Below are 57,266 nucleotides of genomic sequence, written 5' to 3'. Positions count from 1 at the left end.
GGCGCGTGCTCGCGGGAGGAGCCGCAGCCGAAATTGTCGCCAGCGACGAGGATCTTCGAGGAGCGGTAGGCGGGCTGGTTCAGCACGAAGCCGGGGTTCTCGGCGCCATCGTCGAGATAGCGCATCTCGGAGAACAGCCCCTTGCCGAGGCCGGTGCGCTGGATCGTCTTCAGATACTGCTTGGGGATGATCATGTCGGTATCGACATTGACCAGCTTCATCGGCGCCGCGACGCCCTCCAGGACCGTGAACTTCTCCATGGGACCTTCTGCCTTGTCTCGTCTGCCGGATCGTGTCCGCCGGGGTTCAGTGGCCGAAAACCCGGCGGCGCCGCCCGCATAGAATAGCGCGCCGGGCACTCCCCGTGAGGCGCGCCCGCGACGATCATCCATAACAGGCACGCCCGGCCTTGCACAGCGCCTTGGCCCGGCGTTTGGGCCCGGCCGGAGCGTGCCCGATCAGGGGGCGAGCCGCTCCGGAAGCATGCGCTTCAGCACGTCGTCCTTGAGCACCACGTGGTGGAGCACGGCCGCAGCCGCATGCAGCACGGCCAGCACGATGACGGCGTTGGCCATCAGCTCGTGGACCTCCTGCACCTGCTTGCCCAGATCGCGATTGACCGCGATGGGCGAAGGGATGGTGAAGAGGGAGAAGAAGGACACTTCGTTGCCGCGCAGGAAGGCGAGGTAGACGCCGAGCACGAGCGTGGCGATGAGCGCGAGATAGAGCAGCCCGTGCACGATGTGGGAGGCGATGGCCACCGGGCGGCTGATCTGAGCGGAGGCCGGCGGGTTGCGCCCGAAGATGCGGACGGGAATGCGCACCGCCACCAGAGCGATCAGCAGCAGGCCGACCGAGATATGGACCCACCACACCATGCCCCGCGCCGGCGTCCCGCGCGCGAAGAACTGCTCCAGATAGGTGACGCCGAACGCCGTGAACACCGCGATGGCGGTGAGCCAGTGGAGGGCGCGCAGGGCCGGCCCGTAACGGGTCAGGCTGGGATCGACGGGCATGGTAGGGCCTCCTGTTTGGAGTCATTCTAGAAAATGGGTGGCCCGGGTCCAGCGCCAAGGTGGCGTTTTCCCTGCGGTCAATTGGCCCGGTCCTCGATGGCCTCCATGTCGTCGTCGCTGAGGCCGAAGTGATGGCCGATCTCGTGCACCAGCACATGGGTGACGACGTCGCCGAGGGATTCCTCGTTCTCCGCCCAGTAGTCGAGGATGGGGCGGCGATAGAGAAAGATCATGTTGGGCATCTGCCCGGTCTGGGCCACCGCCCCGCCCTGCGCACGGCCGACGCCGTGGAACAGGCCGAGCAGATCGAACGGGGTCTCGGCGCCCAGTTCGTCCAGCACCTCGTCGGTGGGAAAGTCCTCCACCTTGATGACCAGCCCCTGGCAGAGGGCGCGGAACGAACCCGGCAAAGCGGCGAAAGCCTCTTCCGCCAGCTGCTCCAGTTCTTCGAGCCCGGGGGCCTCCACATCGCGCCATCGGTTCTTCGACGGTACGCCGGTCAACGACATGCTTCCCCTCCTGCCGGTTACATCCGCGTTACTTCATTTTGCGCTGCAACATCACGAACCGCTGAAGTCGTGGCCGGCGGTGACTTTGGCCGGCCCGGCGTCACGGACCCGTGACTTTCCTGAACACTTCGTTAACGCAAGCATCAAACAGGGTTCAGGGTGACTTGGTTAAGGAACTCTTAATCCACCTGCATCGTTGTCGGTGCAGAACGGGATCTTACGGGATCTGGGAGTTAAGCCATGCTTCGCAAGCTTGCTGTCACCGGTGCTCTGGTGTCCATCCTTGGTATCGCTGCGTTTTTTGCCCCGCACGAGGCGAGCGCGGCGTCGGTCGCCACCGTGGTGGGCACGATCTTCTGAGTCCGAGGAAGATTGCGCGGGCCTTTTGTGCCCCGGTTGATCACGCGATTGTGACTGAACTGGAGCCGGTTCAAAGTTGCTCGTCTCTTGGATGCAACAGCTCCGAATTGTCTTCGCAGGTGCGAAATGCACCGCGGGGATGGGACGCGGCGCGCCGCAGAGGCTTGCCGTGACGGGATTTCGTGTGCCTGAGTGCTGCGGTCCGGCCGGTCGCCGGCGGACGCGCTGATTCGCGCGGAGAGCGCGTGACAGGGCGAAAGCCTCCGCCTCATTCCGTCGCCGCCCGCACCAGTTCCTCCTCCGCCTCGGCGAGCAGCGCCTCGTTGGCATCGCCACCCACGCTCTCGCGCCCAATTTCCAGCAGCACCGGCACGGCCAGCGGCGACACGCGCGGCAGCGGCTGGTGGACCACGTGCCCGCGGATGCGCGCCAGCATCTCCCCGAGGCGCTTCACGTCGAGCAGGCCCGTGGCCGCATCCGCCCGCGCGGCGCGCAGGAGCAGATGGTCCGGCTCGTGCCGGCGCAACACGTCATAGATCAGGTCGGTGGAGATGGTGACCTGCCGGGAGGTCTTCTCCTTGCCGGGAAACCGCCGCTCGATGAGCCCGGCGATGACGGCGCAATAGCGGAACGTCCGCTTCATCAGCGCGCTTTCGGCGAGCCACGCCTCCAGATCGTCGCCCAGCATGTCCTGATCGAACAGATCGTCCAGCGAGAGCCGGCCCTGGCTGATGGCGGCACCCATGTCTCCCGCGGCATAGACGGCGAGGGCATAGTCGTTGGCGACGAAGCCCAGCGGCTTCAGCCGGGCGCGCTCCAGCCGGCGGGTGAGGAGCATCCCCAGCGTCTGGTGGGCCAGCCGCCCCTCGAACGGGTAGGTGACGAGATAGTAGCGCCCGGAGCGCTCGAAGGTCTCCACCAAAAGATCGTCCCGGCCCGGCAGGCGGGACTTGGCCTTCTGCAATTCCAGCCACTCGCGCACCTGCGGCGGCAGCGCCGCCCAGCGCTCCGGCGCGGAGAGGAGCGCCCGCACGCCGGCCGCGAGGAAGGTGGAGAGCGGGAACTTTCCGCCCGCATAGGCCGGCACCTTGGGCTCGGTGGCGCTGGTGCGGGAGACGTACACCTCATCCTCCACCAGCACCTCGTAGCGCAGGATTTCCCCGGCGAAGACGAAGGTGTCGCCGGGCACCAGCGTCTCGACGAAATATTCCTCCACCTCGCCCAAAAGCCGTCCGCCGAACCGCACCCGCCCGGCGACGCCGGTCTTCGCCGCGCCGCGCGCCGAGACGAGGCGCACCTTGAGCATGGAGGCTTCCACAATTGTGCCGACGTTCAGCCGGTAGGCCTGCGCGATCATGGGATTGGCGACGCGCCACAGGCCGTCCTTCGTCCGGCGGATCTTGGCGTAGCGCTCATAGGCGCGCAGGGCGTAGCCGCCGGTGGCGACGAAATCCAGCGCGGCATCGAAATCGTCACGCGATAGGGCGCGATAGGGCGCGGCGGAGCGCACCTCGCCATAGAGCGCATCCGCCGAGAAGGGCGCCGCGCAGGCCATGCCGAGGATGTGCTGGGCCAGCACGTCGAACGCGCCCTGCCGTTCGGGCGGCGTGTCCTGCGCCCCCGCCTTCACCGCCTCCAGTGCCGCCCGGCATTCCAGCACCTCGAACCGGTTGGCCGGGATCAGCACGGCGCGCGAGGGCTCGTCGAGCCGGTGGTTGGCGCGGCCGATGCGCTGCATGAGGCGGGAGGAACCCTTCGGGGCTCCCACATTGATCACGAGGTCCACATCGCCCCAGTCGATGCCGAGGTCGAGGGAAGAGGTGGCCACCACCGCCTTGAGTTTCCCCGCCGCCATGGCGGCCTCGACCCGGCGCCGCTGCTCGACCGCGAGAGAGCCATGGTGGAGGGCGATGGGGTAATCGAGGTCGTTGATGCGCCAGAGTTCCTGAAACAGGAATTCCGCCTGCCAGCGGGTGTTCACGAAGACGAGGGACAGCTTGTTGGCGCCGATCAGCTCGTAGATCTCGGCGAAGGCGTGCTGTGCCGTGTGGCTCGCCCACGGCATCCGCGCCCGGCTCTCCAGCATAGAGATGTCCGGCGCCGCGCCGCCGGCCGCGATCACGAGATCGGCGAGGGCGGGCTCGTCCTTTTCCTCGTCCTGCGGCACCAGATAGCGCCTGAGGTCGTCCGGCTCGGCGACGGTGGCGGAGAGGCCGACGCATTGCAGGCCCGGCGCGATGGCGCGCAGCCGGGCGAGGGCGAGGGAGAGGAGGTCGCCGCGCTTGGAGGTGACGAGGGCGTGGAGCTCGTCCAGCACCACGCGCTTCAGGCCGGAGAAGAGGTGCTCCGCATCCTTCGAGGCGAGCAGCAGGGAGATCTGCTCCGGCGTGGTGAGGAGAATGTGCGGCGGGTCGCGCCGCTGCCGCTGGCGGCGGGAGGCGGGGGTGTCGCCGGTGCGGGTCTCGACGCGGATATCGAGCCCCATCTCCGCGACGGGGGCTTCCAGATTGCGGGCGATGTCCACCGCCAGCGCCTTCAGCGGCGAGATATAGAGCGTGTGCAGGGGCGAGGGCGGCCGCTCCGCCTGCCAGCGGGCGAAGGGGACGGCTTCCGCGCCGGTGGCGGCTTCGCCAGCTTCGGCCATCTGGGGCGCGGCCGGCTTCCGCATCTTCTTCTTCGGCCGGCTCAGCTCGATGAGGCTCGGCAGGAAGCCGGCCAGCGTCTTGCCGGCACCGGTGGGGGCGATGAGCAGCACCGAGCGCCCGCTCTCGGCGGCGGCAATGAGGTCGAGCTGGTGCGCACGCGGCGTCCAGCCCCGCGCGCGGAACCAGCCGGCGAACGGCTCGGGAAGGGCGGATGCCCCGGACGGTGTCGCGCTGCGCGCCTTGCTCGCTCTGGCCACGAGGCAAAGATAGGGCGCCGGACACCGTTCCGCGATGCCCCAGGGGTGTCGCAACCATCCTTAATCCGCCGTCAACCAACGCGGGGGCATGGTGCGGGAAATGTCCCGTCCCGGAGTATGCGTCCCATGATGTCGCGCGCCGACCGCACCGTCTTGAGCGAATGGTGGTGGACGGTGGACCGCGCCCTGCTCGCAAGCCTCGGCGGGCTGATGGTGATCGGCATCATCCTCTGCCTCGCCGCGAGCCCGGCCGTGGCGGCCCGCCTGAACATCGCCGATCCGTTCCATTTCGTGAACCGGCAGGTGCTGTTCCTCATCCCCGCCGCGGTGGTGATGATCGCCACCTCCTTCCTCTCGCCGCGAACCATCAGGCGCACCTGCGTCGTGGTGTTCTGCGTGTTCTTCGTGCTGCTGCTGGCGACGCTGGTGTTCGGTCCGGAGGTGAAGGGCGCGCGGCGCTGGCTCACCATCGCGGGCATCACCCTGCAGCCGTCGGAATTCATCAAGCCCGCCTTCGTCGTCCTCGCGGCCTGGCTGTTCGCAGAGAGCACCAAGCGGCCGGAGATGCCGGCGACGCTGTTCGCCTTCCTGCTGCTTGGCAGTGTGCTCGGCCCGCTGGTGAAGCAGCCGGACTTCGGCCAGAGCCTGCTCATCTGTCTCGTCTGGTCGGCCCTGTTCTTCCTCGCCGGCCTGCGCTGGATCTGGATGGTGGGGCTGGTGGGCGTCGGCGCGGGCGGCGGCTTCATCGCCTACATGACGGTCGCCCACGTGCAGAAGCGCATCAACCGCTTCCTCAATCCGGATTCCGGCGACACCTACCAGATCGACGCGGCGCTGAACTCGTTCAGGAGCGGCGGCTGGTTCGGCACCGGCCCCGGCGAGGGCACCATGAAGCGGATGCTCCCGGACGGCCACACGGACTTCGTGTTCGCGGTGGCGGGCGAGGAGTTCGGCATCATCCTGTGCATGATCATCCTCGCCTTGTTTGCCTTCATCCTGCTGCGCTCGCTCTCGCGCGCCTCGAAGGAGAGCGATCCCTTCACCCGCTTTGCCATCACCGGCCTTGCGCTGCTGTTCAGCCTGCAGGCCTCCATCAACATGGCGGTGAACGTCCATATCGCGCCGGCCAAGGGCATGACGTTGCCCTTCATCTCCTATGGCGGCTCCTCGCTCATCTCCATCGCCTTCGGCATGGGGATGCTGCTGGCCCTCTCGCGCAAGCGGCCCGGCGCCGCCGCGCTGGCGCGGCTCAGCGAGGGGCATGGCGACGCGCGACGGGGCGAAAGCCTCGCCCGTCCGGTGGCACCGCCGCCCGCAGCGGTGGCGGACCCGGCCTGATCGCAGGCTTGAGCGCAGGCTCGATCGAAGGTCGCGCCGACGCGGAACCGCCGCATTGCCGGGGCACTGCCGCACGCGACCCGGAGGGTAATGTGACCGATCTCGTCCTTCTCGCCGCCGGCGGCACCGGCGGCCACCTGTTCCCGGCCGAGGCGCTGGCCGCCGTGCTGACGCGGCAGGGCTTCACGGTGGACCTCGCCACCGACGCCCGCGCCGCCCGCTATGCCGGGCATTTCCCGGCGCGGGAGCTGCACGTTCTGCCGGCCGACACGGTGCGCGGGCGCTCGCCCATCTCGCTCGCCCGCACCGGCCTCGCGCTTGCCTCTGGCTTCGTCTCCAGCCTCGCCTTGCTGCGGCGGGTGAAGCCGGTGGCGGTGGTGGGCTTCGGCGGCTATCCCACCGTGCCGCCGCTGCTGGCGGCGAGCTTTTCCGGCGTGCCGAGCATCGTGCATGAGGCGAACGGCGTCATGGGCCGGGCCAACCGGATGCTGGCGCGGCGGGTCACCGCCATCGCCACCGGCTTTCCCGGTGTGGTGGATGCCGACCCCGCGCTCAAGGCCAAGGCGGTGTGGACCGGCAATCCCCTGCGCCCCGCCGCCGTTGCCGCCGCAGCCGCGCCCTATGATCCGCCCATGCCCGGCGGCGACCTCCATGTGCTCGTCTTTGGCGGCAGCCAGGGCGCGCGGGTGATGTCCGATGTGGTGCCGCAGGCCGTTGAGCGGCTCGGCGCCGATCTGCGCGCCCGGCTCGTCCTCGTCCAGCAGGCGCGGGAGGAGGATCTGGAGCGGGTCACCGCCACCTATGCCCGGCTCGGCGTACGGGCCGAGGTGAAGACCTTCTTCGACGACCTGCCGGCGCGCATGGCGCGCGCCCATCTCGTCATCTCCCGCTCCGGCGCCGGCACGGTGGCGGAACTCGCCGCGCTGGGCCGGCCCTCCATCCTCGTGCCGCTGCCCCACGCGCTGGACCAGGACCAGGCCGCCAACGCACGCACCCTCGCCGAGGTGAGCGCGGCGCTGGTGCTGCGGCAGGTGGAATTCGAGCCGGACCGGCTGGCACTGGAACTCAATACCTTTGCCAGCGAACCCGCATCATTGACGCGCATGGCCGAACGGGCCAGAAGCCAGAGCGTGCTTGACGCCGCCGAGCGGCTGGGCGGTCTCGTCCGGCATCTGGCGGGCGGCGGCGCGGTCGCAACCTTCAGGGGAAACAGCGCATGAAGCTGCCGTCCGGCCTCGGCTCCATCCACTTCGTCGGCATCGGCGGCATCGGCATGAGCGGCATCGCCGAGGTGCTGCACAATCTCGGCTACGCGGTGCAGGGCTCGGACGTGGCCGACAGCGCCAACGTGAAGCGCCTCCGCGAGCACGGCATCAAGGTGATGATCGGCCACGCCGCCGCCAATGTGGACGACGCCGACGTGGTGGTGGTCTCCTCCGCCATCAAGCGCGACAATCCCGAACTGATGGCCGCCCGCGCCAAGCGCCTGCCGGTGGTACGCCGGGCCGAGATGCTGGCCGAGCTGATGCGGCTGAAGAGCTGCGTCTCCATCGCCGGCACCCACGGCAAGACCACCACCACCTCGCTGGTGGCGACCCTGCTCGACGCGGGCAATTTCGACCCCACCGTCATCAATGGCGGCATCATCAACGCCTACGGCACCAATGCCCGCCTCGGCGACGGCAACTGGATGGTGGTGGAGGCGGACGAGAGCGACGGCACCTTCCTGAAGCTGCCCACGGAAGTCGCCATCGTCACCAATGTGGACCCCGAGCACCTCGACCACTTCAAGACCTTCGACAGGGTGCAGGAGGCGTTCAAGGCGTTCGTGGAGAACGTGCCCTTCTACGGCTTCGCGGTGATGTGCATCGACCATCCGGTGGTGCAGGCGCTGGTGGGCCGCATCGAGGACCGCCGCGTCATCACCTATGGCGAGAACCCGCAGGCCGACGTGCGCCTCGTCGACGTGGACCTCAAGGGCGGCGTCACCAAGTTCGGCGTGGTGTTCCGCAACCGCGCGGGCGAGACGGTGCACGAGATTCGCGGCCTGCGCCTGCCCATGCCCGGCAAGCACAATGCGCTGAATGCCACCGCCGCCATCGCGGTGGCGCACGAACTGAAGGTGCCGGACGAGAAGATCATCGAGGCGCTCTCCGCGTTCGGCGGCGTGAAGCGGCGCTTCACCCGCACCGGCGAGTGGAACGGCGTGACGGTGTTCGACGATTACGGCCACCACCCGGTGGAGATCGCCGCCGTGCTCAAGGCGGCCCGCGCGGCGAGCGAGGGGCAGGTGATCGCCGTGGTGCAGCCGCACCGCTACAGCCGCCTCGCCTCGCTGTTCGACGAATTCTGCACCTGCTTCAACGATGCCGACCACGTGGTGGTGGCACCCGTCTACACGGCCGGCGAGGCGCCCATTGAGGGCGCCGACCGGGACCACCTGGTGCAAGGCCTCATCGCCCACGGCCACCGCTCGGTGACGGCGCTGGATGGGCCGGAGCAGCTGGCGGGCATCGTCTCCGGCCTCGCCAAGCCGGGCGATTACGTGATCTGCCTTGGCGCCGGCTCCATCTCGGGCTGGGCCTATGCGCTTCCAGGAGAGTTGCAGGCGCTGAAGCCTGCAGCCTGAAGGCGTTTCGCCGAAATATGAGGACGGTCCCGGCTTCTGCCGCCGGGTGATCTGCGTATAGACTGCCGAGGCAATGCCGGGCCGGGGGGCGCCTGCATCGCGGGGGGCTTGCGTCTTGGGGACGGCAGCGGCAGCGGCACCGCAGCGGGATCGACCTTCGCGTCCGGCGCGGCCCATCCGGGAGGGCGGGGCATGACCCTCTCCGGCTTGTTCTTCACCACCCTCGACGTGCGCACCATGTTCCGCCTCATGTTCCTGGCGGATCTCGTGGTCTGCCTGCTGCTGCTCGGCTATCGCGAGACGGGAACCAAGCAGCGTCTCATCCGCCGCTTCGTCTTCGCCCGGGTGCTGCACGGCGTCGCCTGCCTGCTCATCAGCCTGCGCGGTGACATCTCCGCGCTCGCCTCGGTCTATCTGGCCAACATCACCATCTTCTTCGGCTTCGCGCTGGAGATCTCGACCATCATCGGTGCGCGCGTGCGCCGGCGCGGCGTCACGGCGCTGCTGTTTGGCGTTGCTGCGCTGGGCAGCGTGGTCTTCGTCCTCGCGGCCACCACGCCGGGGCTCTACGTGGGCTATGCCGCGACCGTGATCAGCGCGCTGTTCGGCGTGGCGTTCGCGGTGCTGGCGGGGGATGCGGAGGGCTCGCGCCTCCAGCGCATCATCGCCGGCTTCTATCTGCTCGTGGCGGTCTCCTTCCTGTTGCGTGCCTATGCCGGATTCGGCGCCGGACTGACGGTGCTGGACGCGCCGCCCGTGCAGTCGTTCGGGCTGCTGGTGATGTTCGGCTATTGCGTGGGCGGGGGCGTCGGTTTCCTGCTGCTGCTGAAGGAGGACGTGGACCGCCGGCTGTTTCGCGCGGCCACCATCGATTCCCTCACCGGCATCCTCAACCGCCGCGCCTTCTTCGAGGCCGCGCGCGAACGGCTCGCCCGGGCGGCGGAGCGGGCGGAGCCGGTCTCCCTGCTGCTGGTGGACATCGACCACTTCAAGCGCGTCAACGACACCTTCGGCCATCCGGCGGGCGATGAGGTGCTCGCCGCCGTCACCGAGCGCCTGGGCCGCGCGCTCAGGGCCAATGACCTGTTCGGCCGGGTGGGCGGCGAGGAGTTCGCGGTGCTGCTGCCCGAGGCGGAAGCGGAGGCCGTCGCCGTGGCGGAGCGGCTGCGGCTTTCGGTCCGCGGGCTGACGACGCCGGCGACCCGGCGTCTCGACTGCAGCGTCAGCATCGGCTGCGCCAGCGTTCCGGGCGGGGAGAGCGCCAGCATCGAGACGCTGTTCCGGCGCGGCGACGCCGGCCTCTATGCCGCCAAGCGCGCCGGGCGCAATCGCGTGGTGGCGGCGGCGCCGGACCTCGCGACGCTCGAGATGGCCGCGGAGAGCACCGGCCCGTCTGCGGCGCCGCGGCCGGCCGATGGCACCGAGCTGTCCTTCGCGAACGAAGAGGGCCGCGGCGTGCCGCGGCCCTGAGATCGTCCTCGATGGCGGGGGCGGGCGCGCAGGCGCGCCCCGCCTCACTTCTTCGGCAGCGCCTCCAGCACGTCGTCGAACGTGCGCAGACCGGTGCGGGGGGAGTTCACCAGCACCGCCATGTTGCCGGGGGCGTGCTGGTTCTTCCACATCTTGGTGTGCGCCTCTGGGATGCGGTCCCACGGGAACACTTCCGACATGCAGGGGTCCACGCGCCGGTCGATGATGAAGTTGTTGGCGGCGGAGGCCTGCTTGAGGTGGGCGAAGTGCGAGCCCTGGATGCGCTTCTGGCGCATCCACACGTAGCGGGCGTCGAACGTGATGTTGAAGCCCGTCGTGCCGGCGCAGAACACGATCATGCCGCCGCGCTTGCCCACCAGCGTCGACACCGGGAAGGTGCTCTCGCCGGGGTGCTCGAACACGATGTCCACGTCGCGCTTGCCGGTGATGTCCCAGATGGCCTTGCCGAACTTGCGGGCTTCCTTGAGCCACTCCGCATATTCCGGCGAGTTCACCGTGGGCAGCTGGCCCCAGCACTTGAAGTCCTTGCGGTTGATGACGCCCTTGGCGCCGAGGCCGAGCACGTAGTCGCGCTTGGTCTCGTCCGAGATGACGCCGATCACGTGCGCGCCGGAGGCGGCGGCAAGCTGCACGCCGAACACGCCGAGGCCGCCAGAGGCGCCCCACACCAGCACGTAGTCACCCGGCTTCACCGTGTGCGGCGGGTGGCCGAACAGCATGCGGTAGGCAGTGGCCATGGTGAGGGTGTAGCAGGCGCTCTCCTCCCAGGTCAGATGCTGGGGGCGCGGCATGAGCTGGCGCGCCTGCACGCGGCAGAACTGGCCGAAGGAGCCGTCCGGCGTCTCATAGCCCCAGATGCGCTGGGAGGGGGAGAACATCGGGTCGCCGCCGTTGCACTCCTCGTCGTCCCCATCGTCCTGGTTGCAGTGGACGACCACCTCGTCACCCACCTTCCAGCGCTTCACCTTGGAACCGACGGCCCAGACGATGCCCGAGGCATCCGAGCCGGCCACATGGAACGGCGCCTTGTGGACGTCGAACGGGGAGATCGGCTGGCCGAGGCCGGCCCAGATGCCGTTGTAGTTCACGCCCGCGGCCATCACGAGGACGAGCACGTCGTTCTCGCCCAGCTCCCAGGTGGGGACCACTTCGAGCTGGAACGACTGCTCCGGCGGACCATGGCGGTCGCGGCGGATGGTCCAGGCATACATGTTGGCAGGCACGTGGCCGAGCGGCGGAATTTCGCCGAGCTCATAAAGGTCCTTCACCGGTCCCTCGTTCGTATTGGCGGCTGCCGTCTGGGCCATGGCTGTCGTCCTCTCCTGGTGTGGACCGTTCGGTCGCGTCGTTTTAGTCCCTATCTCGCAATGCAGCGTAGCAGAGAAAAAATCCAAGGCGAGAGCCATTCTCAACCCCGACATTCGGCCATGTGGCGCTGCGGCACCGGAGAATGCGCGTCCACGGCCCCGCTGGCGTTTCCGGCGGCGGCGCGCCCCGCTAGAGTGGCGGTGTTCCGCGCCGGACGGCCGGCGTCGACACAGGGGATGGGGAGTAGGTCATGGGCATCATCTGGATGATTATCGTCGGCGCGATCGCCGGCTTCCTCGCAGGCCAGCTCTTCCAGGGCTACGGCTTCGGCCTCGTGGGCAACATCGCCGTGGGCATCGTCGGCGCCATCATCGGCGGCTTCCTGTTCGGCGGCGTGATTCTCGTGGGCGGCGTGATCGGGCAGATCATCTCCGCGACCATCGGCGCGGTGATCCTGCTGTTCGTCATCTCGCTGGTGAAGCGGTGACGGGCAGCCGGCACGGGAGCTTCGGCGTTCAGATATTCGAAAGGAATCTCGGCCCGGTCATGTGGCTGGGCCTGCAATGCATCATAGGAATGGCAGCGGGCGTGGCGTTCTGCATCACGCCTGAAACCTTCGCCGAAGGGGAAGGTGTGATCGTCTTGACCGGCTTGAGGGTCGGTGCTGCGATTTTGTTTGCGATGTCTGCGGGTGCCCTTGTTTTGGCGGTTCTGCGTCCGGGGCAGGTTTTGCGTATCGACCAGGACGGACTGACCAACGCGCAACACCGGGGGTTCAGTTTCCAGTGGCCCCAGGTGTGCGGCATGGGTGAGGGCTTTGAAGGCGCCAACCTCACCCGCCTGCGCTTCATCATCGAAGAACGCGACGGAAGCCTGAAGGCGAGAGACTTGGTCTTCAAGGACTGGGATGCCCCACCGGAAAAGATCGTGAATGCGATTCGCTGGCATCTAGGCCCAGGCACGTCCGCTCTGCAGAATGTAACGCCCACCCAGACCGCCTCCGGCGGTCTGGGTCCCTCCAAATTTCCCATCGACGGCGCGCGCATTGCGACGCACAATCGCGGCAAATATCCAAAAGCGATGGATGGGGATTAGGAAATGGTGGTCCGCGACAAACCCTGGCTCTTCCGCACCTATGCGGGTCATTCCACCGCCGCGGAATCCAACAAGCTCTACCGCTCCAACCTCGCCAAGGGCCAGACCGGCCTCTCCGTCGCCTTCGACCTGCCGACCCAGACCGGCTATGACAGCGACCACGCCCTCGCCCGCGGCGAAGTGGGCAAGGTGGGCGTCCCCATTTCCCATCTCGGCGACATGCGCACCCTGTTCCAGGGCATCCCGCTGGCCGAGATGAACACCTCGATGACCATCAACGCCTGCGCGGCGTGGCTGCTCTCGCTCTACATCGCCACCGCCGACGAGCAGGGCGCGGACCGCTCCAAGCTGCAGGGCACGACGCAGAACGACATCATCAAGGAATATCTCTCGCGCGGCACCTATGTGTTCCCGCCCGCGCCCTCCATGCGGCTCACAAAGGACACCATCATCTTCACCACCGAGCATCTGCCCCGGTGGAACCCGATGAACGTGTGCTCCTACCACCTGCAGGAAGCCGGGGCGACGCCGGTGCAGGAGCTGGCCTTCGCGCTCGCCAACGCCATCGCCATCCTCGACACGGTGAAGAAGTCCGGCGAGGCGGAAGGGGCCGTGTTCGGCGAGGTGGTGGGGCGCATCTCCTTCTTCGTGAACGCGGGCATGCGGTTCATCACCGAGATGTGCAAGATGCGCGCGTTCGTGGACCTCTGGGACGAGATCTGCGTCAACCGCTACGGCATCACCGACGCCAAGCAGAAGCTGTTCCGCTACGGCGTGCAGGTGAACTCCCTCGGCCTCACCGAGCAGCAGCCGGAAAACAACGTCTACCGCATCCTTCTGGAGATGCTGGCCGTCACCCTCTCCAAGAAGGCCCGCGCCCGCGCCGTGCAGCTGCCGGCCTGGAACGAGGCGCTGGGCCTGCCGCGCTCCTTCGACCAGCAATGGTCGCTGCGCATGCAGCAGGTGGTGGCCTATGAGACCGACCTCCTCGAATATGGCGACATCTTCGACGGCTCCACCGAGATCGCCAAGAAGGTGGAGGAGCTGAAGGCGGAGGCCCGCGCGGAGCTGGCGCAGATCGACGCCATGGGCGGCGCGGTCGCGGCCATCGAGAATTCCTACATGAAGCAGCAGCTGGTGGAGTCCAACACCCGGCGCCTCGAGGCCATCGAGCGCGGCGATCAGGTGGTGGTGGGCGTCAACCGCTGGACCGAGAGCGAGCCCTCGCCGCTCACGACGGGGGAAGGCGCCATCCTCACCGTGCCGGAAGGCGTCGAGGCCGAGCAGATCGCGCGCCTTCAGGCGTGGCGCGAGGCGCGCGACGCCAAGGCGGTCGCAGCGGCGCTGGCGGCGCTCAAGAGCGCGGCGCAGGAAGGCCGCAACATCATGGAGCCCTCCATCGTCTGCGCCAAGGCGGGCGTGACCACGGGCGAGTGGGGCACCTGCCTGCGCGAGGTGTTCGGCGAATACCGCGCCCCCACCGGCGTCGGCCGCGCCGCCCGCGTGGACACGCAGGGCCTCGAAGAGGTGCGCAAGAATGTGGATGCGGTTTCCGAGAAGCTCGGCCGCCGCATCAAGTTCCTGGTCGGCAAGCCGGGCCTCGACGGCCATTCCAACGGCGCCGAGCAGATCGCGGTTCGCGCCCGCGACTGCGGCATGGAAGTGGTCTACGAGGGCATCCGCCTGACCCCGGCCGAGATCGTCAACGCCGCGCTGGAAGAGAGCGTCCACGTGGTGGGCCTCTCCATCCTCTCCGGCTCCCACGTGCCGCTTGTGCGCGACGTGATGGAGCGGATGCGGGCGGAAGGCCTCTCCGACGTGCCGGTGGTGGTGGGTGGCATCATCCCGCCGGAGGACGAGGCCCAGCTCAAGGGCTTCGGCGTCGCCGCCGTCTACACGCCGAAGAATTTCGAGCTGAACCGCATCATGGCGGACATCGTGACCATCGTGGACCGTGAGGCCCAGAAGGCGGCGTGATCGCCGCCCGAGGGCAGGGCGTGGCCTGTTCAATCCGGCCGCGCCCGGCTCTAGAGTGTCCCCGATCCGGGCGTTGCGTCCCGGTGCGGGGGCGGGCATGAGGACGGCTTTCGTCGGGATGTTCTGCGTGGCCATCGCTATGGGCGCTTGCGGCACCGTGCGGGCGGCCGAGGCGCCGCCTTCGCCGGTCGCCGCATCTGCGACGCCTGCCCCACCCGCTCCGGCCGAGGCTGCCGCGCCCGCGGCGACGGCACCCGCTGCCAGTCCCTATGCCGGCCTGCCCAAGGTGGTGGCCAAGGCGGTGAAGCAACTGGAGGCGGTCTGCCGGACGGAAGGCGGAACGCCGGGTTGGAAGCCCAAGACCGTCTTCGAGGTGGTCAACGTCTCGCCGGATGGCCGGCCCGACTATCTCATCGACACCCACGCCATGGCATGCGAGGGCGGCTTCACGCCCTGGATCGGCTCCGACGGCTTCCGCCACATCCTCTTCGTCTCCACCGGCCCCGGCCGCTGGACCCGCGCCTTCGACCGGGGCGCGCGGGGCTTCGAGATTACCGAGCCGAAGGACGGGTCGCGCCCGAAGATCGTCGTCTTCTCCCACTCGGCCTATTGCACGCGGCCGAACCCGGAGCGCTTCATGCGCTGCACCCAGGTCTACGAATGGCGGCGCGGCAGGCTGCGCAAGATTTCGGAAGAGTGGTTCGAGGGCTGAGGCGCCAGCTTTTGCTTGCAACGGCGCAATGGCGCCTTGCGCGGGCCGTGTCCATATTTGGGACAACGCCCAGCCGGGCAGGGCTCAAGACCTCCCGGCGCCAAGGAGCCCACCATGACCATCGCCGCCCCCGCCGGCTCGACCGGCCCGCAGTCCATCCCCACCACCGACCTGTCCGCCCGGATCGCGCCGCACGACCTCGTGCTGGGCGCCGTCAGCCTCGCCAGCCCCGACCCGCGCCGGCTCGTGGCCTTCTATCGCGACCTCCTCGGCCTCGATGTTCTCTCCGAGGGTGAAGCGACCGTGCTCGGCGCCGGCGGCAAGCCGCTGGTGGAAATCCTCGCCCGCCCCGCGGCTCCGCCGGCCCCGCGCCGGGCGCCCGGCCTGTTCCACATGGCCATCCGCGTGCCGGACCGGGCGAGCCTCGCCACTCGGCTCCTCGCGCTCCATGGCGCGGGCCTGCGCCTTGGCGCCTCCGATCATCTGGTGAGCGAGGCGCTCTATGTGGACGATCCGGACGGCAACGGTGTCGAGATCTACCGCGACCTGCCGCGCGCGGAATGGCCCGTCCAGCCGGATGGCTCCATCGCCATGCAGACCCTGCCGCTCGATCTCCAGGCCCTCGCCCGCGAGGCGAAGGCGGCAGGCGGCCCGGCTCCCGCGGCGACCGACATGGGCCACGTCCATCTCAAGGTGAATGACCTCGAGGCGGCCAAGCGCTTCTGGGTCGATACGGTGGGCCTCACCATCATGGCCCGCTATCCCGGCGCGCTGTTCGTGAGCGCCGACGGCTATCACCACCATGTGGGGCTGAACGTCTGGCAGTCGGGCGGCGCGCCGGTGCCGGCGGCGGGCACGGTGGGGCTGGACCATTTCACCGTGACGCTGGCGGCCGACGCCTTCGCCGCCCTTGCCGCCCGCCTCTCGGCAGCGGGCGTGGCAACGCAGCCGTCGAGCGACGGCACGCTGCGGGTCAGCGATCCCTCCGGCAATGCCGTGGTGTTCCGCGCCGCAGCGTGACGCCCGCGCCGGCCTTCGCTACCCTCGGCAGGCATCGAATCGCACGTCCGCGCCGGTGCGGGCCGGGGGGCCGAAGCCATGATGTCGCTGCCGTTCTTCGGCGTGTTCCTCGCCCTCGCGGCGACGCTCATGGGCCAGCGCATGGCCGCGCTCGCGCTGTGGGTGCTGTCGGTGGCGACGATGCTGGTGCTGTTCCGCCTGCACGTCACCGATTCCCTCAACATCGCGTTGTGAGGGGCGCCATGGACACCGGCCTCACCCTCGCGGACCGCTTCCGGGTGCTGAACGCGCTCGGCCTTCTCGCCGTCTCGGCGGTGCTCATCGCCGCCTTCTTCGACCAGCTCGTGTTCAACGACCTGCCGTGCCCGCTCTGCCTGCTGCAGCGCGCCGGCTTCGTCTGCGTCGCCGCCGGGCTCGCGCTGAACGTGAAGTTCGGCCCGCGCCCCTCGCACTACGCCATCATGATCCTGTCGGCGCTGGCGGGCGGGGCGGTCTCCACCCGGCAGACGCTGCTGCACATCATCCCCGGCGAGGGCGCCTATGGCGACGCCTTCTTCGGCCTGCATTTCTATGCGTGGGCACTGGTGCTGTTCGGCGTCTGCGTCCTCGGTTCGGCCGTGCTCCTGCTGTTCGACGGGCAGTTCGAGCGGCAGTCGGCCGACGCGCGGCCCCATCGCCCGCTGCTCGGCACGGCGGCGATCGTGCTGGTGCTGCTGCTGGCGCTGGCGAACGGCGTCTCCACCGTGCTGGAATGCGGCTCCGGCCTGTGCGCCGACAACCCGACCAGCTACCAGCTGATCCAGGACGGCACCCTCAACCGCCTGCTCGGGCGCTGAGGCCGCGGCGGAATCATCTCACCGCGACGCCTGGGTCATCACGCATTGTGATGATTTGCGCTGTGAAATTCGATTTCCCTCGCGCCTTCCCCCGGGTTAGAGGAGGGGGCCCGCAGGCCGTCGCAATAACAGGGGACGGACGGCACTCCCGGCCAACAGGTCATCACATGGCGCATCGCACAGGTGCGCCTCGGGAGAAGACATGTCCGCCACCCCGGTCCGCCCCAGCCGATTCGCCCTCTATGACGCCCCTTACGTGCTCCTGACCCTGGTGGCCCTCCTGTGGGCCATCAACCTGGTGGTAGGGCGCTACATCGCCGGGCACATTCCGCCCATCACGCTGGCCATGGTGCGCTGGATGGGCGCGACGCTCATCCTCCTGCCGTTCGCCTGGAAGCAGATCGTCCGCGACGCGCCCATCATCCGCAGGAACCTGCCGTTCCTCGTGCTGCTCTCGGCCACCGGCATCGCCTGCTACAACGCCATGAGCTACTACGGCCTTCAATATACCCAGGCCGTGAACGGCCTGCTGGTGCAGTCCACGGCGCCGCTTCTGGTGGCGGTGTGGACCTTCGTGCTGTTCCGGGAAAAGCTCAGCCTTGGCCAGGCGGCGGGGGTCATCACCTCCCTCGTGGGCGTGATGGTCATCATCAGCCACGGCGACCTCGACACCTTCCTCCATCTCAAGCCCAATATCGGCGACCTGGTCATCATCGTGGCGCTGGTGATCTACGCCTTCTATGCCGCCATCCTGCGCAAGCGCCCGCCCCTCGGCCCGCTCTCCTTCCTCGCCACCATCATGGCGCTGGGCTCGCTGCTGCTCGCGCCCTTCGCGCTCTGGGAATATCTCCACGGCCAGGTGCTGCCCCTCGATCACGTGACCTTCTTCACCCTCGCCTATGTGATGACCGGGCCGTCGCTGATCGCCTACCTGTTCTTCAACCGGGGCATCGAACTGGTGGGCGCCAACGCGGCCGCGCCTTTCCTGCACCTCATGCCGGTGTTCGGCACGGCGCTCGCCATCGCCTTCCTCGGCGAGACCATGGCCTGGTATCACTTCGCCGGGTACGCGCTGGTCATCTCCGGCATCGCCCTGGCGACCCTTTCGGCGCGCCGCCGGGTGGCGCCGCGCTGACGCCGGCGGAATTTCCTCTTCAATCCTTCTTCACCCCCGCCTATGCATTCTGCGGCTGGGTCGGAAGGGGTTGGGGATGCTGCAGAAGATCACCGAGCGGTCGTGGTTTGCCGATCTCAGGATGCAGACCAAGGCGGGGCTGATCGTCGGGCTCCTCATGGCCATGTTCATGCTGCTGCTCGGCGCCAACTGGGTCACGGCCCGCATGGCGCAGGAGCAGGAGCACCGGGTGGAGCAGATCCGCCAGATCGGCGTGCTCGCCGCCGACGCCACGCGCGTCTTCAACCGCCGCCAGCTCGAGCTGATGCGCGGCGCGCTCGCTGATCCCCGCAACCTCAGGACCAGGCTTTCGGCCGCGAATGCGCTGACCGCCGAGAAGCTCGGGGCGCTGCGGGCGGCGGTCGTGGCCGAGCCTTCGCTCCTGCCGTTCGCCGAGCGCGCCGGCCGCATTGCCGCGCGCTGGAACGACGCGGTGGCGGCCCCGGTCCTGACTGCCGCCGAGAGCGGGGACGCCGCGGCCATCGATGCCGCGTTGCGCGTCTTTCTCGCGGCCGAATCGAGCGAGGAGGGCTATCGCGGCATCATCGGCGCCCTCGACGAGCTGAGCGCCGCCGCGTCCGCAGAGATCGCCGGGGCCCAGGCCGATCTCGACCGCGCCGATGCCATCGTCAGCACCATCGACATCATCGCGCTCATCGCGACCCTCTGCGTCGCCGCGGCAGGCGTGTTCCTCGGCGCGGTCTTCATGGCGCAGCCGCTGCGCCGGCTCGCCGAGCTGATGACCCGCCTCGCGGAGAACGACCGCACCATCGAGGTGCCCTATACCGTGCGCAAGGACGAGGTGGGCACGCTGGCCCGTGCGCTGAAGGTGTTCAAGGCGACCTCCATCGAAGCCCACGACACCGACTGGGTGAAGAGCGGGCTGAATACCATCGCCACCCGGCTCCAGGCGCAGGAGGATCCGCGCGACTTCGCGGATGCGCTGCTGACGGAGCTTGCGCCACTGGTCGGCGCCGGGGTCGGCGTGTTCTACGCCAGCGACGAGGCGGCCGGACCGGAAACGGCGGCGCTGGAGCTGGTCGGCAGCTATGCCTTTGCGGAGCGCCGGCACCTGTCCACCCGCGTCAGCCTCGGCGAGGGGCTGATCGGCCAGTGCGCGCGGGAGAAGAAGCCGATCGTGCTCTCCCCCGTGCCGGCCGATCATCTGCGTATCCGCACCGGCACCGGGGAGGCGGCGGCTCATGCCGTCATCGCCGTGCCGCTGGTGCTGAAGAAGCGTCTGCTCGGCGTCATCGAGCTGGCGCTGCTCGCGCCCCTGGACGAGCGGGCCCGCCGCCTGCTCAACGAGGCGGCCCCCCTCGTCGCCCTGTCGCTGGACAATCTCGTCCGCGCCGCCCGCACCCGCGAGTTGCTGGAGCAGAGCCAAAAGCAGGCGCAGGAGCTGCGCGTGGTGGAGGAGGAACTGCGCACCCAGCAGGAGGAACTGCGCGCCACCAACGAGCAACTGCACGAACGGTCCGCGCGCCTCGCCGCCTCCGAGGAGGAGCTGAGGGTGCAGGCGGAAGAATTGCAGGCCTCCAACGACGTGCTGCGCCGGTCCTCGCAGGAGATGACGGAACAGAAGGAGCTTCTGGAGGCCCTGAACCAGCAGATGGAGGCGCGCGCCGAGGAATTGCTGCGGGCGAACGAGTACAAGTCCCAGTTCCTCGCCAACATGTCCCACGAGCTGCGCACGCCGCTGAACAGCCTGCTCATCCTCTCCCAGGACCTGGCCGAGAACCGCACTGGCAACCTCGACGCCGACCAGGTGGAGGCGGCCAGCATCATCCATTCCTCCGGCTCCAACCTCCTGCGGCTCATCAACGACATCCTCGACCTCTCCAAGGTCGAGGCCGGCAAGATGGAAGTGGTGCGTGAACCGGTGAAGGTCGCGAGCGTGGCGCAGCGCCTCGAGCGGAACTTCCGGCGCCTTGCCCAGGAGCGCAAGCTGCGCCTCGCGGTCTCCGTCGCCGACGCGCCGGACCTCGTCTTCACCGATCCCGGCAAGCTCGACCAGATCCTCACCAACCTCGTCGGCAACGCGCTCAAGTTCACCATGCAGGGCCGGGTCTCCGTCACCTTCTCGCAGGACGAGGCGGGAAAGACGCTCAAGGTGGCGGTGGCGGACAGCGGCATCGGCATTCCCGAGGACAAGCTCGACGCCATCTTCGAGGCGTTCGAGCAGGTGGACGCCTCCACCCGCCGCCAGTTCGGCGGCACCGGCCTCGGCCTCGCCATCACCCAGCGCCTCGCCCGCCTGCTCGGCGGCAAAGTCACCGTGGAGAGCGCGCTCGGTCAGGGCTCCACCTTCATCCTTGAGATCCCGGTGGGCGAGCCGTTGCCCGAGGAGGACGGGCCGGCCGCGGCCGCGCCGATCCCGGCGGCGGCGCCGGATGCCCGGCAGGCGGCTTTCGCCACGACCCGGCAGGAGCGTGAGGCCGCCGGCCTCTCCGGCCTGCCGCCGGTCCCGGCGGTGAGCGTGGAAGACGATCGCGACCGGCTCACCCCCGGCGCCACCGTCATCCTCGTGGTGGAGGACGACCCGGTGTTCGCCCGCACGCTGGTGGGGCTGGTGCGGCGCAAGGGCTATCTGGCTCTCGCCGCCGGCGACGGCGAGAGCGGCCTCGCCCTCGCCCGGACCTACAAGCCCACCGGCATCCTGCTCGACGTGATGTTGCCCGGCCTCGACGGCTGGACGGTGATCGAGCGGCTGAAGGCGGATGCCGCCACCCGCCACATCCCGGTGCATTTCGTCTCGGCGCTGGACGAGAGCCGCCGCGGCCGCGACCTCGGCGCCGTGGGCTTCCTCACCAAGCCGGTGAGCGCGGATCAGTTGTCCGAGGCGCTCGGCCTCCTCACCCATTATTCCGCCGACCGTCCCCGCCGCGTGCTGGTGGTGGACGACGATGCCGCCGCCCGCCACGCCGTGCGCACCCTGCTCGCCCGCGAGAAGGCGCAGATCGTCGAGGCGGCCAGCGCCGAGGAGGCGCTGGAGGTGGTGGCGCAGGGCGATCTCGACTGCATCGTGCTCGACCTCGGCCTGCCCGGCATGTCCGGCTTCGAGCTGATCGAGCGGCTTGCCGGAGGTGAGCGGCACGTGCCGGTGGTGGTCTATTCGGGCCGCGACCTCACCACCGAGGAGCGCATGAAGCTGCGCGCCTTCACCGACGCCATCGTGGTGAAGGGCGCGCTCTCGCCCGAGCGTCTTCTGGACGAGGTGTCCCTGTTCCTCCACTCGGTGCAGCGCGAGCCGGAACAGCTCGCCGCCAATCCGGACGGCGACCTCGAAGGCCGCAAGCTGCTGCTGGTCGACGACGACATGCGCAACATCTACGCTCTCGCCAAGGTGCTGCGCGCGCGCGGCGTCAACGTGGTGCTGGCGCAGGACGGCGCCAAGGCGCTGGCGCAGCTCGACGAGCAGCCGGACATCGAGATCGTGCTCATGGACGTGATGATGCCGGTGATGGACGGCTACGAGGCGATGACGCAGATCCGCGCCCAGCCGCGATTCGCCAAGCTGCCGGTCATCGCCCTCACCGCCAAGGCCATGAAGGACGACCGCGAGAAATGCCTCGCCGCCGGCGCCAGCGACTATCTGTCGAAGCCGGTGGACGTGCCCAAGCTCTTGTCCATGATCCGCACCTGGCTGGCCGCGCGATGACGGGGCCGGTGGACACCGACGACCAGACCGACCCGCCGGATGCGTCGCCGGCCGGGGGCGCGCGCGACGCGCTGGCGCTGGAGACCATCGAGGTGGACCTCTTCGTGGAGGCCCTGTTCCGCCGCTACGGCTATGACTTCCGCGATTACGGACGGGCCTCGCTGACGCGGCGGGTGCGCAACCTCGCGTCGGGCTTCGGGGCGACCTCCATCGCCGATCTCACCGCCCGGGTGCTGCACGCTCCCGACCGGCTGCCGGACATCATCGCCGGCCTGTCGGTGCCGGTCTCGGAATTCTTCCGCGACCCGCACGTCTTCCTGGCGCTGAAGGAGCGAGTGTTCCCGGTGCTCGCCTCCTATCCGGAGATCAACATCTGGCAGGCCGGCTGCGCCCACGGCGAGGAGGTCTATTCCCTCGCCATCCTGCTCATCGAGGCCGGGCTCTACGAGCGCACGCGCATCTTCGCCACCGACATCTCGAAGGCGGCCCTCGACCGCGCCGCAGAGGGCATCTTTCCCCTTCAGGAGGCGTCCGACGCGGCGCGCCGCTATCGCGCGGCCGGCGGGGCGGCGAGCTTCTCGGACTATTTCCATGCCCGATACGAGCTGATGAAGCTCGACCAGCGCCTCACCGCCAACGTCACCTTCGCCGAGCACAATCTCGTCACCGACGGGGTGTTCTGCGAGGCGCACCTCATCCTGTGCCGCAACGTGCTGATCTATTTCACCACGCCGCTGCAGGACAGGGTGCTGGGGCGCTTCGCCCAGAGCCTGGTGCGCGGCGGGTTCCTGTGCATCGGCACCCGCGAGAACCTGGAATTCTCGCAGGCCCGCAACCGCTTCCAGGTCATCGACGGCGCCGCCCAGCTCTACCGTTTGCTGCCGGGCGCGGCGGGGAAGTAGGGCTCAGCCCTTCACATAGACCCGGGTGCCGAGCGGGACGCGCTCGTAAAGGTCGATGATGTCCTGGTTGAGCAGGCGGATGCAGCCCGAGGACACCTGCTGCCCGATGCTCCACGGCTCGATGGTGCCGTGGATGCGGAACATGGTGTCGCGGTCGCCGTCATAGAGATAGAGCGCACGCGGGCCGAGCGGGTTGGTCTCGCCGCCCGGCAGGCCGGACTGGTACGGTCCGTAGCGCGCCGGCTGGAGGCGCACCATGTTGGCGGTGGGCGTCCAGTGGGGCCACTTCTCCTTGCGCTTGATGGTGGCCCAGCCCTTGAACGAATAGCCCTGCTTGCCGACGCCCACGCCGTAGCGGATCGCCGTGCCGTTGCGGCCGATGAGGTAGAGGAAGCGCTCGTTGATATCGACCACGATGGTGCCGGGGGCGTAGCCGGCGGGGGCCGGAACCTCCTGCCGCAGCCACTTGGGGTCCACCTCGGAGAGGTCCACCGCGTCCACCGGGAAGGGCTCGCCGTCCACCGGGCCGTACATCATGCCGGCGCGGCTGAGCGGGGCGGGCGGCGGATTGGTGACGCACGCGGCCAGCGCCAGCGGCGCGCCCAGCACGAACAGGCGGCGGCCGAGCACGGGCGCGTCCTCCCCCTTCACCATTTCGGCCGCGGCGCGGGAAGCCTTGGCCAGGACCTTCGGGAACAACCGGGGCAGAAACGAAGGCATGCTTGGACCACTCAGACGATGCGAGACCCTACGACGCACACAACGCACGACGCCGCGCTTCAGTTTCCTGTCTGCGCGCCAGTGCATTGAAGCCGGATAAGGTGGCGTTAAGGTTAACGCCCGGAAGTTGGAACCCAACCTTGGGCGGGGCCGCCCAGCCATGTCCTGATCTAGCATCTTCCGGCCTTCGCAGGGTGGCGCATGGGCCACACCCGCGGCGCCATGTGCATCGCACAAACGTGAAGACCCTCCGCGGCGGGCCGCCGGTTGCGCCGTCCCAGCTTCAAGCAAGCCTCGCCGCATAGCTGATGGAGGACGGCGCGCTGCACAGGGTGCGCGGCAGCGGCGGTCGGTGATCGCCGCTCACGACAGGACGAGAAGCATGACGGCAAGCGCGCTACGGACCCGCCCCGAACCCGTGCAGCCCGGACGGGACGCAGCAGGAGAGTTCGGCGCGCTGGCGACCGGCATGGCAGCCCAGTTCATGGCGGCGCTGCCGTGCGGCGTTCTGCTCTGCGAGGGACGCAGCCTCGCCGTGGTCCAGGCCAACGCGGCCGCCGCCGACATCCTGAACACCGTCGCTGCGGGCCTCGCCGCGTCGCCGGCGGCCCTGCCCGGTTTGCCCCTCGGGCAGCTTCATCCCGCCCTGGCCGATCTCGGACGGCGCATCGCCGAGCCCGGCTTCCTGCCCCACGAGACGCGCCTCGCGGTGGCCGGCGAGACGCTGGCCCTGACGCTCTCCGCGCTTCGCGACCGCCACGGCGTGATAGCCCACGTGATGGTCACGCTGCGCAACGACACCGCGCACGCCGCGCTGGAGGCCCGCACCCAGCGGCTCCAGCAGATGATGGAGAACATGCCGGTGAACATCATGACCTGCGATCGCGAGACGCTGGTCATCGACTATGTGAACCGCACCAGCATCGAGACCCTGCGGCGCATCGAATCCCATCTGCGCGTCAAGGCGGACCAGATGCTGGGCACGTCCATCGACGTGTTCCACAAGCACCCCGATCACCAGCGTCGGCTTCTCGCCGATCCCGCCAACCTGCCGCACAACGCCCGCATCCGCGTCGGCCCGGAGACGCTGGACCTGCGCGTCTCGGCCATTCTCAAGGCCGACGGCAGCTATGACGGCCCCATGCTTACCTGGGACGTGATAACCACCGCCGTTGCCACCGCCGAGGGCGTGACCGAGGTCGGGGAAGACATGTCCCGCACCTCCGAGACCAGCCAGTCGGCCTCCGCCGAGCTGCTCCAGCTCACCGAGCGCACCGAGGACATGGCCACCGCCGTATCGTCGGCGGCACAGGAGATGTCCGCCTCGTTCAGCGGCATCTCTCACCAGATCGAGCGCGCCAGCACCATGTCGCAGGAGGCGACCCGCCGCGCCGCCCGCACCAACGAACTGGTGGAGAGCCTCGCCACCAGCGTCGGCCGCATCGGCAACGTGACCACCCTGATCGAGAAGATTGCCGCCCAGACCAACCTCCTCGCCCTCAACGCCACCATCGAGGCGGCGCGGGTGGGCGAGGCCGGCAAGGGATTCGCGGTGGTGGCGCAGGAGGTGAAGGCCCTGGCGCTCCAGACCGCCAAGGCGACACAGGACATCCGCCACCAGGTGGAGCAGGTGCAGCAGGACGGCAGCGTCGCCACCGAGGCGGTGTCCGACATCACCCAGAGCATTGCGAACCTGGGGGACCTGTTCGTGGAGCTGTCGGCGGCCATGGCGCAGCAATCGTCCACCTCGCGCTCGGTCTCGGACAGCATCGACGGCGTGTCCCGCGCCGCCTCCGACATCCGCCGCGCCGCGGTCGGGGTGCGCACCATCGCCGATCAGGTGGCGAGCTATGCCGACCGCCTGCGCCGCGAGGTCGCCGCTCTCCTGCGCCGCTGATCCGGCCCCCATTCCAGAAAACGGATGCACGGACTTCGCCCGCCGTGCGCCCGCCTCGCCCCGTCCCCGCCCGGGCGAGGGGTGACGGCCCGCCCGCTTCCCCCGGGCGGGCCGCACGCCATTCCGGGACGCACCGTCAGCCGGGTTCGAGACCCAGCTCCCGGCAGGTGCCCTCGCTCTCGCGCGCCAACTGGTCGAAATGGGCGGCCCGGTTGTTGCCCGCGCGCCAAAAGAATCCCATGTCCCGCGTCGCCGGCCAGCCCTCCACCTTGAGCAGGGCGATGTGGTCCTGCACACGGAACTCCGAGCGGGCGTAAAGCTCCGGGAAGAGGGACAGGCCCATGCCCATGATGACCATCTGGCGCAGGGCATCGAGGCTCGTGCCCTCGTAATCCTCCCGCACCTGCGCGCCGGACGCGGCCGCGAGCGCCCGCGCGCTCTCGAACAACTGATGGCCGCGCCCGAGCGTCAGCAGCCGCTCGCCCTTGAGCTGGCCGATCTCCACGCTCTCGCCTTCGCCGAGGCGGTGGTCCTTGGCCGCGCCCAGATAGATGGCTTCCCGGCACAGGCGCCGGAACGTGAGGACGGAGCCCGACAGGGGCTGCGGGCCGAGGCCGCAATCGAGATTGCCGGCGGTCACTTCCCGCTCGATCACCGAGGGGCGTTCCTCGCGAATGTAGATCTGCAGCCCCGGATAACGCCGGTGCAGCACCGGCAGCAGGTGGGGCAGGAAATAGGGCCCGAAGGTGGGCGCGACGCCGAGCCGGATGAGCCCGCCGAGATTGTCGGCACCGGTGGCGGCGGTGGCGACGATATCGTCCAGCGCCTGCAACACGGCGCGGGCCGAAGCGATGACCCGCTCGCCGATGGCGGTGGGGATGACCCGGCCGCGCGTGCGGTCGAACAGCGGCGTGCCGAGCTGCTCCTCCAGCAGGGCGACCTGCACCGAGAGCGTCGGCTGCGAGACATGGCAGCGCTTGGCCGCCGCGCCGAAATGCCCGGTCTCGGCAAGGGCGACCACATATTCGAGCTGGCGATGGCGCGGCCGGAAGGGCATTGTCGTTCCATAGTCCAGGACTATTACCAATATAGCAACTATGGATTGGAGCTATCAAGCGTCCGGCCCCATCCTCTGGTCATCGAAAGGAGGTTGTCGTGGACCAGTTCATGAAATCGCTGACGACGCGCCACAGCCTGATCGAGGCGGAGATCTCCGCCGAGCAGACGCGGCCCGAGCCCGACCGCACCCGCGTGCTGGCGCTGAAGAAGATGAAGCTCCGCCTGCGCGATCAGATCGAATATCTGCGCCGGGAGGGGGCCGACATGGCCCGCGTCGTGGTGGTGCGCCGCAAGAGGTGGGCGGAGGTCTCCCTGAGGCCGGCGCGATAAGCGGCACAGCTTCGTGCGCGTAGTTCCCGCGCGCATAGCCCCGCGCGCTTAACTCCCGTGCGCCCTTGGCGCCCGGACCCCTTCCCTCAACACCCGAGGTCCGGGCCCCTCTGACGGACGCGGATGCGGCCCGGCCTGTCCCAGCTGCCCGGGGCAGGCCGGGTCCGTGCCCCCAAGCCCGCCATGTCGGTCCTCCCATCCGGCCTGCGGCCCGGCGCCCCGCGTTCCGCGGGCGGCCGCTAATGGCGCAGGCCCCTAAGGACCGACCCATGGACCAGCTGATCGCTCTTCTCTTCCTCGACGTCGCCGGCAAGCCGCTCTGGCTCTGGCTTGGCTTCCTCGCCATCGTCTTCGCGCTGCTTGCCTTCGACCTCGGCGTGCTGCACCGCGACTCGCGGGAAATCGGCATCGCCGAAAGCCTCAGGCTCTCCGTCTTCTATATCGCCGTGGCGGCCGTGTTCGGCGGCTGGATCTGGGCCTCCATGGGGCCGCAGGCCGGCATGCAATACTTCACCGGCTACGCCATCGAGAAGGCGCTCTCCATCGACAACGTCTTCGTCATCTCGCTGATCTTCAGCTACTTCGCCATTCCGCGCGCCTATCAATACCGGGCGCTGGTGTGGGGCATCATCGCCGTGCTGGTGCTGCGCGGGCTGATGATCGGCGTGGGCGCGGCGCTGGTGCAGTCCTATGACTGGGTGCTGCTGCTGTTCGGCGCGTTCCTCGTCGTCACCGGCATCAAGATGCTGTTCGCCAGCGAAGGCGAGGCGGACATCTCGCAGAACGCCGCGCTGCGCTTCCTCACCAAGCGCATGCGGGTGACGCCCGAGCTGCACGGCGAGCGCTTCTTCGTGCGCCAGCCCCATCCGGTGACCGGCAAGGCCGTGCTGTGGGCGACGCCGCTCTTCCTCGCCCTGGTGGTGATCAATATCGCGGACTTCGTGTTCGCGGTGGATTCGGTGCCGGCCATCTTCGCCATCACCACGGACACCTACATCGTGTTCACCGCCAACATCATGGCCATCCTCGGCTTGCGTGCCCTCTACTTCGCTCTGGCGGCGATGGTCCACCGCTTCTCGCACCTGAAGTATGCGCTGGCCGGCGTGCTCGTCTTCATCGGCGGCAAGATCTTCTGGAGCCATTTCTTCGGCAAGGTGGACCCGGCCATCTCGCTGGGCGTCACGGTGGCCATGATCGCCGCCGGCATCCTCTTCTCGCTCTGGCGCACCGGCGGTGGGACGGACGTGAAGCACGCGGCCTGATCCGCCTGAAAACGAAAAAGCCCCGTCCGGCCGGACGGGGCTTCTTCTTTTGTCAGATCAGAAGGCGAGAGCCTCAGAACGCGAGGGCTTTGGCCGCCTTCACCTGCGGCAGGGCCTGCACCTTGGCCAGCAGCTCGGGCGGCACCGCGCCGTCCACCGCCACCAGCGCGATGGCATCGCCGCCCGCATGGTCGCGGCCGAGGGCGAAGGTGGCGATGTTGATGCCCGCGTCACCGAGCAGGCCAGCGAAGCGGCCGATGAAGCCGGGCTTGTCCTCGTTGGTCACATAGACCATGGCGGGAGCGAACTCGGCATCCACCTTGATGCCCTTGATGTTGACGATGCGCGGATGCCCGTCCGCGAACACCGTGCCGGAGACCGAGCGCTCGAACTTGTCCGTCACCACCGTCACGGTGATGAGGCTTTCGTAATCGCCGGTGGCGGCGCGGGTGGTCTCCTCGATCACCACGCCGCGCTCCTTGGCCACCGAGGGGGCGGAGACGACGTTGATGTCGGCCAGCGCCGGGCGCAGCAGGCCGGCCACGGCGGCGGAGGTCAGCGCCTTCACCTTCAGGTCCGCCACCGCGCCCTCATAGATGATGCGCACGGTCTTGATGTCCGTGTCGGTGAGCTGGCCGGCGAAGGAGCCCAGCTTTTCGGAAAGCTCGATGAAGGGCTTGAGCTTCGGCGCCTCTTCCGCGGTGATGGAGGGGAAGTTCACCGCATTGGAGATGGCGCCGGTCAGGAGATAATCGCTCATCTGCTCGGCGACCTGCAGCGCGACATTCTCCTGCGCCTCGGTGGTGGCGGCGCCGAGGTGGGGCGTGCACACCACGTTGGGATGGCCGAACAGCGGGTTGGTCTCCGCCGGCTCGACGGTGAACACGTCGAAGGCCGCTCCGGCCACATGCTTGGAATCGAGCGCCGCGCGCAGCGCCTCCTCATCCACCAGCCCGCCGCGGGCGCAGTTGATGATGCGCACGCCCTTCTTCGTCTTGGCGAGATTCTCGGCCGAGAGGATATTCTTGGTCTTCTCGGTGAGGGGCGTGTGCAGGGTGATGAAATCGGCGCGGGCGAGGAGGTCGTCCAGCTCCACCTTCTCCACGCCGAGGTCGAGGGCGCGCTCGGGCGAGAGGAAGGGGTCGAAGGCGATGACCTTCATCCGCAAGCCCACGCCGCGCTCGGCGACGATGGAGCCGATGTTGCCGCAGCCGATGATGCCGAGGGTCTTGCCCGTGACCTCGACGCCCATGAAGCGGTTCTTCTCCCACTTGCCGGCCTGGGTGGAGGCATCCGCCGCCGGGATCTCGCGGGCGAGGGCGAACATCATCGCAATCGCGTGCTCGGCGGTGGTGATGGAATTGCCGAACGGCGTGTTCATCACGATCACGCCCTTGGCGGTCGCGGCCGGCAGGTCGACATTGTCGACGCCGATGCCGGCGCGGCCGATGACCTTGAGGCGGTTGGCCTTCTCCAGGATCTTCGGCGTCACCTTGGTGGCCGAGCGGATGGCGAGGCCGTCATAATTGCCGATGATCTCGGCGAGCTTGTCCTTGTCCTTGCCGAGGTCCGGCTGGAAATCCACCTCCACGCCGCGGTCCTTGAAGATCTGGATGGCGGCGGGGGAGAGCTTGTCGGAGATGAGAACGCGGGGTGCCATGGGATGGGCTCCGTTTCGCGAATGGGATGGGCCGGGCATGCGCGGTCGTTCGCGCGTCACCGGCGTGGACCTCGCCCGCTTGCGGGGGAGGTGAAATGGGATCGTGCGCCACCTGGGGCTCTCCCCTCTCCCCTCGAACTCGGCTGTTGCCGAGTTCGACCTTCACGAACCGAACTCGACAACAGCCGAGTTCGGACGGGAGAGGGGCTGGGGGTGAGGGGGCTCGGGGGGCCAGAGGCAGCGCGAATGGTGAGGTTTTTACCCCTCACCCTAGCCCTCTCCCGCAAGGGGAGAGGGGACGCAGTGCTCCCAGCCGAACCGCTTGCCCGGTCTTACCCAGCTTAAATCACGCCGCCTTGGGCAGCGCGGACTTCGCCTCGGTGAAGGCCCAGTCGAGCCAGTGGGTCAGGGCTTCCACGTCGGCACGCTCGACGGTGGCGCCGCACCAGATGCGCAGGCCGGGAGGGGCGTCGCGATAGGCGCCGATGTCGTAGGCGATGCCGCCCTTCTCGAGGCCGGAGGCGATGGCCTTGGCGAAGGCGGCCTGCGCGTCGGCGGGAAGCGCGGTCACGTCCGCATCCACCACCTTCAGGCACACCGAGGTGTTGGAGCGCGTCACCGGATCGATGGCGAGGAAGTCCACCCACGGGGTGCGGTGCACCCACTGGGCGATGGCCTCGAAGTTGCGGTTGGACCGCTCCTGCAGCGCCGAGAGGCCGCCGATGTTCTTCGACCACTTGAGCGCATCGAGATAGTCCTCGACGCACAGCATGGACGGGGTGTTGATGGTCTCGCCCTCGAAGATGCCTTCGATGAGCTTGCCGCCCTTGGTCATGCGGAAGATCTTGGGCAGGGGCCACGCCGGCTTGTAGCTCTCCAGCCGCGCCACCGCGCGGGGGGAGAGGATGAGCATGCCGTGGGCCGCCTCGCCGCCGAGCACCTTCTGCCAGGAGAAGGTGACCACATCGAGCTTGGCGAAATCGAGCTTCTGCGCGAACGCCGCCGAGGTGGCGTCGCAGATGGTCAGGCCCTCGCGATCAGCCGGAATCCAGTCCGCGTCCGGCACCATGACGCCGGAGGTGGTGCCGTTCCAGGTGAAGACCACGTCGTGGGTGAAATCGACGCTCTTGAGGTCCGGCAGCTCGCCATAGGGGGCGGTCAGCGCGCGGGCATCGGTGAGCTTGAGCTGCTTGACGACATCCGTCACCCAGCCCTCGCCGAAGCTTTCCCAGGCCAGCATGTCCACCGGGCGCGCGCCGAGCACGGACCACAGCACCATTTCCACGGCGCCGGTATCGGAAGCGGGGACGATGCCGATGCGGTAGTCGGCCGGGACTTCCAGCACCTCACGGGTGAGGTCGATGGCTTCCTTCAGCTTCACCTTGCCGACCTTGGCGCGGTGCGAGCGGCCGAGGGGAGCGTCGGAAAGGCCTTCCAGCGTCCAGCCGGGACGCTTGGCGCAGGGGCCGGAGGAAAAATTGGGGTTCTCCGGACGCGTGGCCGGAGCAGGATTCGTCGTCATGTAATCCATCCTTACAGATGGGCGCCTCCCGTTGGGGGGAGGTGTCCCGCAGATGGGGTTACGCCTGAGGGGATGGGGCGTCAAGGGTGATGAGGGCTCCCTCTTTTCAGCTCACGGCGTCATCGAGCCCATAGAAACGCGCATCGTCCCCGAACAGAAGGTCGCGCGCATTCTTGGGCACGGGAAAACCATATCCCTTATAGCTGTCTCCCCATCTCAAAACTCCAGAATTGTGATAATCGCTAAAATATAGTAATGATCCAACGTTCTGAAATGCGAGATCAAGAGCTTGAGCTGAGTCGCTGCCATATGTAATTGATTTATATGGACCATCCGGCCAATTTATTTCTATATTGCACCCCCAAACGCCATCATTTTTCTCAGGTAAAAAAATATTAATAATAACTTCATTTTCTTTATTATCGACGCGGGCAATTAGTTTTCTCTGGGCGATGATCATTTCATTAATCCTAATAATAAAGAGGTGGAATTGGATGTCCTCTGTCGCATACTACCTTTCTGACCATCGCCTGACTCCAGCATGATTCCATTTTTACCTTGCTGCAACGGAGTGAATCGAGGTGAAATTGGAATTCGCAGTCGGAAAGGCGTTGTTTGCTTGCCGCGGTTAGGCGGCCAGGCATTGTACGCGCCTTGGGCGGGGTTTCACTTGAAGCGCCGGCTGTTGAACCCGATCCCGTCCAGCGACCCCCATCCGGGTTGCCAGCAGGCACACGAGGTTGATTAGGATCAAATTCCTTTTCCGATAAAGCAATCCGAGCTATTCGCCACTTTAAGCGCAGCCAACTCAAATCCGACCGCAAGCGAAGTAATTCTATATCAACGTCTCGGGCCATTGAGGGATCCCCCAACCAAGTCGGATCCGACTGTATAGGATTTTTTACCTATTATCAATCCCCAGCTACCAATGCTCCCTAATGCAGTGTGCTCCCCGTCTACCTGCCGCGCGTTCCCCCGTCCCCACAAACGACGCGATGAACGCGCCCATCATCAGCGGCACGAGGAGAGCCGGTGCGCTTTCGAGGCTGGCGGAGGGCCGCCCTCAATCATTCCCATCAAACCGCGCATCATCGCCGATCAGCTCGTGCCGCAGCATCTTGATGATGGGGAAGCCATAGCCTGAGCGGGGCTCGCCCCAGCGCAACCAGCCTTCCTTGTGGGCGTCGCTCATGTAGAGGCGGGAGCCGATCGCCTGCAGGGTGAGATGGAGCGCCTGTACGGCATCAAGGCCGTAGGTGGTGCTCACCGCGAGTCCCTCCGGCCAGTGAATCTCGGCGCGGCAGCTCCAGTCCACAGTACCTTCCACCGGCGCGAAGATGCGGACGGGGACGGGGACCTCGGTGCCGTCCTGCGTGAGCATCAGCACCCGTTCCGCGATCATCATGACGCGCCCTCCGCCGCCTCCACCCGCCGCGCCTTCACCCGCACGCCCAGGAACGCTGCGATGAACACGCCCGTCATCAGCAGCACGATGGTCGGCGCGGGGGCCGAGTCGAGGAAGAAGGAGAGGTAGACCCCGGCGAGCGAGCAGGAGACGGCCACCAGAACCGCCGTCACCAGCATCCAGCCGAAGCGCTTCGTCACGAGAAACGCGATGGCCCCCGGCGCGATGAGCAGCGCCACGGCGAGGATGATGCCCACGGCTTTCAGCGCCGCGACGATGGTCAGCGAGAGCATCACCAAGAGGCCGTAATGCAACAGGCCGGTGTGAAGCCCCACCGCCTTCGCCTGCGCAGGATCGAAGGCGTTCAGCAGCAGATCGCGCCATTTGGCGAGCAGCACCAGGGTCACGAGGCCGGCGATGATCGCGCTCTCGGCGATGTCGCCCCAGCTCACGCCCAGCATGTCGCCGAAGAGGATGTGGTCGAGGTGCACGTCGGTCTGGATCTTGGTGTAGAGCACCAGCCCCAGCCCGAACATGCCGGAGAAGACCACGCCCATGACAGTGTCTTCCTTCACCCGGCTGTTGGCCTTGAGATAGCCGGTGCCGAGCGCGCAGATCATGCCCGCCACGAAGGCGCCGAAGGCCAGCGGCAGGCCGGCCATGTAGGCCAGCACCACGCCCGGCAGCACCGCGTGGGAGACGGCATCCCCCATCAGCGACCAGCCCTTCAGCACCAGGAAGCAGGAAAGCAGCGCCATGGGTACCGCCACCAGCGCGGCGATGACGAGGGCGGTCTGCATGAAATCGAACTGGAAGGGGGCGAAAAGGCTCATGCCGCGCCCTCCTTTAACGCCTCGGCCGCCTGCCGCCGCGCCGCCAGCACGCCGTGCTTGGGGGCGAAGACGAAGGCGAGGAGGAAGATCAGCGTCTGCAGCACCACGATGATCCCGCCCGTCGCCCCATCGAGGAAATAGGAGGCATAGGCGCCGACGAAGCAGGTGGTCGCGCCGATGGCGACGGACAAGGCGATGAGGCGGGGGAAGCGGTCGGTGAGGAGATAGGCGGTGGCGCCCGGCGTAACCACCATGGCGATGACGAGGAAGGCGCCCACCGTCTGCAACGCCGCCACCGTCGAGGCGGCGAGCAAAGTGAAGAACATCACCTTGAGCGCGGTGGGTTTCAGGCCGATGGAGCGGGCGTGGCTCTCGTCGAAGAAGGTCACCATCAGGTCCTTCCAGAACACGAGCAGCAGCGCGAGGGAGACGAAGCCGATGATGGCGAGCTGCAACGTATCGCCGGGCGAGATGGCGAGGATGTTGCCGAGCACGATGGTCTGCACGTTCACCGAGGTGGGCGAGAGCGAGACCATGAACAGGCCGAGCCCGAAGAAGGAGGTGAAGATGAGGCCGATGACGGCATCCTCCTTCAGCTTGGTCCGCTCCTGAAGGAACAGCATCGCCCCCGCCGCCAGCGCCCCGGCGAAGAAGGCGCCCACCGAGAAGGGCAGCCCCAGCATGTAGGCGCCCGCCACGCCCGGCACGATGGAGTGGGACAGGGCATCGCCGATCAGCGACCAGCCCTTGAGCATGAGGAAGGCCGAGAGGAAGGCGCACACCGCACCCACCAGCGCGGACACCCACATGGCGTTGACCATGTAGGAATAGGAGAAGGGTTCGAGGAGGAGGGAGAGGGTGGGGGTCATGGTCAGGCGCGCCTTTCCCCAGAGCTGTCATCCCCCGGCTTGTCCGGGGGATCCACCCATCCGTTGGACCGCACGCGGTTTTCGGGCACCCTTGGTGCTGCCCGGTGGATCCCCCGGACAAGCCGGGGGATGACGGTCGCCCTGGCGAATGCGCCGTGCTTCGGAGACCGCTTGATGGGGGCTGCTGCGCAGGAGTCTTGCGCTGGGCCCCGGCTCAGCGCTCCAGCTGTGCTGTCGCTTGGCCGGGGCGCGAGGGCGGTTCCGGTCGCCATCACCCGATCCCCTCGGATGATCCCGCCGTGCCGCTCTGGGCGGGGCGGTCCTTGTAGAGGACGAGGGGGCGCTCGTCGTCGGTGAGCACGCCCAGCGTGCCGGGCGTCGTCGCGTGGCTCTCGTCCAGCACGAAATGGCGCAGCACGCCGCCGAAGGCCTTCTCAAGATTCGCTTGCGTGAAGACCTCGGAGGTCAGGCCGTAGGCGAGCACGGTGCCCTTCACCAGCACGGTGCGGTCGCAGAATTCCGGCACCGAGCCGAGATTGTGGGTGGAGACCAGCATGACCCGCCCCTCGTCGCGCAGGGCGCGCAGAAGGGCGATGATGGCGTCCTCGGTCTTCACGTCGACGCCGGTGAAGGGCTCGTCGAGCAGGATCACGCGGGCGTCCTGCGCCAGAGCGCGGGCGAGGAACACGCGCTTGCGCTGTCCGCCGGAGAGCTCGCCAATCTGGCGCTTGCGGAAATCCAGCATGTTGACGCGGGAGAGGGCCGCCTCCACCGCCGCGCGGTCGGCGGCGCTGGGCATGCGCAGGAAATTCATGTGGCCGTAGCGGCCCATCATCACCACGTCTTCGACGAGGACGGGGAAGGTCCAGTCCACCTCCTCGGCCTGCGGCACATAGGCGACCACGTTGCGCTTCAGCGCCTCAGGGACGCTCAGGCCGAGGATGCGCACCTCGCCCCGCGCGGCCTTGAGGAAGCCCATGATGGTCTTGAACAAGGTGGACTTGCCGGAGCCGTTCACCCCGACCAGCGCGGTGATGGTGCCGGTGGGAATGGCGAAGCTCGCATCGCGCAGGGCCGTGTGGCCGTTGCGATAGGTGACGGTGACGTGCTCGACGAGAATGCCGGCGCCGGCTTCCGCGAGGGACTGGCGGGAGAGGGGCGCGTTCATTGGGCCGCCTTCCCTGTTAGGCCGGCCGCGATGGTGCCGCTCGTCACCTTGAGCAGGTCGAGATAGGTGGGCACCGGGCCGGAGGGGTCGGAGAGGGAATCCACATAGAGCACGCCGCCGTAGCGCGCGCCCGTCTCCCGCGCCACCTGCTTGGCCGGCTCGGCGGAGATGGTGCTTTCCGAGAAGATGACGGGGATGTGGTCCTTCTTCATCAGGTCCACCACGCGGCGCACTTGCTGGGGCGTGCCCTGCTGGTCGGCGTTGATGGGCCAGAGATAGAGCGCCTTCAGCCCGAAGTCGCGGGCGAGATAGGAGAAGGCGCCTTCGCTGGTCACGAGCCAGCGCTGCTCCGCCGGCACCTTCTCCAGCTCCGCGCGGATGGGGTCGATGGCGGCGGTGATCTTCGCCTTGTAGGCGGCGGCATTGGCCGTGTAGGTCGCGGCGTTGGCCGGATCATACTTCACCAGCGCGTCGCGGATGTTGTCCACGTAGATCAGCGCGGCGGAGGGCGACATCCAGGCGTGGGGGTTGGGCTTGCCGCTGTAGGGGCCCTCGGTGATGCCCATGGGCTCGACGCCCTTCGACACCACCACGCTCGGCACATTCTTGAGGCGCGAGAAGAATTTCTCGAACCACAGTTCCAGGTTCAGCCCGTTCCACAGGATCAGGTTCGCGCCCTGCGCCTTGATGAGGTCGCCGGGGGTGGGCTGGTAATTATGGATCTCGGCGCCCGGCTTGGTGATGCTCTCCACCTGCGCGGCGTCGCCCGCCACGTTCTTCGCCATGTCGGCGATGACGGTGAAGGTGGTGACCACCTTGAACGGCGCGGCCGCGCGGGCTGGGAGGGGGGCGAGCAGCGCCGCCGCGGCGGCGAGGAGAAGCGCCGGAAAATGTCGGCGGGACAGGACGAAAGCGTCGGGCACGGGAATGCTCCGGTCCGGCGGTCGTGACGGGTGCGGCCGCCTTTGTTGCGATCAATTCGCAAAAACTACCGCACCCTTCCTGCAATTGCAACTTATTCGCAATAAAGGTCGAGCTACAGCGTCTCTTTTTGCGCCGCAGCAGCCGGCTCCGCAAGGCCCGGCGCAGCTTCGGCCGAGGGCGCCGCGCCGATGGAAACCGCGGGCACGGCCCGGTTGCCGCCTTCCACCGCCTGCTCCGCGGCGGCCGCGGCGGCGATGTCGTTCTGGGAGGTCTCCAGCACATGCGCCAGCATGCCGCGCGCCACCTCCCGCTCACCCATGATGATGAAGTCGGCTCCGCTCTGCCGCAGGTGCTCCACCTCGGCATCGGAATGGGCGCGGGCCACGATCTCGATGCCGGGATTGAGCTGGCGCGCCTTCTTCAGAACGTTGCTGGCCTCGAAGCCGTCCGGGATGGCGAGGATGATGCGCCGGGCGCCGGCGACGTTGGCCGCCGCGATGGCCGGAGCCGAGGCGGCGTTGGCATTCACCGCCTCGAGGCCCAGGCGCTTCAGCTCCTCCAGCCGGTCGCCCTGGTCCTCGATGACGAGGAAGGGCGTGCCGGCCGCCTTCAATCCGTCGGCGACGAGGCGGCCCACCCGGCCGTAGCCGACCAGCACCGTGTGGTTGGCGAGCGCCGTCTCCGGCAGCGCCGGGACGGGCTTGGGGGCGGGAGCAGGCGCAGCGGCTTTTTCCGGCCGCAGCGGCGCGTGGCGGGCGCGGTAGCGGTCCAGCACCAGGAAGAAGAACGGGTTGGCGAGGATGGAGATGATCGCCGCCGCGAGGATCAGGTCGCGCCCCTCCGCCGGCAGCAATTGCAGGTCCACGCCCAGCGCCACGAGGATGAAGGAGAATTCGCCGATCTGCGCCAGCGAGGCGGAGATGGTGAAGGCGGTGGAATTGCCGTAGCCGAACGCCCGCACGATGAGGAAGGCGGCGAGCGACTTGCCGAACAGCACGATCAGCACCGTCACCAGCAGGGGCACCGGGCTCTTCACCACGATGGAGGGGTCCACCAGCATGCCCACCGAGACGAAGAACAGCACGGCGAAGGCGTCGCGCAGGGGGAGCGTCTCCTCGGCGGCGCGGTGGGAGAGGGGGCTCTCGCTCAGCACCATGCCGGCGAAGAAGGCGCCGAGCGCGAACGACACGCCGAACAGCTTGGCCGAGCCGAACGCCACGCCCAGCGCGATGGCCAGCACCGCCAGGCGGAACAGCTCGCGCGAGCCGATGTGCGCCACCCAGTGCATCACCCAGGGGATGACGCGGCGGCCCACCACCAGCATCAGCACCACGAAGCCGGCGACCTTCACCAGTGTGATGCCGAGGGTGGTCCACACGTCGCCGCCGAGGCCCAGCCAGTCGATGGTGCCGGTGGTGACCGTCCGTCCGCCGAGCGCGCCGGACAGCGCCGGCAGGAGCACGAGAGCGAGGACCATGGCGAGGTCCTCGACGATGAGCCAGCCCACCGCGATGCGCCCCTGCTCGCTCTCCACCATGCGCCGCTCCTGCAGGGCGCGCAAAAGCACGACGGTGGAGGCGACCGACAAGGCGATGCCGAAGACGAGGCCGGCGCCGAGATTCCATCCCAGAGCCCAGGCGAGGCCCATGCCCATCACAGTCGCCGCCGCGATCTGCACCACCGCGCCGGGAATGGCGATGGCCTTTACCGACAGCAGGTCGGACAGGGAAAAATGCAGGCCGACGCCGAACATGAGCAGGATCACGCCGATCTCGGCCAGCTCCAGCGCCAGATGCTCGTCGGCCACGAAGCCGGGGGTGAAGGGGCCGGCCAGCACGCCGGCGAGGAGATAGCCCACCAGCGGCGACAGCTTGAGACGCTGCGCGATGGCACCGAGCACGAAGGCGAGGACGAAGGCCCCGACGAGGGTCGCAATGAGCGGCGTGTCGTGGGGCAAGCGTGTCCTCCATGCTGCAATGGCGCCGCCCCACGCATAAAGGCGCAGCATGACGGCAGGTCTGGGATGAGGGTGAAGCCGGCGGATGCCGCTACCCGTTTGCCATCATGCGCGCGGAAGACGGCGCTGTCATGGCACAGGTGCCTTTACGGCATGTTTTTGCCGGGTGCCCGGCCGGTCCGGGTCCGCGACCTTGCCGTCACCGGTCCCGTCCTCTAAGACGCCCCGAACCTTGCATTACCGGGCGGGACGCCACGTCCCGAAGCATCGAAGCATCATGGCCAAAGAATTCAAGCCGAAGGCGCGGCTCCCGCGCGGCCTCGTCGATCGCACCGGCGCGGAGCTTTCCGCCACCCGCGCCATGCTGGAGAAGATCCGCGCCGTCTATGCGCTCTACGGCTTCGAGGCGCTGGAGACCCCGGCCATCGAATATACCGATGCGCTCGGCAAGTTCCTGCCCGACCTCGACCGGCCCAACGAGGGCGTCTTCTCCTTCCAGGACGACGACGAGCAGTGGCTCTCCCTGCGCTACGACCTCACCGCACCGCTGGCGCGCTACGTGGCCGAGCATTTCGAGCAGCTGCCCAAGCCCTACCGCTCCTACCGGGCCGGCTACGTCTTCCGCAACGAGAAGCCCGGCCCCGGCCGCTTCCGCCAGTTCATGCAGTTCGACGCCGACACGGTGGGCGCGCCCTCCGTCGCGGCGGATGCCGAGATCTGCATGATGGCCGCCGACACGCTGGAGGCAGTGGGCATTCCGCGCGGCTCCTATGTGGTGAAGGTGAACAACCGCAAGGTGCTCGACGGCGTGATGGAGGCCATCGGCCTCGGCGGCGATGAGAATGCCGGCCGCCGCCTCACCGTGCTGCGCGCCATCGACAAGTTCGACAAGTTCGGCGCCGAGGGCGTCGCCCTCCTGCTCGGTCCCGGTCGCAAGGACGAGAGCGGCGACTTCACCAAGGGCGCGGGCCTTGATGAGCGTCAGGCCGCCGTCGTGCTCGCCATGCTCACCGGCAAGGGCGTGCGCGCCACCGACGTGGGCGTCGAGGTGGAACTGGACGATGTGCAGCTCGCCGCCGCCCTCGCCGGCAATGCCGCCTTCCAGGAAGGCATGGCGGAATTGAACGACATCCGCACCCTGCTCGCGGCCGGCGGCTATCAGGACCGGGTGAAGATCGACCCCAGCGTGGTGCGCGGCCTCGAATATTACACCGGTCCCGTCTACGAGGCCGAGCTGACCTTCGAGATCACCGACGAGACCGGCCGCCCCGTGCGCTTCGGCTCGGTGGCCGGCGGCGGGCGTTATGACGGCCTCGTCGCCCGTTTCCGCGGCGAGAAGGTGCCGGCCACCGGCTTTTCCATCGGCGTCTCCCGCCTGCTCGCGGCCCTCGCCTTCCTCGGCAAGATGGATGCGGACGCGGAGGTCGGCCCGGTTGTGGTGCTGGCCATGGACAAGGAGCCGGCGCGCATCGCCGACTACATGAAGATGGTGTCCGAGCTGCGGTCCAACGGCATCCGCGCCGAGATGTATCTCGGCGGCGCCGGCATGAAGGCGCAGATGAAATACGCCGACCGCCGCGGCGCCCCGGCCGTCATCATCCAGGGTTCCAACGAGAAGGACGCCGGCGAGGTCCAGATCAAGGATCTGGTGGAAGGCGCGAAGATCGCCGCCGGCATCGCCGACAATGCGGAATATCGCGCCGCCCGCCCCGCCCAGTTCGCGGTGAAGGAGAGCGAAATGGTCGCCGCCATCCGCGACGTGCTGGAACGCCGCGCCGCGCCCTCGCTGGGGCTGGACGACTGAACGCTTCCGCAGACTGAAAAGAAAAGGGCCGGTCTCCGCTCGGAGACCGGCCCTTTTTCAATGGCGTGATGGACGCCCGATCACATCGGAACCCGTCGTTCCAGAGCCGTCATGCCCCGGCTTGTCCGGGGCATCCACCGGGACGAGAGGCCGGCGCATCCATCCTTGAAGCGAGACGGTGGAAGCGTGGACCCCCCGGACGAGCCGGGGGGTGACTCCCCACCCCTGAAACAGGAAGGGCCGGCCTCCATCCGGAGACCGGCCCTTTTTCTTCCTGATCGCGTCCCGCCTCAGAGATAGGCGAGGCGGCGGTCGCGGCGGCGGTCCTGCACCGGCTGGTAGGCGATGCGGGCGTGGGTCTGGCAATAGGGCATGCCCGGATTGGCCTTGCCGCCGCAGAAGTGGAAGCTTTCGGTGCCGGGCTCGCCCAGCGGCCAGCGGCAGGTGCTCTCGGTGAGCTGCATGATGGTGCAGCCCTGGGTCATGGGCACCACGTTGTCGCTCATGACGGGGGCGGGCGCCGGTGCCTCTTCCGGTGCCTCGTCCAGATCGGCCGCGAGGGCGGTGTTGCCGATGGTGGTCGGCCGCTGGGGCCGCGCCTGATTGTCGGGGCGCCCGGCGGGCGTGCCCATCGGGCCGCCCATGGGACCCGCCTTGGCCGGCGCCGTTCCACCGGCGCGGGGGCGCGCCGGGGCGGGGGCGGCCTTCGCCCGGCCGGACAGGCCGAGGCGATGCACCTTGCCGATGACGGCATTGCGCGTCACCTCGCCAAGCTCGGTCGCGATCTGGCTCGCGGAGAGGCCTTCGCTCCAGAGCTTCTTCAAGAGTTCGACGCGCTCGTCATTCCAGCTCATCGCTCTTCTCCATTCGCCGCATCTACTCGCCGCATTTCAACCGGCAGCATTTCAAGAACGCCGCGGGCGCCGGAAACGCTCGGCGCCGCATCCAGCCATCTGAAAGCACGCCGTTCGGGCGCGTCCCGGGCCGTGACTTCGCAAGGCGGACTCCCTCCCCGTTCCCGAGCGCGGCAAAGCGCCCGGATGGACCCGGATAACGGTTCCTGGAAGTGGGTTCCTGATGCCCTGCGCACGACATCTCGTGGCTGACGATCCAGAACCTACAATATGGCCGGTCCTCGCAACAGAGTCGGCAAGGGGTGCCGAGGCGTTTTCCCCAGCTCCTTAAGGCTTCGTTTACCCTTGTGCGTCCGGCGGTCGCGGGCGCGATTCTCTCTGCGGCCCGCCATCGGTTGACCTCGCGCGCATGTTCATTAGAATCCGGAGGTCGGGCCGCCCCCCCGCATGGGCGGCCTTTTTTAGTTTGTGCGCGCCGCTCTGCCATAGCCGGGCTGTCGCACAGTGTTCGTGAACCCGTGCAACCTCAAGGAAGCCCAGCAGGAAGCTGCAGGAGGAATGAAGTGATCACCGCCGTTCTGCCGACCTACGCACGCATCGACCTCCAGTTCGAGAGGGGAGAGGGCTGCTGGCTCGTCACGACGGACGGGCGACGTTTCCTCGACTTCACCGCCGGCATCGCCGTGAACGTGCTGGGCCACGCCAATCCCTATCTCGCCGCCGCGCTCTCCGAGCAGGCGACGAAGCTGTGGCACGTGTCCAACCTGTTCCGCATCCCCGGCGCCGAGAAGCTGGCCGACCGGCTGAAGGCCGCGACCTTCGCGGACACCATGTTCTTCACCAATTCCGGTGCGGAAGCGCTGGAGTGCGCCATCAAGATGGCGCGCCGCTATCAATATGTGAGCGGCCATCCGGAGAAGAACCGCATCATTACCTTCGAGGGCGCGTTCCACGGCCGTACGCTGGCGACCATCGCCGCCGGCGGCAACCCGAAGTATCTCGAAGGCTTCGGCCCGGACCTGCCGGGCTTCGACCAGGTGCCGTTCGGCGATCTCGACGCCGCCCGCGCCGCCGTGACCTCCGAGACCGCCGCCATCCTGGTGGAGCCGGTGCAGGGCGAGGGCGGCGTGCGCGTGCCGCCCGCCGGTTTCCTGCAGGGCCTGCGCGAGCTGTGCGACGAGAACGGCCTGCTCTTGGTGCTGGACGAGGTGCAGAGCGGTGTCGGTCGCACCGGCCGCCTGTTCGCGCATGAGTGGACCGGCATCACCCCGGACATCATGTCGGTGGCCAAGGGCATCGGCGGCGGCTTCCCCATGGGGGCGTGCCTTGCCACCGAGGAGGCCGCCAAGGGCATGACGGTGGGCACCCACGGCTCCACCTATGGCGGCAATCCGCTGGCCATGGCGGTGGGCAACGCGGTGCTGGACGTGGTGCTGGAGGATGGCTTCCTCGATCGCGTGAACCGCGTCGCCGGCCGCTTCCAGCAGCGCCTCGCCGAACTGCGCGACAGCCATCCCGCCGTCATCGCCGAACTGCGCGGGCAGGGCCTGCTGCTCGGCATCAAGGCCGCCGTGCCGGCGCCCGAACTGATCGCCGCGCTGCGCGAGGAGGGCATGCTGGTGCCCGGCGCCGCCGAGAACGTCATCCGCCTGCTGCCGCCGCTCAATGTGAGCGAGGAAGAGGTGGGCATTGCAGCCGACAAGATCGAAGCCGCCTGCCGGCGCATCGAGGCGCGTCTCGCCTCGGATCCGGTGAAGGGAGCGGCCGAATGAAGGGGAATGGGGTGCGTCACTTTCTCGACCTGTCCGAGATCCCGGCCGAGGAGCTGCGCCGGGTTCTGGACTTCTCCAAGGACCTGAAGGCCCGCCGGAAGGCGGGTGAGCCGGTGGAAAAGCCGCTCGCCGGCAAGTCGCTGGCCATGGTGTTCGACAAGCCGTCCACCCGCACGCGCGTGTCGTTCGACCTCGCCATGCGCCAGCTGGGCGGCGAGACCATCATGCTCACCGGCCAGGAGATGCAGCTCGGCCGCGGCGAGACCATTGCCGACACGGCCCGCGTGCTCTCGCGCTTCGTCGACGCCATCATGATCCGCATCCTGGACCATGACGACCTGACGGAGCTTGCCAAGTACGCCACCGTGCCGGTCATCAACGGCCTCACCCGCATCTCCCATCCCTGCCAGGTGATGGCGGACGTGATGACCTTCGAGGAGCATCGCGGCCCCATCACCGGCCGCTCGGTGGCCTGGACGGGCGACGCCAACAACGTGCTGGCCTCGTGGGTTCATGCCGCCCAGCGCTTCGACTTCACCCTGAAGGTGGCGACGCCCAAGGAATTGTCGCCGCGCCAGGCGCTGAAGGATTTCGTGAAGCGCACCAAGGCCAAGGTGAAGTTCATGCGCGATCCGGAAGAGGCGGTGGAGGGCGTGGATTGCGTCATCACCGACACCTGGGTCTCCATGGGCGACAAGGAGGCCGAGCGGCGCCACAACATCCTCAAGCCCTATCAGGTCAATTCGGCCCTGATGGCGCGGGCGGACAAGGACGCCATCTTCATGCACTGCCTGCCCGCCCATCGCGGCGAGGAGGTGACGGACGTGGTGATGGACGGCCCGCAGTCCGTGGTGTTCGACGAGGCGGAGAACCGCCTGCACGCCCAGAAGGGCGTGCTCGCCTGGTGCTTCGACGCGGTGGGCGGCTGAGCCTCTTCCAGACGGCATCGCGAGCCGGGTTGAAACGGCCCGGCTCGTGAATATGTGTGGGACCAAACCTTTGGGACCCATTGGCTGTGCATAGAGCGCGGGCAGGCGGGTCCGGCACGTCCGGAGACCTCTCATGAAGGGCGAGCGCACCCGCACCGCCACCCGCGCCGCATCCGAAGCCGCGCAGGATGATATCGTCACCGCCTTCCAGGTGGATGCCCTCGACATCCGCGGCCGCACCGTGCGCCTCGGTCCCACCCTCGACGCGCTGCTCGCGCACCACGCCTATCCCCCCGCCGTGAAGCGCGTGGTGGGCGAGGCGGTGACGCTCGCCGTGCTGCTCGGCTCCTCGCTGAAGTTCGAAGGCCGCTTCATCCTCCAGACCCAGACCGACGGGCCGGTGGACATGGTGGTGGCCGACTTCGTGAGCCCGGACAAGATCCGCGCCTATGCCCGCTACGATGCCGACGCTCTGGCCGAAGCCGAGCGCCGCAACGAGACCTCCCCGGCCGCTTTGCTCGGGCGCGGTCATCTCGCCATGACCATCGACCAGGGCATCAGCACCAACCGCTATCAGGGCGTGGTCGCCCTCGACGGCTCGGGGCTGGAGGCGGCGGCGCACGAGTATTTCCACCAGTCCGAACAGATTCCCACCCGCGTGCGCCTCGCCGTGGGCGAGGAGATGAAGGCGGGCGGCGCAGAATCCTCGTGGCGCGCCGGCGGCCTGCTCGCGCAGTTCCTGCCCCAGGACGCCTCCCGCGCCCGCATGGCCGACCTCTCCCCCGGCGACGCGCCCGAGGGCGTGGAAGAGCATAAGGTGGACGAGGACGATGCGTGGGTTGAGGCCCGCTCCCTCGTCGGCACGCTGGAGGACGTGGAGCTGATCGACCGCGATCTCTCCTCCGAGCGGCTGCTCTACCGCCTGTTCCACGAGCGGGGCGTGCGGGTGTTCGATCCGCTGCCCATCGCGGCGCGCTGCTCCTGCTCGCGCGAAAAGGTCTCCGGCGTCCTTGCCTCCTTCGGCCCGGAAGAGCGGCGCGAGATGATCCAGGACGACGGCAAGGTGACCGTGACCTGCGAATTCTGCGGCCGCACCTACAAATTCACCGCCGAGGAGGTTCTCGGCCGGGCGGACGGGTGAGGTTCCAGCATCCCGGCCGACTGAAGCGATAGCGGAACGAGAGCCGGGATCCAGCGCAAGAGCTTCCGCGCAGCGGTCCTTGCCGAAGGCGCAGGATGCCGCAGCGCCTTCGGCGGACCTTTGCGCTGGACCCCGGATCGCATTCCGCTGACGCTCCATGCGTCCGGGGTACAAGCCCCTCACATCTCCTCGGCCGTCTTCAGCAGGAACGCATAGAGCGCTTCCGCCGCGAGGCCGATGTCGGCGGGGGCGGCGTATTCGCGGGGGTTGTGGCTGCCGTTCTCGGATCGCACGAACAGCATGGCCATGGGCATAACCCCGCGAAACACCATGGCGTCGTGCCCGGCACCCGAGGGCAGGCGCACGACGGGAAGCTGAAGGCCCTCCACCACCTTGGCCATGCGCTCCTTGAGCGGGCCGTGGCAGGGGGCGGCGGGCACTTCGTGGCCGATGTCCACGCTCGCCTTCACCCCGCGCCGCTTTGCGATGTCGGCGACGGCCGCGCGGATGTCGGCGACGGCGCGGGTGCGCAATTCGTCGGAGAGGGCGCGCACGTCGAGGGAGAACTGCACCTCGCCCGGCACCACGTTCACCGCGCTGCCGGCGATGATAAGCGTGCCGACCGTGGCCACCAGCTCCCTGCCGTCGGCGCGGCCGCGCGCCTCGACGGCGAGGATCATCTCGGCGGCGGCGGTGAGGGCGTCGTGGCGCATGGCCATGGGCAGGGTGCCGGAATGGCCGGCCTCGCCCCGGATGCGCACATGCCCGCGCGAGGCGCCGGCGATGCCGGTGACGATGCCGAGCGGCGCGCCCGCCGCCTCCAGCACCGGCCCCTGCTCGATATGCACTTCCACATAGCCCAGCGTCTCGGCGGGATCGCGCCGACAATCGGCGACGCGATCTACCGGCGCGCCGAAGGAGCGCAGCGCCTCCATGCGGGAGATGCCCTGCGCGTCCACGTCTTCCAGGCTCTTCGGATCGAAGAGGCCGGCCATGGCCTTGGAGGAGGTGAGGGTGGAGAGGAAGCGCACGCCCTCCTCATCGGCGAAGGCCGCGACCTCGATGGCGAAGGGCAGGCGCAGGCCCTGCTGCTTCAACCGCTCCACGGCGGCGATGGCGACGAGCACGCCCAGATTGCCGTCATAGATGCCGGCATTGCGCACCGTGTCGATGTGCGAGCCGAGGATGAGGGTCTTGGCGTTCGCCCGGTCGGCGGCGTAGCGGCCGACGATGGAGCCGGTGGCGTCCATGTGGACCTGCGCCAGCCCCGCCTCCCGCATCCAGAACGACACCTGCGCCGCCGCCCTCTTGTGGGCGGGGGTGAGCGTCAGGCGGGTCATCTCGCCGGGCACGTCGGTGCAGGCGGCAAGCTCCTTGAGGCGGGAGACGATGAACTCGCCGTCGAGGGGGGAGGGGAGCGGGGCGGAACCGGGGGCAGATCGGGGCACGGAAGGAACCTTGTTCAGGAGGCGGCCGGCAGCATCTGGGAGAGGCGCAGCAGCGCGATGCGCTCGATCTGCGCCAGCGCCTCGGCCACCTCGGTATCGCGGTCGTGGGCGAGGCGACGCTCGAAGCCGGCGAGGATGTCGGCCTTGCTGCGGCCGCGGATGGCCATGATGAAGACGAAGCCGAACTTGGCCTTGTAGGCGTCGTTCAGCGCGGTGAAGCGCGCCTTTTCGTCCGCCGTGAGCTGGTCGAGGCCGGCGGAGGCCTGCTCGGCGGCGGAATCGGCGGTGAGGAGCTTCGCCTCCGCGAGCTTGCCGGCGAGATCCGGATGGGCGTGGATGACACCCATCTGCTGCTCGAGGGGCGCGGCGCGCAGCACGGCGGCGAAGGTGGCGTTCAGGCCCTCGGCCGTGTCGGCGGCCACCGTCAGGCCCCGGTCGTAGGCGCCTTCCGCGATCCAGGGCGAATGCTCGTAGACGCCGCCGAACCGCTCCACGAACAGGCCGCGCGGCATGTAGGTGGGCCGGTATCCCCCGGCCGGCGGGTGATGGGCGATCCAGTGGCGGGCGATGTCGAGGCGGCGCGCCACCCACACCTTCTCGTGCCCGGCGATATAGTCGAGGAAGCGGGCCAGCGCCTGTGCCCGGCCGGGCCGCCCCGCGAGGCGCGGGTGGAGGCCGATGGACATCATGCGCGGGGCGGTGGCGCCCTCGGCATAGAGCAGGTCGAAGCTGTCCTTCAGATAGTCGAAGAATTCCGTGCCGTTGGAAAAGCCCGCCGCCACGGAGAAGCGCATGTCGTTGGCATCGAGCGTGTAGGGAACGACCAACTGAGGCCCGCGCGGCCCATAGATCCAGTAGGGCAGCTCGTCCGCATAGCTGTCGGCCACATAGAGGAAGCCGCCTTCCTCCATCAGCAGCGGCACCGTGTGCTCGGCCGAGCGGCCCTGATAGAAGCCGAGCGGCCGGGCGCCGGTGACCTCAGTGTGCAGGCGCACGGCCTCCTCGATGTGCTCGCGCTCGGCGTCGCGGGTGAAGTCCTTGTATTCGATCCACTTGTAGCCGTGGCTGGCCAGCTCCCAGCCGGCCTCCTGCATGGCCGCGACGGCATCGGGATTGCGGGCGAGCGCGGTGGCGACGCCATAGACGGTCGCCGGCATGTTGCGTTCGCCAAACAGGCGCAGCAGCCGCCAGATGCCGACGCGGGCGCCGAACTCGTAGATGGATTCCATGTTCATGTGCCGCTGGCGGGGCCAGGGCACGGCGCCGATGATCTCGGAGAGGAAGGCCTCCGAGGCGTTGTCGCCATGGAGCACCGAATTCTCGCCGCCCTCCTCGTAATTCACCACGAACTGCACCGCGATGCGCGCATCCCCGGGCCAATGGGGGTGGGGCGGCGTGCGGCCGTAGCCCACGAGATCGCGCGGATAGGGCTTGCCGGTGACGGGATCGGTGGGGATGCCGGAATTGTCGCGGCCGGTGAAGGGGGCGGGCATGGGCTCAGGACCCCCGATAGGTGGAATAGCTCCACGGGGAGCACAGCAGCGGCACGTGATAGTGGCCTTCGATCAGGGTCACGCGCAGGGGCACCACATCGAGGAAGGGCGGGTCGGCCACCGGCGCGCCGGTGGCGCGGAAATGGGCGCCGATGTGGAACACCAGCTCATAGGTGCCGGGGATGAAGTCGTCCCCCGCCAGCAGGGGCGTGTCGGTGCGGCCGTCCGCATTGGTGCGCCGGGTGGTGACGAGGCTGCGCCCGCCGTCCGCCGCCAGCCGATAGAGTTCCACCGCCACGTCGGCGGCCGGGCCGCCGGACACCGTATCGAGCACATGAGTGGACAGCCGCCCCATCGCTTCCTCGTCTTTCCTGAATCTCTGGCGTCATGCCCGTCGAGGCCTTGCGGGGGCAGGGCCGGCGGCCGGGCGAACGCTCCGCTGCGCGGCAGCATAACCTGCGTCGGATCGATCCATTTTCCAAAAAAATCGGAAGATATTCCGATTACCAAACGTATTTCCCCGGCGCAGGAATTGATCTCCAATGAGGCATGCCGATGAGTTGGGCAATGCCCGTTCGGTTGCCGCGCCGGAGCGTTGCCGTCGCCAAAAAATTTTGAAGAACGCCCTTCCGTTTTCAACCGACTTTCCGTTGGGGGAACCTGATGTCTGAAGCCGTTCATCCCGTAGATGAAGTTTTGCCGGCACCGAAACTTGCGGTGCTCGGCCTCCAGCATGTGCTCGTCATGTATGCCGGCGCGGTGGCCGTGCCGCTCATCATCGGCCGGGCGCTGAAGCTGCCGCCGGAGCAGGTGGCGTTCCTGATCTCCGCCGACCTGTTCGCCTGCGGCCTCGCGACCCTCGCGCAATGCCTCGGCTTCCTCGGCGTCGGCATCCGCCTGCCGGTGATGATGGGCGTCACCTTCGCCTCCGTCGGCCCCATGCTGTCGATGGCGAACGATCCGTCCATCGGCATCCTCGGCATCTACGGCTCGGTGATCGCGGCCGGCATCTTCGGCATCATCGTCGCCCCCTTCATCTCGCGGCTGCTGCCGCTGTTCCCGCCGGTGGTGACGGGCACCATCATCATGGTGATCGGCATCTCGCTCATGCGGGTGGGCATCAACTGGGCGGGCGGCGGCATCCCCTTCCTCACCCAGACCATCGACGGCAAGGTGGTGCAGATCGCCAACCCCAATTACGGGCAGCTGCAGGGCCTCGGCATCGCCTTCTTCGTGCTGCTGGTGATCCTCGCCCTCATCCGCTTCGGCAAGGGCTTCGTCGCCAATGTGGCGGTGCTGCTGGGTATCGTCGCCGGCGCCGTGCTCGCCTCCGCGCTCGGCATCATGCATTTCGAGAAGGTGGCGGCGGCTCCGTGGTTCGATGTCATCCTGCCGTTCCACTTCGGCATGCCCACGTTCCACCTGGTGCCCATCATCACCATGTGCATCGTGATGATCGTGGTGATGATCGAATCCCTCGGCATGTTCCTCGCCCTGTCCGACATGACCGGCAAGCCGGTGGACGAGAAGGCGCTGGCCCGCGGCCTGCGCGCCGATGGCGTGGGCACGCTGCTCGGCGGCATCTTCAACACCTTTCCCTACACCTCCTTCTCGCAGAACGTGGGCCTCGTCGGCGTCACCGGCGTGCGCTCGCGCTGGGTGACGGTGACGGGCGGCATCATCATGCTCGGCCTCGGCCTTTTGCCGAAGATGGCCGCACTGGTGGAGGCGGTGCCCCAGGTGGTGCTGGGCGGTGCGGGTCTCGTGATGTTCGGCATGGTGGCCGCCACCGGCGCGCGCATCCTCACCGGCGTCGATTTCAAGACCAACCGCAACAACCTCTTCATCGTCGCCATCTCGGTGGGCTTCGGCATGATCCCGCTGGTGTCGCCCAACTTCTTCAAGGCGCTGCCGCATGAGCTGCATCCGCTGCTGGAGAGCGGCATCCTGCTCTGCGCCATCGTCGCCGTGGTGCTCAACGTCTTCTTCAACGGCGTGAAGAAGAGCTCCACCGAAGAGATCGTCGCCGCCGCCAAGCAGGCCGAGGCGCACTGATGATGCCATCGACATCGGTCTGCGACCGATGTCGAGTGGGCCACGCACTCAACTCGGGTGTTCCCGAGTTGAGTCGGTCAAAGACGGGTTCCGGCTTCCGCCGGAGCCCGGCGTGCCGCGCGGGCTTCAGGGAAACAATCGGGATGCGGGACCGGCTCAGGCCGGCAGCCGCTCCCCGATCTTGGCCAGCTCGCGGGCGATATAGCGCCGGCCCTCGTCCACCAGCATGTCGGCGAAGGCCTTCACCTTCAGCGGCACCAGCTGGCGGGCGGGGTAGAGCACCGCCAGCGTCGCCGGCTTGGGCGGGTTCTTCTCCAGCAGCGGCACGAGGCGGCCGTCCGCGAGGGCTTCCGCCACCTCGAACCGCGGCTTCACCACGATGCCGCGGCCCTCGACGGCCCACACCGTCAGCACGTCGCCGTCGTCGGCCTCCAGATGGCCGGTGACGGGAACGGCGAGGTCCCGGCCCTCGTCGGTCAGCATCCAGCGCAATTCCCGAAGGCTCGCGAACCGCAGAAGGAGGCATTGATGGGTGAGCAGATCCTGCGGCCGCCGCGGCACGCCGGCGCGTTCGAGATAGCTGGGTGCAGCGCACAAAATGCGCTCGACCTGCGTGACCTTGCGCATGATCATGCTGGAATCCTCGAAGGTGGCGAGGCGCAGCGCCACGTCGATGGATTCGGCGATGAGGTCGAGGGTATGTTCCGACAGGCGCAGGCGCACGTCGATCTCGGGATGGGCCTCCTGGTAGCGCGCCGCCACCTGCGCCACCAGCCGCCGGCCGAGATGGAGCGGTGCGGTGACGCGCAGCGCGCCGCGCGGCAGGGCGCCGAGTTCCGAGACATTGCTCTCCGCCGCCTCGATGAGGCGGAGCGCCTCGGTGATTGCCTCGTAATAGACGCGCCCCTGCTCGGTCAGGCTCATGCGGCGGGTGGTGCGGTTGAACAGCCGGCAGCCGAGGTGCTTCTCCAGCATCTGGATGCGGTGGCTGACCACGTTGGCCGACAGGTGCAGGCGGCGCCCGGCCTCCGAGAAGCTCTCGCTCTCCACCGAGGCGACGAAGGCCTTCATGTTCTCCAGCACGCTTCGTCACCTCTCCACCGACGCCACAAGAACGATACCTACGCCGCGGGCCGGGGCCAATGGTCCCGCCCGGCGGGCGTGACGGGCGCGAGCGCCCCATCCTCTTCCAGCCACGGGATCTGAAACGGCAATGGAACCCATCCTCCACGAGTACGGCAGCCTGCTGCTGCGCTGGACGCACATCATCGCCGGCATGGCGTGGATCGGCTCGTCCTTCTACTTCATGCACCTCGACGCCAGCCTGAAGGCGTGCGCCGACATCCCGCCCGGCAAGGGCGGCGAGGCGTGGGAGGTGCACGGTGGCGGCTTCTACCAGGTGAAGAAGTATCTGGTGGCGCCGGATTTCCTGCCCGAGGAGCTGGGCTGGCACAAGTGGCAGTCCTACGCCACCTGGATCACCGGCTTCTTTCTGCTCATCTGGGTCTATTACTATCAGTCCTCGATCTTCCTGATCGATCCGGCGGTGATGAACCTGAAGCCCATCACCGCCCTCGTCATCGGCCTCGGCGGCCTCGCGGCGGGTTGGATCGCCTATGACCAGCTGTGCCGCTCGAAGCTCGGCGACAAGCCGATGGTGGTGGGCGTCATCGTGTTCGCGGGCGTGGTGCTGGCGGCATTCCTCTACCAGCAGGTGTTCTCGCCCCGCGCCGCCTTCATCCATACCGGCGCGCTGATGGCGACCATCATGAGCGGCAACGTCTTCTTCGTCATCATCCCCAACCAGCACAAGGTGGTGGCGGCGCTGAAGGCGGGCGAGGTGCCGAACCCCTATTACGGAAAGACTGCCAAGCTCCGCTCCGGGCACAACAACTACTTCACTTTGCCCGTCGTCTTCCTGATGATCTCCAACCATTATCCGCTCACCTATTCCACGCCCTACGCCTTCGTCATCGTGGCGCTGGCGCTCGTGGCGGGCACGGTGATCCGCTATTTCTACAACGAGCGGCACGCCGGGCGCGGCGACAAGGCGTGGTGCTGGCTGGTGGCGGCGCTGTGCCTGATCCTCGCGGTCTTCATCTCGGCCACCACCACCGCCGCCGGCCGCATGGCGCTGGGCCTGCCGCCGCTGGTCACCCCGGCTTACGCGAAGAGCGGGCCGGCGGTGGACGTGCCGGTGGATGTGCAGGACATCGTCATGGGCCGCTGCGCCATGTGCCACGCCGCCGAGCCGGTGTATGAGGGCTTCACCATCGCCCCGCGCGGGGTGCTGCTCGACACGGCGGAGGCGATCCACAAGAACCGCAGCCTCATCCTCGTTCAGGCCGGCCTCACCCATGCCATGCCGCCCAACAACATCACCGAGCTCTCCGACGAGGACCGGGCCATGCTGAAGGCCTGGGCCTCCGGCAAATAGGCCGGACCCCTCCTCGGCCGTAGAACGATAGAACCGGCGGGCCATCGCCCGCCCCAGAACAAGGAAGACGTCATGTCCACCGCCGACGCCGACACCCTCCGCAGCCTGATCGCCGCGCGCGCGGAAGCCCAGCGCCAGTTCCTGGCGGAGCTGGTGAAGGTGCCTTCCGACAATCCCCCCGGCGACTGCGCCCCCCACGCGGCGCGCGCCGCCGAGCTGCTGGAAGCCCTCGGCTACACGGTGGAGCGCCATGCGGTGCCGGCCGACCGGGTGAAGGCGGCGGGCATGGTCACGGCCACCAACCTCATCATCCGGCACCGCTTCGGTGCAGAGGGGGACGCGGGCCCGGTGGTGGCGCTCAACGCCCATGGCGACGTGGTGCCCCCCGGCGAGGGCTGGACCAAGAACCCTTACGGCGCCGAGGTGGTGGATGGGCGCATGTATGGCCGCGGCGTCGCCGTCTCCAAGTCCGACTTCGCCACCTACGCCTTCGCCCTCGACGCGCTGAAGCGCTCCGGCCTGCCCTTGAAGGGCACGGTGGAATTGCACTTCACCTATGACGAGGAGATCGGCGGCGAGGTCGGTCCGGGCTGGATCCTGGAAACCGGCCTCACCAAGCCGGACTATGCCGTCTCGGCCGGCTTCTCCTACGGCGTCGTGGTGGCCCACAACGGCTGCCTGCACCTGGAGGTGGAGGTGATCGGCAAGTCGGCCCACGCCGCGCTGCCCTTCACCGGCATCGATGCGCTGGAGGGCGCGACCCACATCCTCACCGCGCTCTACGCCTATCGGGACTCGCTGCAGGCGAAGGTCTCTGACGTGCCGGGCATCGGCTCGCCGCAGCTCACGGTGGGCCTCATCTCGGGTGGCATCAACACCAATGTGGTGCCCGACCGCGTCACCTTCCGCCTCGACCGCCGCATCGTCCCCGGCGAGAACCCGGAAAAGGTGGAGGCCGAGGTGCGGGGCGTGATCGCCAAGGCGCTGGAGGGCTCGAAGGCGAAGGCGGAGGTGCGGCGCATCCTCATCGCCCGTCCGCTGGTGCCGGACGACAAGGCCATGCACCTCGCCGGCATCATCTGCCGCAACGCCTCCGCCGTGACCGGCGAGGAGGTGAAGACCACCGGCGTGCCGCTCTACACCGACGCGCGGCTCTATGCCGAGGCCGGCGTGCCCGTGGTGCTCTACGGCGCCGGCCCGCACACCATCGAGGAGGCCAACGGCCACCGGGCGGACGAGAATCTGCTCCTGTCCGACCTCGACAAGGCGACGCTGGTGATCGCGCTGACGGTCGCCGATTTGCTGGCTTGATGCTGTCGCCCTCGGTCTTCAACCGAGGGTGAGCAGGCCACGCTCAATCGCCGCGCGGGCTTTAGCCCTGCTCGGCGAGAAGCTGCGCCACCGCCGCGCGCAGCTCCGGGAAGCCCTGCCCGGTGTTGCTGGAGGTGGGGAAGATCTTCGGATAGGCCGCCGGCCGCCGGCGGATCTTCTCCTCCACCCCGGCGATGACCGAGGGCAAAGCGGTCGGCTTCACCTGATCCACCTTGGTGAGGATGATGGCGTAGGAGACGGCCGCCTTGTCGAGGAGGTCGAGGATCTCCTCGTCCACCGGCTTGATGCCGTGGCGGGAATCGATGAGCACGAAGACGCGGGCGAGGTTCACCCGGCCGCGCAGATAGTCCTTGATGGTGCGCGTCCAGGCGTCGACCTTCTCCTTCGGGGCCTTGGCGAAGCCGTAGCCCGGCATGTCCACCAGACAAAGCTCCGGCCCCACCCGGAAAAAGATCAATTCCTGCGTGCGCCCCGGCGTCACCGAGGTGCGCGCCAGCGCCTTCCGCCCTGTCAGCGCATTGACGAGGGACGACTTGCCCACATTGGAGCGGCCGGCCAGCGCGATCTCCATGCCCTGCATGGGCGGGAGCACATCGACGGTGGGCGCCGCCGCGATGAACTGCCAGTCGCCCGCGAACAGCAGGCGGCCGGGCTCGAGATAGGGATCGGCTTCGGCGGGGGAAGGGCTCTCGGTCATGACGCCTTATCCTAGAGCCGGACGGCGCGCGCAAGGCGGGCGGGCGGGAGAGGTGGTTGAGACCACGGCGGGACCACGGCAGGAGAGGGCGGCCATCAAGGCTGGCGATGGGGGGCGGCAGGCCCAGTTGGCGTTTCAGCTTGGCCGTGCTCCATTGCCGGAAAAGGGGAGAACGTCGTGGTTCCTGATGTGACCGTCCTGGTGGTGGGGGCCGGCCCTACCGGGCTGCTGCTGGGCGCCGAGCTGAGGCGCCGGGGCGTCGACAGCCTCATCATTGATGCCCACGACGCGCCACTGGCGTGGGACCGGGCCACTGTGGTGCATCCCCGCTCCATCGAGGTGTTCGACCACCTCGGCATCGCCGGCCCGCTCCTCGATGCCGGGGTGAAGCAGCGCATCGCCCGCGTCCATGCCGACGGCGCGGTGCTGGGCGAAATCGACCTCACCCTCGCCGGCAGCCGCTACGCCTACAACATCGGCATCTCCGAGGAGGTGACGGAGCAGATCCTCACCGACTATCTCGGCCGCCTCGGCGGCGGGGTCACGCGGGGCACGAAGCTGGTGGACCTCGAGCCGCACGGCGACGGGGTCGTGGCCATGCTGGAGAACGGCGGCGAGACCAAGGTCGTGCGTGCCCGCTGGGTGGTGGGCTGCGATGGCCACCGCAGCGCCGTGCGCACCCTCGCCGGCATCGGCCAGGACGGCCATCCCATCGAGGAACCGTGGGCGGTATTCGACGCCACGATCCCCGATTTTCCCCACCCGTTCGAGGCGAACTACGCCTATCTGGACGACATCCCCCTCATCCTCACCGCCCTTCCGGGACAGCGCTGGCGCGCCTATGTGCGGCCGAGCGGGCCGGACAGCGATCTGGTCGCGGACGCAACGGCCACCCTTGTGCGCTACCTTCCGGACGCGCGTTTCGCTGATGTGGCCAATCCCGTCCGCTTCCAGTGCTATACGCGGGTGGCGCAGAAATACCGGTCGGGCCGCCTCCTGCTCGCCGGCGATGCCGCCCACACGTGCAGTCCCATTCAGGGCCATGGCATGAACAGCGGCATCCAGGACGCTTTCAATCTCGCCTGGAAGCTCGCTCTGGTGGCGCAGGGCCATTGCGCCGACACCCTGCTCGACAGCTATGAGGCCGAGCGCCGGCCCATCGCCCAGCGCATCACCGCCTCGGGCGATGAGGCCGACAGCGCCCAGATGCTCAAGGACGCCGCTGATCGGCAGGCGCGCAACGCCTTCATCCGGGAGGTGTTCGCCGATCCGGAAAAGCGCCACCACGAGGCGGTGGCCGAGGCCGAGCTGGACGTGGACTATGCCGCCTCCCCCATCGTGGTGGGGCAGGCGGGTGCGGGTCTGGCAGCCGGCCAGCGCCTGCCCGACCGCATCCCCATGGGCACGGCGGACGGCGAGGCGCTGATGCTGGATGATCTCGTCAACCGCACCGGCCACACCCTTCTGCTGCTCGGCGGCGCGCGGGCGCGGGGCGAAAAGGTCGCGGCTCTCTACCGGGCTCTGGCAGAACGCGCCGCCGCCCCCCTCTATGGCGCCAGCTTCGCGGCGGCGGTGGCGAGCGACGGGGGGCCGGGCGTGGCCAGCCTCTCCGCCGAGGATGCCGCGCGGCTGGGGATCGAAGACGTCACGTTGCTGGTAGTTCGGCCGGACGGCCATATCGGCCTGAGGGCCGATTCCGGGCACGAGGCGGCACTCGTCTCCTACGGACTGAAGCTGGGGATTAAAAGGTAATCAGATGCGGTCGGGACTGAGTTCGGCACGGACGGGTGCCGAACTCCACCGATTCCCCTCCAGGCAACCCGGTGCAATCCACCGATATCGGGGTGTCAGTCGGGGGTGTCAGGTCACAGGAAGGGCTTTCCCCCGGTGACGGCGATGGTCGCGCCGGAGACATAGCTCGAGCGCGGATCGGCCAGCATCACATAGGCCGTCGCCAGCTCCGCCGGCTGCCCCGGTCGGCCCATAGGCACTGATTTTCCAAAGTTTTTCACCGCCTCCTCCGGCATGGTGGAGGGGATCAGCGGCGTCCAGATCGGCCCCGGCGCCACCGCATTGACACGGATGCCCCGTGGGGCGAGGGATTGGGCAAGTCCTGCCGTGAAGTTATGGATCGCACCCTTGGTCGTGGCATAGGCAAGCAAGGTTGGATTGGGGTTATCCGAGTTGATGGAGGCGGTGTTGATGATGGAGCCGCCGTTCTTCATATGTCTGAGCGCGGCCTTGCTTAAATAGAACATCGCGTGAATGTTGACTGCGAAGGTGTGGGCCCATTCCTCATCAGGAATATCTTCCATTTTGTCGAAGGTTGCCTGGTGGGCGGCGTTGTTGACCAGGATGTCGAGCCCGCCCAGCGCCTCCGCCGCATCATCCACCAGCCGCCGGCAGAAGGAGGGGTCGGAAATGTCGCCGGCGGCCAGAATGGCCGTCTGTCCGGCCTCCTCCACCAACCGCCGCGTCTCCTCCGCGTCCTCGTCCTCCTCCAGATAGGCGATGCAGATATCCGCCCCCTCGCGGGCGAAGGCGAGGCACACGGCGCGGCCGATCCCGCTGTCGCCGCCGGTCACCAAAGCCTTGAGGCCTTTCAGTTTTCCGGAGCCCACATAACTGGTCTCGCCGTGGTCCGGACGCGGGTCCATGGCTTCGGTGAGGCCGGGCATGGGCTGCTGCTGCGCCGGCAGCGGGGGCGTGGCGGCATGGTCCATCGTGGTGCTCCCGTAAGCTTGTGAGGCAAAGAAGGACAACCGGGC

At 68.2% G+C, this 57,266-nt stretch carries 48 protein-coding genes (1 of these 48 running past the window's edge); 25 read left to right on the top strand and 23 right to left on the bottom strand.

Going from position 1 to position 57,266, the window contains the following annotated elements:
• From leuD to ACT535_RS19645, 4 genes are all read right to left on the bottom strand, one after another.
• Positions 1 to 260: the 5' portion of a 3-isopropylmalate dehydratase small subunit gene (leuD, locus tag ACT535_RS19660; protein WP_168457352.1), read on the bottom strand. It extends 346 nt beyond the left edge of the window; the window shows 260 of its 606 coding nt (coding positions 1–260); the start codon lies at positions 258 to 260; the stop codon falls past the left edge of the window.
• 198 nt (positions 261 to 458) lie between these two features.
• On the bottom strand, positions 459 to 1,016 hold the full coding sequence (locus ACT535_RS19655; protein ID WP_476365703.1) for a cytochrome b: 558 nt from the start codon (positions 1,014 to 1,016) through the stop codon (positions 459 to 461).
• 77 nt (positions 1,017 to 1,093) lie between these two features.
• Positions 1,094 to 1,525 (bottom strand): metallopeptidase family protein, encoded by a 432-nt coding sequence (locus ACT535_RS19650; protein ID WP_476365702.1) that lies wholly within the window; start codon positions 1,523 to 1,525, stop codon positions 1,094 to 1,096.
• Positions 1,526 to 2,153: 628 nt separating this feature from the next.
• The gene (locus tag ACT535_RS19645; protein WP_476365701.1) at positions 2,154 to 4,787 is read right to left on the bottom strand and encodes a ligase-associated DNA damage response DEXH box helicase; all 2,634 of its coding nucleotides are present in this window, start codon (positions 4,785 to 4,787) and stop codon (positions 2,154 to 2,156) included.
• Positions 4,788 to 4,913: 126 nt separating this feature from the next.
• Here ACT535_RS19645 and ftsW point away from each other — a divergent pair, with 126 nt between their 5' ends.
• The 4 genes from ftsW to ACT535_RS19625 all read left to right on the top strand — a co-directional run bounded on the left by ftsW (position 4,914) and on the right by ACT535_RS19625 (position 10,224).
• A complete protein-coding gene (gene ftsW / locus ACT535_RS19640) occupies positions 4,914 to 6,125 on the top strand; it encodes a putative lipid II flippase FtsW (protein WP_168457356.1) in 1,212 nt (403 codons plus the stop codon).
• A 92-nt stretch (positions 6,126 to 6,217) separates the two neighbouring features.
• Entirely contained in the window at positions 6,218 to 7,345 is a 1,128-nt protein-coding gene (murG, locus tag ACT535_RS19635) for an undecaprenyldiphospho-muramoylpentapeptide beta-N-acetylglucosaminyltransferase (protein ID WP_476365700.1), read from the top strand.
• Positions 7,342 to 8,754 (top strand): UDP-N-acetylmuramate--L-alanine ligase, encoded by a 1,413-nt coding sequence (gene murC, locus ACT535_RS19630; RefSeq protein WP_476365699.1) that lies wholly within the window; start codon positions 7,342 to 7,344, stop codon positions 8,752 to 8,754. Before murG ends, murC begins: the two co-directional genes overlap by 4 nt.
• 192 nt (positions 8,755 to 8,946) lie before the next feature.
• Entirely contained in the window at positions 8,947 to 10,224 is a 1,278-nt protein-coding gene (locus ACT535_RS19625) for a GGDEF domain-containing protein (protein WP_476365698.1), read from the top strand.
• A 44-nt stretch (positions 10,225 to 10,268) separates the two neighbouring features.
• On the opposite strand, the gene ccrA is transcribed toward ACT535_RS19625, so the two are convergent.
• A complete protein-coding gene (gene ccrA, locus ACT535_RS19620; RefSeq protein WP_168457360.1) occupies positions 10,269 to 11,552 on the bottom strand; it encodes a crotonyl-CoA carboxylase/reductase in 1,284 nt (427 codons plus the stop codon).
• Between the two features lie 251 nt (positions 11,553 to 11,803).
• On the opposite strand from ccrA, the gene ACT535_RS19615 reads away from it, so the two are divergent.
• The 10 genes from ACT535_RS19615 (at position 11,804) to ACT535_RS19570 (ending at position 22,930) form a co-directional block, all read left to right on the top strand.
• Positions 11,804 to 12,040 (top strand): GlsB/YeaQ/YmgE family stress response membrane protein, encoded by a 237-nt coding sequence (locus ACT535_RS19615; RefSeq protein ID WP_168457361.1) that lies wholly within the window; start codon positions 11,804 to 11,806, stop codon positions 12,038 to 12,040.
• A 59-nt stretch (positions 12,041 to 12,099) separates the two neighbouring features.
• Entirely contained in the window at positions 12,100 to 12,648 is a 549-nt protein-coding gene (locus tag ACT535_RS19610) for a hypothetical protein (protein ID WP_476365697.1), read from the top strand.
• A 3-nt stretch (positions 12,649 to 12,651) separates the two neighbouring features.
• Positions 12,652 to 14,625, top strand: a complete 1,974-nt coding sequence (locus ACT535_RS19605; protein WP_476365696.1) for a methylmalonyl-CoA mutase family protein — start codon at positions 12,652 to 12,654, stop codon at positions 14,623 to 14,625.
• 97 nt (positions 14,626 to 14,722) lie between these two features.
• Entirely contained in the window at positions 14,723 to 15,337 is a 615-nt protein-coding gene (locus ACT535_RS19600) for a hypothetical protein (RefSeq protein WP_476365695.1), read from the top strand.
• A 114-nt stretch (positions 15,338 to 15,451) separates the two neighbouring features.
• The gene (locus tag ACT535_RS19595) at positions 15,452 to 16,357 is read left to right on the top strand and encodes a VOC family protein (RefSeq protein ID WP_476365694.1); all 906 of its coding nucleotides are present in this window, start codon (positions 15,452 to 15,454) and stop codon (positions 16,355 to 16,357) included.
• A 78-nt stretch (positions 16,358 to 16,435) separates the two neighbouring features.
• Positions 16,436 to 16,591: a DUF5993 family protein gene (locus tag ACT535_RS19590; protein WP_168457366.1), complete on the top strand. Its 156-nt coding sequence runs from the start codon at positions 16,436 to 16,438 to the stop codon at positions 16,589 to 16,591.
• Positions 16,592 to 16,599: 8 nt separating this feature from the next.
• The gene (locus ACT535_RS19585) at positions 16,600 to 17,193 is read left to right on the top strand and encodes a disulfide bond formation protein B (protein ID WP_476365693.1); all 594 of its coding nucleotides are present in this window, start codon (positions 16,600 to 16,602) and stop codon (positions 17,191 to 17,193) included.
• A gap of 202 nt (positions 17,194 to 17,395) precedes the next feature.
• Positions 17,396 to 18,328 (top strand): DMT family transporter, encoded by a 933-nt coding sequence (locus ACT535_RS19580; protein ID WP_476329904.1) that lies wholly within the window; start codon positions 17,396 to 17,398, stop codon positions 18,326 to 18,328.
• 76 nt (positions 18,329 to 18,404) lie between these two features.
• Positions 18,405 to 22,028, top strand: coding sequence for a hybrid sensor histidine kinase/response regulator (locus ACT535_RS19575; protein ID WP_476365692.1), 3,624 nt, complete (start codon positions 18,405 to 18,407; stop codon positions 22,026 to 22,028).
• Positions 22,025 to 22,930 (top strand): CheR family methyltransferase, encoded by a 906-nt coding sequence (locus ACT535_RS19570; RefSeq protein ID WP_476365691.1) that lies wholly within the window; start codon positions 22,025 to 22,027, stop codon positions 22,928 to 22,930. The genes ACT535_RS19575 and ACT535_RS19570 overlap by 4 nt, the downstream gene beginning before the upstream one ends.
• Before the next feature lie 3 nt (positions 22,931 to 22,933).
• Here the strand turns inward: ACT535_RS19570 and ACT535_RS19565 are convergent, their stop codons facing one another.
• Complete coding sequence (locus tag ACT535_RS19565) at positions 22,934 to 23,650, bottom strand: L,D-transpeptidase (RefSeq protein ID WP_476329896.1); 717 nt, start codon at positions 23,648 to 23,650, stop codon at positions 22,934 to 22,936.
• Positions 23,651 to 24,032: 382 nt separating this feature from the next.
• Here ACT535_RS19565 and ACT535_RS19560 point away from each other — a divergent pair, with 382 nt between their 5' ends.
• Positions 24,033 to 25,547, top strand: a complete 1,515-nt coding sequence (locus ACT535_RS19560) for a methyl-accepting chemotaxis protein (RefSeq protein WP_476365690.1) — start codon at positions 24,033 to 24,035, stop codon at positions 25,545 to 25,547.
• 136 nt (positions 25,548 to 25,683) lie between these two features.
• Here the strand turns inward: ACT535_RS19560 and ACT535_RS19555 are convergent, their stop codons facing one another.
• Complete coding sequence (locus ACT535_RS19555; RefSeq protein ID WP_168457372.1) at positions 25,684 to 26,604, bottom strand: hydrogen peroxide-inducible genes activator; 921 nt, start codon at positions 26,602 to 26,604, stop codon at positions 25,684 to 25,686.
• Positions 26,605 to 26,702: 98 nt separating this feature from the next.
• Here ACT535_RS19555 and ACT535_RS19550 point away from each other — a divergent pair, with 98 nt between their 5' ends.
• Entirely contained in the window at positions 26,703 to 26,936 is a 234-nt protein-coding gene (locus ACT535_RS19550) for an HP1242/YdcH family protein (RefSeq protein WP_168457373.1), read from the top strand.
• Positions 26,937 to 27,205: 269 nt separating this feature from the next.
• Entirely contained in the window at positions 27,206 to 28,198 is a 993-nt protein-coding gene (locus ACT535_RS19545) for a TerC family protein (protein WP_168457374.1), read from the top strand.
• A gap of 73 nt (positions 28,199 to 28,271) precedes the next feature.
• On the opposite strand, the gene serA is transcribed toward ACT535_RS19545, so the two are convergent.
• From serA to ybaL, 9 genes are all read right to left on the bottom strand, one after another.
• Positions 28,272 to 29,858, bottom strand: a complete 1,587-nt coding sequence (gene serA, locus ACT535_RS19540) for a phosphoglycerate dehydrogenase (RefSeq protein WP_476329883.1) — start codon at positions 29,856 to 29,858, stop codon at positions 28,272 to 28,274.
• A 346-nt stretch (positions 29,859 to 30,204) separates the two neighbouring features.
• The gene (locus tag ACT535_RS19535) at positions 30,205 to 31,380 is read right to left on the bottom strand and encodes a phosphoserine transaminase (protein WP_476365689.1); all 1,176 of its coding nucleotides are present in this window, start codon (positions 31,378 to 31,380) and stop codon (positions 30,205 to 30,207) included.
• 106 nt (positions 31,381 to 31,486) lie between these two features.
• The gene (locus ACT535_RS19530) at positions 31,487 to 31,840 is read right to left on the bottom strand and encodes a DUF6968 family protein (RefSeq protein ID WP_168457377.1); all 354 of its coding nucleotides are present in this window, start codon (positions 31,838 to 31,840) and stop codon (positions 31,487 to 31,489) included.
• 603 nt (positions 31,841 to 32,443) lie between these two features.
• Positions 32,444 to 32,785: a DUF6968 family protein gene (locus ACT535_RS19525; protein ID WP_476365688.1), complete on the bottom strand. Its 342-nt coding sequence runs from the start codon at positions 32,783 to 32,785 to the stop codon at positions 32,444 to 32,446.
• The gene (locus tag ACT535_RS19520) at positions 32,782 to 33,618 is read right to left on the bottom strand and encodes a metal ABC transporter permease (protein WP_476365687.1); all 837 of its coding nucleotides are present in this window, start codon (positions 33,616 to 33,618) and stop codon (positions 32,782 to 32,784) included. Before ACT535_RS19520 ends, ACT535_RS19525 begins: the two co-directional genes overlap by 4 nt.
• A complete protein-coding gene (locus ACT535_RS19515; protein WP_476365686.1) occupies positions 33,615 to 34,487 on the bottom strand; it encodes a metal ABC transporter permease in 873 nt (290 codons plus the stop codon). Before ACT535_RS19515 ends, ACT535_RS19520 begins: the two co-directional genes overlap by 4 nt.
• Positions 34,488 to 34,758: 271 nt before the next feature.
• Positions 34,759 to 35,655 carry a manganese/iron ABC transporter ATP-binding protein gene (locus tag ACT535_RS19510; RefSeq protein WP_476365685.1) on the bottom strand — a complete coding sequence of 299 codons (897 nt, stop codon included), beginning with the start codon at positions 35,653 to 35,655 and terminating at the stop codon, positions 34,759 to 34,761.
• Positions 35,652 to 36,560: a metal ABC transporter substrate-binding protein gene (locus ACT535_RS19505; protein ID WP_476365757.1), complete on the bottom strand. Its 909-nt coding sequence runs from the start codon at positions 36,558 to 36,560 to the stop codon at positions 35,652 to 35,654. The genes ACT535_RS19510 and ACT535_RS19505 overlap by 4 nt, the downstream gene beginning before the upstream one ends.
• Positions 36,561 to 36,691: 131 nt before the next feature.
• A complete protein-coding gene (ybaL, locus tag ACT535_RS19500; RefSeq protein ID WP_476365684.1) occupies positions 36,692 to 38,536 on the bottom strand; it encodes a YbaL family putative K(+) efflux transporter in 1,845 nt (614 codons plus the stop codon).
• Positions 38,537 to 38,810: 274 nt separating this feature from the next.
• On the opposite strand from ybaL, the gene hisS reads away from it, so the two are divergent.
• Positions 38,811 to 40,340: a histidine--tRNA ligase gene (hisS, locus tag ACT535_RS19495; RefSeq protein ID WP_476365756.1), complete on the top strand. Its 1,530-nt coding sequence runs from the start codon at positions 38,811 to 38,813 to the stop codon at positions 40,338 to 40,340.
• 290 nt (positions 40,341 to 40,630) lie between these two features.
• Here hisS and ACT535_RS19490 read toward each other — a convergent pair whose 3' ends face one another.
• Positions 40,631 to 41,194, bottom strand: a complete 564-nt coding sequence (locus ACT535_RS19490) for a GcrA family cell cycle regulator (protein ID WP_476329860.1) — start codon at positions 41,192 to 41,194, stop codon at positions 40,631 to 40,633.
• A 563-nt stretch (positions 41,195 to 41,757) separates the two neighbouring features.
• Here ACT535_RS19490 and ACT535_RS19485 point away from each other — a divergent pair.
• The 3 genes from ACT535_RS19485 (at position 41,758) to ACT535_RS19475 (ending at position 45,036) form a co-directional block, all read left to right on the top strand.
• Positions 41,758 to 42,966 (top strand): acetylornithine transaminase, encoded by a 1,209-nt coding sequence (locus tag ACT535_RS19485; RefSeq protein ID WP_476365683.1) that lies wholly within the window; start codon positions 41,758 to 41,760, stop codon positions 42,964 to 42,966.
• On the top strand, positions 42,963 to 43,895 hold the full coding sequence (gene argF / locus ACT535_RS19480) for an ornithine carbamoyltransferase (protein ID WP_168457386.1): 933 nt from the start codon (positions 42,963 to 42,965) through the stop codon (positions 43,893 to 43,895). The genes ACT535_RS19485 and argF overlap by 4 nt, the downstream gene beginning before the upstream one ends.
• Positions 43,896 to 44,028: 133 nt before the next feature.
• Positions 44,029 to 45,036: an Hsp33 family molecular chaperone gene (locus ACT535_RS19475; protein ID WP_168457387.1), complete on the top strand. Its 1,008-nt coding sequence runs from the start codon at positions 44,029 to 44,031 to the stop codon at positions 45,034 to 45,036.
• Between the two features lie 179 nt (positions 45,037 to 45,215).
• Here ACT535_RS19475 and ACT535_RS19470 read toward each other — a convergent pair whose 3' ends face one another.
• Genes ACT535_RS19470 through uraH form a run of 3 tightly spaced genes read right to left on the bottom strand, consistent with a single transcriptional unit; the run spans position 45,216 to position 48,332 of the window.
• On the bottom strand, positions 45,216 to 46,484 hold the full coding sequence (locus ACT535_RS19470; RefSeq protein ID WP_476365682.1) for an allantoate amidohydrolase: 1,269 nt from the start codon (positions 46,482 to 46,484) through the stop codon (positions 45,216 to 45,218).
• Between the two features lie 14 nt (positions 46,485 to 46,498).
• Positions 46,499 to 47,977, bottom strand: a complete 1,479-nt coding sequence (puuE, locus tag ACT535_RS19465) for an allantoinase PuuE (protein ID WP_476365681.1) — start codon at positions 47,975 to 47,977, stop codon at positions 46,499 to 46,501.
• A 4-nt stretch (positions 47,978 to 47,981) separates the two neighbouring features.
• A complete protein-coding gene (gene uraH / locus ACT535_RS19460; protein ID WP_168457389.1) occupies positions 47,982 to 48,332 on the bottom strand; it encodes a hydroxyisourate hydrolase in 351 nt (116 codons plus the stop codon).
• 308 nt (positions 48,333 to 48,640) lie between these two features.
• Between uraH and ACT535_RS19455 the strand changes: the two genes are divergently transcribed.
• Complete coding sequence (locus ACT535_RS19455) at positions 48,641 to 50,032, top strand: nucleobase:cation symporter-2 family protein (RefSeq protein WP_168457390.1); 1,392 nt, start codon at positions 48,641 to 48,643, stop codon at positions 50,030 to 50,032.
• Positions 50,033 to 50,188: 156 nt separating this feature from the next.
• Here the strand turns inward: ACT535_RS19455 and ACT535_RS19450 are convergent, their stop codons facing one another.
• Entirely contained in the window at positions 50,189 to 51,115 is a 927-nt protein-coding gene (locus ACT535_RS19450) for a LysR family transcriptional regulator (RefSeq protein WP_476329840.1), read from the bottom strand.
• Between the two features lie 130 nt (positions 51,116 to 51,245).
• On the opposite strand from ACT535_RS19450, the gene ACT535_RS19445 reads away from it, so the two are divergent.
• Positions 51,246 to 52,469: a urate hydroxylase PuuD gene (locus ACT535_RS19445; protein WP_476365680.1), complete on the top strand. Its 1,224-nt coding sequence runs from the start codon at positions 51,246 to 51,248 to the stop codon at positions 52,467 to 52,469.
• A 72-nt stretch (positions 52,470 to 52,541) separates the two neighbouring features.
• On the top strand, positions 52,542 to 53,780 hold the full coding sequence (locus ACT535_RS19440) for an ArgE/DapE family deacylase (RefSeq protein WP_476365679.1): 1,239 nt from the start codon (positions 52,542 to 52,544) through the stop codon (positions 53,778 to 53,780).
• Between the two features lie 61 nt (positions 53,781 to 53,841).
• Here ACT535_RS19440 and yihA read toward each other — a convergent pair whose 3' ends face one another.
• Positions 53,842 to 54,498 (bottom strand): ribosome biogenesis GTP-binding protein YihA/YsxC, encoded by a 657-nt coding sequence (gene yihA / locus ACT535_RS19435; protein WP_476329830.1) that lies wholly within the window; start codon positions 54,496 to 54,498, stop codon positions 53,842 to 53,844.
• A 177-nt stretch (positions 54,499 to 54,675) separates the two neighbouring features.
• Between yihA and ACT535_RS19430 the strand changes: the two genes are divergently transcribed.
• Positions 54,676 to 56,250, top strand: a complete 1,575-nt coding sequence (locus ACT535_RS19430; protein WP_476365678.1) for an FAD-dependent monooxygenase — start codon at positions 54,676 to 54,678, stop codon at positions 56,248 to 56,250.
• Positions 56,251 to 56,363: 113 nt separating this feature from the next.
• Here the strand turns inward: ACT535_RS19430 and ACT535_RS19425 are convergent, their stop codons facing one another.
• Positions 56,364 to 57,221 (bottom strand): SDR family oxidoreductase, encoded by an 858-nt coding sequence (locus tag ACT535_RS19425; protein WP_168457395.1) that lies wholly within the window; start codon positions 57,219 to 57,221, stop codon positions 56,364 to 56,366.
• Positions 57,222 to 57,266 lie beyond the last annotated feature (45 nt).

Source organism: Xanthobacter sp. DMC12, assembly GCF_056314105.1.
This window is presented reverse-complemented; position numbering and strand designations above follow the sequence as displayed.

What these genes read in the sequence shown, in the direction of transcription:
- ACT535_RS19455 (WP_168457390.1), top strand. Translation starts at nt 48,641, where the DNA reads ATGTCTGAAGCCGTTCATCCCGTAGATGAAGTTTTGCCGGCACCGAAA.
- ACT535_RS19520 (WP_476365687.1), bottom strand. Translation starts at nt 33,618, where the DNA reads ATGAGCCTTTTCGCCCCCTTCCAGTTCGATTTCATGCAGACCGCCCTC.
- ACT535_RS19655 (WP_476365703.1), bottom strand. Translation starts at nt 1,016, where the DNA reads ATGCCCGTCGATCCCAGCCTGACCCGTTACGGGCCGGCCCTGCGCGCC.
- ACT535_RS19425 (WP_168457395.1), bottom strand. Translation starts at nt 57,221, where the DNA reads ATGGACCATGCCGCCACGCCCCCGCTGCCGGCGCAGCAGCAGCCCATG.
- ACT535_RS19565 (WP_476329896.1), bottom strand. Translation starts at nt 23,650, where the DNA reads ATGCCTTCGTTTCTGCCCCGGTTGTTCCCGAAGGTCCTGGCCAAGGCT.
- ACT535_RS19650 (WP_476365702.1), bottom strand. Translation starts at nt 1,525, where the DNA reads ATGTCGTTGACCGGCGTACCGTCGAAGAACCGATGGCGCGATGTGGAG.
- serA (WP_476329883.1), bottom strand. Translation starts at nt 29,858, where the DNA reads ATGGCACCCCGCGTTCTCATCTCCGACAAGCTCTCCCCCGCCGCCATC.
- puuE (WP_476365681.1), bottom strand. Translation starts at nt 47,977, where the DNA reads ATGCCCGCCCCCTTCACCGGCCGCGACAATTCCGGCATCCCCACCGAT.
- ACT535_RS19490 (WP_476329860.1), bottom strand. Translation starts at nt 41,194, where the DNA reads ATGAGCTGGAATGACGAGCGCGTCGAACTCTTGAAGAAGCTCTGGAGC.
- yihA (WP_476329830.1), bottom strand. Translation starts at nt 54,498, where the DNA reads ATGACCGAGAGCCCTTCCCCCGCCGAAGCCGATCCCTATCTCGAGCCC.
- ccrA (WP_168457360.1), bottom strand. Translation starts at nt 11,552, where the DNA reads ATGGCCCAGACGGCAGCCGCCAATACGAACGAGGGACCGGTGAAGGAC.
- ACT535_RS19535 (WP_476365689.1), bottom strand. Translation starts at nt 31,380, where the DNA reads ATGACGACGAATCCTGCTCCGGCCACGCGTCCGGAGAACCCCAATTTT.
- murC (WP_476365699.1), top strand. Translation starts at nt 7,342, where the DNA reads ATGAAGCTGCCGTCCGGCCTCGGCTCCATCCACTTCGTCGGCATCGGC.
- ACT535_RS19555 (WP_168457372.1), bottom strand. Translation starts at nt 26,604, where the DNA reads ATGCCCTTCCGGCCGCGCCATCGCCAGCTCGAATATGTGGTCGCCCTT.
- ACT535_RS19610 (WP_476365697.1), top strand. Translation starts at nt 12,100, where the DNA reads ATGTGGCTGGGCCTGCAATGCATCATAGGAATGGCAGCGGGCGTGGCG.
- ACT535_RS19585 (WP_476365693.1), top strand. Translation starts at nt 16,600, where the DNA reads ATGGACACCGGCCTCACCCTCGCGGACCGCTTCCGGGTGCTGAACGCG.
- ACT535_RS19440 (WP_476365679.1), top strand. Translation starts at nt 52,542, where the DNA reads ATGTCCACCGCCGACGCCGACACCCTCCGCAGCCTGATCGCCGCGCGC.
- ACT535_RS19570 (WP_476365691.1), top strand. Translation starts at nt 22,025, where the DNA reads ATGACGGGGCCGGTGGACACCGACGACCAGACCGACCCGCCGGATGCG.
- argF (WP_168457386.1), top strand. Translation starts at nt 42,963, where the DNA reads ATGAAGGGGAATGGGGTGCGTCACTTTCTCGACCTGTCCGAGATCCCG.
- uraH (WP_168457389.1), bottom strand. Translation starts at nt 48,332, where the DNA reads ATGGGGCGGCTGTCCACTCATGTGCTCGATACGGTGTCCGGCGGCCCG.
- ACT535_RS19560 (WP_476365690.1), top strand. Translation starts at nt 24,033, where the DNA reads ATGACGGCAAGCGCGCTACGGACCCGCCCCGAACCCGTGCAGCCCGGA.
- ACT535_RS19590 (WP_168457366.1), top strand. Translation starts at nt 16,436, where the DNA reads ATGATGTCGCTGCCGTTCTTCGGCGTGTTCCTCGCCCTCGCGGCGACG.
- ACT535_RS19525 (WP_476365688.1), bottom strand. Translation starts at nt 32,785, where the DNA reads ATGATGATCGCGGAACGGGTGCTGATGCTCACGCAGGACGGCACCGAG.
- ACT535_RS19575 (WP_476365692.1), top strand. Translation starts at nt 18,405, where the DNA reads ATGCTGCAGAAGATCACCGAGCGGTCGTGGTTTGCCGATCTCAGGATG.
- ACT535_RS19625 (WP_476365698.1), top strand. Translation starts at nt 8,947, where the DNA reads ATGACCCTCTCCGGCTTGTTCTTCACCACCCTCGACGTGCGCACCATG.
- ftsW (WP_168457356.1), top strand. Translation starts at nt 4,914, where the DNA reads ATGATGTCGCGCGCCGACCGCACCGTCTTGAGCGAATGGTGGTGGACG.
- ACT535_RS19475 (WP_168457387.1), top strand. Translation starts at nt 44,029, where the DNA reads ATGAAGGGCGAGCGCACCCGCACCGCCACCCGCGCCGCATCCGAAGCC.
- ACT535_RS19600 (WP_476365695.1), top strand. Translation starts at nt 14,723, where the DNA reads ATGAGGACGGCTTTCGTCGGGATGTTCTGCGTGGCCATCGCTATGGGC.
- ACT535_RS19545 (WP_168457374.1), top strand. Translation starts at nt 27,206, where the DNA reads ATGGACCAGCTGATCGCTCTTCTCTTCCTCGACGTCGCCGGCAAGCCG.
- ACT535_RS19515 (WP_476365686.1), bottom strand. Translation starts at nt 34,487, where the DNA reads ATGACCCCCACCCTCTCCCTCCTCCTCGAACCCTTCTCCTATTCCTAC.
- ACT535_RS19580 (WP_476329904.1), top strand. Translation starts at nt 17,396, where the DNA reads ATGTCCGCCACCCCGGTCCGCCCCAGCCGATTCGCCCTCTATGACGCC.
- ACT535_RS19445 (WP_476365680.1), top strand. Translation starts at nt 51,246, where the DNA reads ATGGAACCCATCCTCCACGAGTACGGCAGCCTGCTGCTGCGCTGGACG.
- ACT535_RS19530 (WP_168457377.1), bottom strand. Translation starts at nt 31,840, where the DNA reads ATGATCATCGCCCAGAGAAAACTAATTGCCCGCGTCGATAATAAAGAA.
- ACT535_RS19595 (WP_476365694.1), top strand. Translation starts at nt 15,452, where the DNA reads ATGACCATCGCCGCCCCCGCCGGCTCGACCGGCCCGCAGTCCATCCCC.
- ACT535_RS19605 (WP_476365696.1), top strand. Translation starts at nt 12,652, where the DNA reads ATGGTGGTCCGCGACAAACCCTGGCTCTTCCGCACCTATGCGGGTCAT.
- ACT535_RS19615 (WP_168457361.1), top strand. Translation starts at nt 11,804, where the DNA reads ATGGGCATCATCTGGATGATTATCGTCGGCGCGATCGCCGGCTTCCTC.
- ACT535_RS19510 (WP_476365685.1), bottom strand. Translation starts at nt 35,655, where the DNA reads ATGAACGCGCCCCTCTCCCGCCAGTCCCTCGCGGAAGCCGGCGCCGGC.